A 57186-nucleotide genomic window follows, 5' to 3' on the forward strand; every position below is an offset into this window, starting at 1 on the left:
TGCCGAGCCAGAACAGGTCTTCCTCGCCCGCCCGCACCAGGCGGCGCGCGGTGGAACCGTCATCGGGCAGCTGCAGCCCCCGCACCACCGCGACCGGGATGTCGGTCAGCTTGCCCTTCACCAGATCCGCGGCCGCGGCGATCTCGTCGGCGACGGCGATCTCGGTGACGATCAGTTCGTTGCCGTGCCGGTCGACCGAACCGCCGTACCCGTGCAACACGGTCAAACCGGCGGCGCCGATGGCGACGTCGGTCTGCCCGTTGCGCCAAGCGCGGCCCATCGTGTCGGTGACGACGACCCCGACCGTCACGCCGAGCCGTTCGCGCAACGCCGACTGCAGCGCCCCCGCGCTGGCGTCGGGATCGACCGGCAGCAGCGCGAGTTCCGCCGCGTCGACGTTCGAGCCGTCGACGCCCGCCGCCGCCTGAACCAGGCCGATGGCGTTCTCGGTGATCAGGGTGCGGCCCTTGCGCGCCAGCACGCGCACCGCCTCGGCATCGATCAGCTTGCGTCGCAACGCGTCGCGCTGCTCGGGGTCGATCGGCGCATCGACGATGCGGCCCTCACACTTCGACATCACCTTGCTGGTGACCACGAGGATGTCGTGGTCGCGCAGCCACGGCGCGGCCGCGGCGATCGACGCCGCGAGATCGTCACCGGGACGGAACTCGGGCAACCCCGGGACCGGCAGCAGTTCGACCGCGGCGGCGGTGCCGTGGTCACCGCGGGGCCCTGAAGGTTCGGTCATGGCTTCACGCCTGCCAGATCCATTCCCGCGCGGACCATTTCGCCGGTGGCGCCGGGATCGGTCATCAGCAGCGGCACCGCTCGGACGCCGACCCCTTCGATGTCGGCGTGATCGCCCTCGTGCACCAACCAGCCATCGAGGATGCCGACCCCGGAGCGGGCGCCGTAGTGCCTGCCGACGGCTTCGGAGGTGCTCGGCACGCCGATCACCGACAGGCATTCGTCGGCCATGCCCCGCAACGGCTTTCCACCGATGATGGGGGAGTAGCCGATGACGGGCGCTGGGGTCGAGCGCAGTGCGCCGCGGATACCGGGCACCGCGAGGATCGCGCCGATGCTCACCACCGGGTTCGACGGTGCGATCAGGACGACATCGGCCGATTCGATCGCCTCTGCGACGCCGGGCCCGGCGGTGGCCTTGTCGGCGCCGACGAAAGCGAAGCTGTGGGTTGGGACTTTGGCGCGGTAGCGCACCCACCACTCCTGGAAGTGGATCGCGCGTTTCTCGCCGGCGTACTCACCGGGTCCGGGATCGGTGATGACGACGTGGGTTTCGCTGCGGTCGTCACTGGCGGGCAGCAGCGTGGCCCCCGGTGCCCATCGCGTACACAGCGCCTCGGTCACTTGCGACAGCGGATAACCGGCACGCAGCATTTGGCTGCGCACCAGATGTGTCGCCAGATCCCGGTCGCCGAGCCCGAACCAGTCCGGCTGTACTCCGTAGGCCGCGAGTTCCTCCTTGGCATGCCAGGTTTCGTTGCGATGCCCCCAGCCGCGTTCGGGGTCGATACCGCCGCCGAGGGTGTACATGCACGTATCGAGGTCCGGGCAGATCCGCACGCCGAACATCCACGCGTCATCGCCCACATTGACCACTGCAGTCAATTCATGCTCAGTAGTATCATCAGTCCCAGCAGCACCTTTCGCGCCACCGAACTGACCGAGGCCCAAGAGCTGTTGCACGCCAAGCAGGAACCGGGCGCCACCGACGCCGCCGACCAGTACCGTGACCTTCACATCGACCGAGCGTAGGCCGTCCAATCGGATTGGGTATCGGCAGGAGTCGGCCCCGAACAGCGATGGATTCGAGTGTGATGGACACGCCGAGGTCACGACTCGCCGTAATTCGATCACGGAATGGTATGAATTCCTGTTCTAGAGCTTGACCAGGGCAGCTGACGCGTGTGTAATCACACCAGTGTCATTTCCCGGTAGGCCATCCGGTTCCGGTGCCGCAGACCGAGATTCGATCACTTGTTCGAATTGGATGTGTCCTACAGATTCGTGGGGCGCTCATAGGGGATCAACGAGACCAGGTGAGGAGGCGGAAGATGTCTTTTGAGTACAGCGATTTCGATCGTTTGGCTCGGTTCGACGCCCGAGTCTTCGGCTCAGTAGACAGCGCGCCGCACGCCCATTCGGAACCGGCACCGGTTGAGACGCCTCGGCGTCCGCAGTTAAGTCTGGTGCCCGATCCGATCGAAGTGGCGCCGGCACTGACACCCGAGGATGAACTCTGGCAGGAGAAGGCGCTGTGCGCTCAAACCGACCCGGAGGCGTTCTTCCCGGAGAAGGGTGGCTCGACGCGCGAAGCCAAGCGGATCTGCCAGGGCTGCGAGGTGCGCGACGCGTGCCTGGAGTACGCCTTGGCGCATGACGAGCGCTTCGGCATTTGGGGCGGGCTGTCCGAGCGCGAGCGCCGCCGCCTCAAGCGCGGAATCATCTGAGCCGCGGGGTCAATCGTCGTCGATCGTCGGATCGATGACGGAGGGCTCGACGCCCAGAAAGGTGGCGACCTGAGCCACCAGGATTTCATGCAGAAGCTCCTCGAGCTCGACGGAATCTTTGGCCCGCCGCTCGATCGGTTTGCGGAACAGCACAATTCGCGCGCGTGTGGCGTTCCCCCTGACGTCCACGCCCGCCGGGATCAGCCGGGCCAGCGCGATCGGCCCGTCGGCGATCACCTCCGGCGGCCACTGCACACTGTCGGGATCCTTCGGCGCGATGCGCGGGATCTCGTCGACCGCCACATCCAGCGCCGCGAGTCGGTCCTGCCAACGCCGCTCGATCGGCTCGTAGGCCTCCAGCACCGCCATGTCGAACCTCTCGGCCCGACTGCGCCAACCCGGCACCGTCGGGGGGAGTAACGGCCCGCGCATCTCGCGGCCCCGGCGCGAGCCCAGGTGTCCACGCTTGGCCACCGCTGGGGTGCTCCTTTCGTGCGGGATGAACTGGATCGTAACGGTTCGAGATCGACGGTCCGCAGGCTGCGCGTGTCCGGCGGCAAGCGGAGTGCGGCCACGATAGCCTTCCGCTGTGAACGTTCCCCGTCGCTGTTGCCGGCCCGGGTGTCCGCACTATGCGGTCGCGACGCTGACATTCGTCTACGCCGACTCCACTGCGGTCGTCGGTCCCCTCGCGACGGTGGCCGAACCGCACTCTTGGGACCTGTGTGTCGTGCACGCCGGCCGCGTCACCGCCCCTCGCGGTTGGGAACTCGTGCGTCACGCTGGCCCGTTGCCTTCTCACCCCGACGAAGACGACCTGGTCGCGCTCGCGGATGCGGTCCGGGAGGGGCGTGATGTCGCTCCGCCGATCAACCGGGTGGCCACCGGGTTCTCCGACCCCGTCACCGGAACCCCGGGCGGTTCGCTGATGGCGCCGCCCGCCCGGCGACCGGAGTCGAACGGCCGCCGCCGAGGCCATCTGCGCGTGCTGCCGGACCCCACGGACTAGACGGCCTGCACGTCTGCCCGGACGGTTAGGCTGGCGCCAGTAGTTGTCCGTGTCACAAGGAGTCCCTACCCGTGCGCTCTTCGCGCAAGCGCTCATCGCCGTCCCGGCCCGCCGCGGCGGTTCATCGCGTCATCAAGGCCTATGACGTGCGCGGCCTGGTCGGAACGGAACTCGACGAGCCGTTCGTCGCCGACGTGGGCGGCGCCTTCGCGCGCCTCGTCCGCGACGGCGCATCGCAAGTGGTCGTCGGCTACGACATGCGGGCCAGTTCGCCCGCACTGGCCGCGGCTTTCGCCGACGGTGTGACCGCGCAGGGCCTCGACGTGGTGCGGATCGGCCTTGCCTCGACCGACCAGTTGTACTTCGCGTCGGGCCTGCTGGACTGCCCAGGTGCGATGTTCACCGCCAGCCACAATCCGGCCGCCTACAACGGCATCAAGCTCTGCCGGGCCGGGGCCAAACCGGTGGGCAAGGACACCGGGCTGTCGACCATCGCCGACGAGGTGATCGCAGGTGTCCCCGGCTACGACGGCGCGCCCGGCACCCTCAGCGACCGCGACGTGCTGGCCGACTACGGCGAGTTTCTGCGCTCGCTGGTGAGCCTGGCCGACATGCGTCCGCTCAAGGTCGCCGTCGATGCGGGCAACGGCATGGCCGGCCACACCACCCCCGCGGTGCTGGGCCCGATCGCACCGATCACGCTGGCGCCGCTGTACTTCGAACTCGACGGCACCTTTCCCAACCACGAGGCCAACCCGTTGGACCCGGCCAACCTGACCGATCTGCAGTCTCACGTCGTGCAGACCGGCGCCGACATCGGATTGGCCTTCGACGGCGACGCCGACCGGTGTTTCGTCGTCGACGAGAAGGGGCATCCGGTCTCGCCGTCAGCGGTGACCGCGTTGGTTGCCGCGCGGGAACTCGGCAGAGAGATCGGCGCCACGGTGATTCACAACCTGATCACCTCGCGGGCAGTGCCCGAACTGGTGACGGAGCGGGGCGGTACGCCCGTGCGCAGCCGTGTGGGCCACTCCTATATCAAGGCACTGATGGCCGACACCGGGGCGATCTTCGGGGGCGAGCATTCGGCGCACTACTATTTCCGCGACTTCTGGGGCGCCGACTCCGGCATGCTCGCCGCGCTGTACGTGCTGGCCGCGCTCGGCGAACAAGACCGGCCGCTGTCGGACATGATGGCCGACTACCAGCGCTACGAGGCGTCCGGCGAGATCAACTTCACGGTCACCGACGCCGAGCGATGTGTGGACGATGTGCTCAAGGCGTTCGGCACCCGGATCCATTCGATCGACCACCTCGACGGGGTGACCGTCGACCTGGGCGAGGGCACATGGTTCAACCTGCGGATGTCCAACACCGAGCCGTTGCTCCGGCTCAACGTGGAAGCCCGCAGCGCCGACGAGGTCGACGAGATCGTCGGAGCGGTCTCCGACACCGTGCGCGCTCGGGTGCCGTCGAATTCCGAGGCGGCGACGTGACTTCGGGTCCGTCCTCGGCCGCGACCATCGACCTCGACGACGTCGACGGCCTGCTCGGCGCCGACCGCGAGGGTCTGCTGCGCGCCGCCGCGATGGCCGGCGCCCAGGTTCGCGCCACCGCAGCCGCGCTCATGGAGGGCGAACTCGAATCGCTGCGTTCCGACGGGGCGCCCCGCACCGTGATCTGGGTTGCCGGGCGCGGCAACGCGGAGACGGCAGGATCGCTACTGGCGTCGGGCTGGGGGGCTTCGGTGGCTGCGCCCATCGTCGTCGCCGCCGAGGTGCCGCCGTGGATCGGTCCGCTCGACGTCCTCGTCGTCGCCGGTGACGACGCTGGCGATCCGGCTTTGGTGAACGCCGCCGCCACCGGAGTTCGGCGCGGTGCCCGCGTGGCGGTCGTCGCCCCGTACGAGGGGCCGCTGCGCGACGTCGCCGCGGGCAGGGCGGCGGTGCTGGCGCCGCGGATGTGGGTGCCCGACGAATTCGGATTCGTGCGCTACCTCGCCGCCGGGCTCGCGACGCTGGCCGTGGTCGATCCGACCATGCACGTCGACCTCGAGGCGCTGGCCGACGAACTCGACGCCGAGGCGCTTCGCAACAGCGCGAACCGCGAACTGTTCACCAACCCGGCCAAGACACTGGCCGAGCGGATGTCAGACCGCGAGGTGGTGCTGGCCGGCGACAGCGCGGCGACGCTGACATTGGCCCGGCACTGTGCGGCGATTCTGTTGCGCCTCGCCCAACGTGTGGTCGCTTCTGTGGGCTTCGGGGACGCGCTGGCGATGCTGAGAGCCAGTGCGTCGGTCACGGACCGGGAGCGGTCGATCTTTCACGACGAAGAGTTCGACGGTCCGCTTCCGCGCCGGATGCGGACGCTGGTGTTGACCACCGACGCGGAGCGGTCCTTCGTCGCGGCCCGGGCGGCGGAGATGGACGACGTCGACGTGATCAGCGCGCAGGACGTACCGGAACTGCCGGAGGCAGCGGCGGTACCGGATGCGTCGACGGCGGCGGGCAGCTTGGAGCAGCAACTGGCCATGCTCGCCGTCCGCTTGGAGATGACCGCCGTCTACCTGAAACTAGTTCGAGGTTAGCCAAGTGCACTTGCTACGCGGAGCGGTGCGGACCTATGCCTGGGGGTCCCGTACGGACATTGCCGAGTTCACGGGAAGACCAAGTCCCACAGCGCATCCCGAGGCTGAGCTGTGGTTCGGCGCCCATCCCGGTGACCCGGCCATGCTGGAGACCGCCGACGGGGAGCGTTCGCTGCTCGACGCCCTGCACGACGATCCCGAGGGGCAGCTGGGCGCGGCGGTCTGTGCGCGCTTCGGCGATACGTTGCCGTTTCTGGTCAAGGTGTTGGCCGCCGACGAACCGTTGTCGCTGCAGGCGCATCCCAGCGCCGAGCAGGCCGTCGAGGGTTATGAACGCGAGAACAAGCTCGGCATCCCCGTTTCGGCGCCCAACCGCAACTACCGCGATCCCAGCCACAAACCCGAATTGATCGTCGCCGTACGCCCGTTCGAGGCGCTAGCCGGCTTCCGGCCCGTCGCGCGCACCATCGAGCTGATGCGGGCGCTGGAGGTCAGCGACCTCGATCCGTTCGTCAACCTGCTCTCGGGTCAACCGGACGGTGACGGGCTGCGCGCGTTGTTCACGACCTGGATCACCGCTCCGCAACCCGACCTCGACGTCCTGGTGCCCGCCGTGATCGACGGCGCAATTCAGTATGTGCGTTCGGGCGCAAGCGAATTCGCCGCCGAGGCCAAGACAGTGCTCGAACTCGGCGAACGGTATCCCGGCGACGCCGGCGTGCTGGCGTCACTTTTGCTCAACCGCATCACGTTGAAGCCCGGTGAAGGTATCTACCTGCCCGCGGGCAACCTGCACAATTATCTCAGCGGTGTGGGCGTCGAGGTGATGGCCAACTCCGACAACGTGTTGCGTGGTGGGCTGACCCCTAAGCACGTCGACGTCCCGGAGTTGTTGCGTGTGCTCGACTTCACGCCCGCCGAGGACTTGGTGGTCTGCCCGGAGAAGGTCGAAGACGGTATCGAGTGGGTGTATCACACGCCGGCGCAGGAGTTTTCGCTGTCGGTGCTGCACATCGAGGGTGAGCGCCTCGGCCACGAGATCGACGCGCCGACGCGCCACGACGGCCCGCAGCTTCTTCTGTGTGCCGAGGGCTCGACCGTCGTACACGCCAAGGGCGGCACCGTCACCCTGAACCGGGGGTCTGCGGCGTGGGTGCCCGCCGACGAAGGGCCGATTCGGCTCGCCGCGACCGAGCCGACGAAGTTGTTCCGGGCGACGGTCGGTATCTAGCGCTCAGTGCGCCTCGTCGCCCTTGCTGCGTCGGCCGAACGGCAGCACATGCACCACCGCGAGGACGACCGCGCCCACCAGTAGCCCGACGACCGCTGAGGCGGCGGTGTTGACCAGCCACGCCAGCACCCCGCCGATTCCGCCGACGGCATGGTGCACGCTCTCCTCGAGGTGGTGCACGAGGCCGTACGGCAGATGCCAGCCCAGCTCGTCGGTCCCGAGCAACAGGATGTGGCCGCCGACCCACAACATTGCGACCGTGCCGATCAACGACAGCGCCGCAAGCAATTTCGGCATCCCGGCCACCAGGCCGCGGCCGACCTTCTTTGCGAACTTGGAACTGCGCTGAGCCAGCCGAAGGCCGATGTCGTCCATCTTCACGATGCCGGCGACGACGCCGTACACCGCGATGGTGATGACGATGGCGACGAAGACCAGGATGGTCAAGCGCGGCCAGAACGACTGGTCGGCGACCTCGTTGAGCGCGATCACCATGATCTCTGCCGACAGGATGAAGTCGGTGCGGATGGCGCCGGTGACCATGAATTTCTCGGCGTCCGCGCCCGAACCGGCGACCGGCGCGGCGTGGTGGTCATGGCCCCGGATTCGGCCCCATACTTTCTCGGCGCCTTCGTAGCAGAGGTACGTGGCACCCAGCATCAACAGCGGTGTCAGCAGCCACGGCACGAACTGGCTGAGCAGCAGCGCCGCGGGGAGGATGAAGACCAGTTTGTTGCGCAGCGATCCGATCGCGATGCGCTTGATGATCGGCAACTCACGCTCTGCGGCCAGGCCGTGGACGTACTGCGGCGTCACGGCGGTGTCGTCGACGACGACGCCGGCGGCCTTGGCGGTCGCCCGTCCGGCGGCCGCGCCGATGTCATCGACGGATGCGGCGGCCATCCGCGCCAGCACCGCGACATCGTCGAGAAGTCCGAACAATCCTGCGCTCATCGCGTCTCCGTCATGGTGACGAAGTTACCGCGCGTCCGGATCTCAAGCCGTTTGCAGTACCCCGGACCGACGCCGGGCCGTGCGCTTCTCCGCCAGCCACAGCCGCAGGTTGTGCCCGATGGTGCGGCCGACCAGTCTCGGCGACGGGATCATGTAGAGGCTGTCGAGCAGGCTGAACCGTCGCAGAAACCATTCGGCGAGAACGGGATCGGTCTCTGCAGCGCCCAGGAACTGGTCGAACAGCCCGCCGACCGGCTTGTACCACCACTTGGCCTCGCCGGTCGCGTTGTGCAGGGTCAGGTCACCGATGGTGGTCATCATCCAGACCGGCCATGTCGTCTTGGCCGTGGCTTTGGCGAGGCGTCCCGCCACGTCCGGATCGCCCGACTGCAGTACGGCCCGCAGGTTGCTCGCCTGGATCGCCGTCATCGTCATGCCCTGGCCGAAGGTCGGGTTGAAGCTGACGACGGCGTCGCCGAACGGAATGATGCCCTCGGGGAACCGTTCCAGGGCGTCGTAGCGTCGCCACCGACTCGTCGGATAGCGGTGGAACGCCATCTCGCCGAGCGGGGTGGCCTGCCGCAGCGCGGACGAGACGTGCGCGGGCAAGATCTCATCGGCCAGGTCGAGGATCTGCTCGACGGTCTGAGGTGGCGGCACCTTGCCGATGCCGAAGGTGGTGACGTTCCAGTTGCCGTCCTCGTAGAACAGCATTCCGATACCGAGCGGCTGGGTCCGCGAGGCGCCCGCGACCACGACCTTCTCGGCCAGCAAACCGTCGGGAACGTGGAACTGGTGGCTGGCGTAGGCGATGCCGACGTCAACGGTTTCCTCGGTGGGACGTTCGAACCCCCACGCCTCCAGCCATGCGGGGAGCCGCGTGCCCCGACCGGCGGCGTCGACGACCAGATCGGCGGCGACGGTCTCACCACTGTCGAGCAGCACGCCCGTCACCCGTCCCGCGTCGTGGACAGGTTCGATGACGGCGGCGTGCACGATGTCGACGTTGGCGATGCCCTTCACGCGCTTGCGGATCTGCCACTCCAGTTGCGGGCGGCTCGGCACGTAGGCGGTGAACTCGTCGTGCAGCCGGTGCGCCGTGCCGAGCACATGCCCGGCGGCGCCGAAGTAAATGCAGTCGGGCCGGTTCTCCAGAATCGGCACGCCGTCGGCGACCATGTCGGCCAGCAGCCCAGGGAAGTGGCTTTCGAACTCCTGGGCGCCCCGGGCCATCAGCAGGTGGACGTGGCGGCCCTGGGGGACGGCAGCGCGGTTGGCGGGGTCTTCGGGCAGGTTGTCGCGTTCGTAGACGGTGACCCGGTCGCTGACGTTTGAGAGCACCCGGGCCGCGCACATCCCCGCGAGACTTCCCCCGATGACAGCTACGTGTTTATAACTCCGCCCCATTGGGTGCACGGTACTCGGTAGATTGCGCGAACGGACCCGACAGGAGGACCTGCGATGGCTCGGCGGACGAAGTCAGTGGAGCAGTCCATCGCCGACACCGATGAACCCGACACCCGCCTGCGCAAAGACCTGAACTGGTGGGACCTCACGGTGTTCGGGGTGTCGGTGGTGATCGGCGCGGGCATCTTCACCATCACCGCCTCGACAGCGGGCAATCTCACCGGCCCGGCGATATCGATCTCGTTCGTGCTGGCCGCGATCGCCTGCGGCTTGGCGGCGCTGTGCTACGCCGAATTCGCCTCGACGGTGCCGGTCGCGGGCAGCGCCTACACGTTCTCCTACGCGACGTTCGGGGAGTTCGTCGCCTGGGTCATCGGATGGGACCTGATCCTCGAGTTCGCGGTCGCGTCGGCCGTCGTCGCGAAGGGGTGGTCGAGCTACCTCGGCGAGGTGTTCAACTTTGGTGGCGGAACAGCGGAATTCGGTTGGCTGCAACTGGATTGGGGCGCCCTGCTGATCATCGCGTTCGTCACGGTCATCCTCGCCATCGGCACCAAGCTCTCGGCCGGGGTCAGCTTGGCGATCACCGTGATCAAGGTGGGGGTGGTCCTGCTGGTCGTCGCGGTCGGCGCGTTCTACATCAAGGCCGCCAACTACTCGCCGTTCCTGCCGCCCGCCGAAGCGGGTGAGGGCGGACGGGGCACCGACCAGTCGCTGCTGTCTTTGATCACCGGCGCCGAGGGCAGCAGCTACGGGTGGTACGGCCTGCTGGCAGGCGCCTCGATCGTGTTCTTCGCGTTCATCGGTTTCGACGTCGTGGCCACCACAGCGGAGGAGACCAAGAATCCGCAGCGCGACGTCTCCCGCGGCATCCTGGCCTCGCTCGCGATCGTGACGGTGCTCTACGTCGCGGTGTCGGTCGTCCTGACCGGCATGGTGCGCTACACCGAATTGCGCGCGGCGGGGGAGAAGGCCAACCTCGCAACCGCGTTCAGCGCCAACGGAATCGACTGGGCGGCGAAGGTGATCTCGATCGGCGCGCTGGCGGGCCTGACCACGGTGGTGATCGTGTTGGTGCTCGGGCAGACGCGGGTGTTCTTCGCGATGTCACGCGACGGGTTGTTGCCCCGCTCGCTGGCCAAGACCGGTCGCCACGGAACGCCGGTGCGCATCACGTTGATCGTCGGCGTGGTCGTCGCGATCACCGCCTCGGTGTTCCCGATCGACAAGCTCGAGGAGATGGTCAACATCGGCACGCTGTTCGCGTTCGTGCTGGTGTCCGCCGGCGTGATCGTGCTGCGACGCTCGCGGCCCGACCTCGAGCGCGGGTTCTGGGTGCCGGGTGTGCCGTGGCTGCCGATCGCCTCGATCGTCGCCTGTGTCTGGCTGATGCTGAACCTCACCGCGCTCACGTGGATCCGCTTCCTCATCTGGATGGCGATCGGCGTCGCGCTCTACTTCGTCTACGGCCGCCGCCATTCGGTGCTGGGCCGCCGCGAACGCGAATCCATCACCACTGCCTGATAAGGCTCTGCTGCCGAGCGCGCAGCCGCGTAGCGCTTTCGGGTCCGAGACCGTAAAAGGCTGCGCGCTCGCGGCCACCAGTGCTTTACAAACACTGGTTCTGTGTCTAGACAAACGACAAAGCTGCTCCTATAGTCAAGCTCAGACGTGACAGCACTCACTTCAGGAGGCTTGGCAGTGACCACGCAGACATCGGAACTCGACGCCGTCGAATGGCGTGACAAGAAGCGCTATCTGTGGCTGATGGGCTTGATCGCGCCGACGGCGCTGTTCGTGATGCTGCCGCTGGTGTGGGCCTTCAACCAGTGGGGTTGGCACGCCGCGGCGCAAGTGCCGTTCTGGATCGGGCCGATCCTGCTGTACATCGTGTTGCCGGCGCTGGACCTGAAATTCGGACCGGACGGGCAGAACCCGCCCGACGAGGTGATGGAGCGACTCGAGAACGACAAGTACTACCGCTACTGCACCTACATCTACATCCCGTTCCAGTACGCCAGCGTGATCGTCGGGGCGTACCTGTTCACCGCATCGGACCTGAGCTGGCTCGGCTTCGACGGTGGACTGGGGTGGCCGGCGAGAATCGGCCTGGCGCTCTCGGTCGGTCTGCTCGGCGGGGTCGGGATCAATACCGCACACGAGATGGGGCACAAGAAGGACTCGCTCGAGCGATGGCTGGCCAAGATCACGCTGGCGCAGACGTGCTACGGCCACTTCTACATCGAGCACAACCGCGGCCACCACGTCCGCGTGGCGACCCCGGAGGATCCGGCGTCCGCCCGCTTCGGCGAGACGTTTTGGGAGTTCCTGCCGCGCAGCGTGTTCGGGTCGCTGAAGTCGGCGTGGGAGCTGGAGGCCAAGCGGCTCGAGCGTAGCGGGCGCAGCACGCGGGATCCAAGAACGTACTGGTCCAATGACGTCCTCAACGCATGGGCGATGTCGATCGTGTTCTACGGCGCGCTGATCGCGGTGTTCGGCTGGGCGCTGATCCCCTACATCGTCATCTCGGCGGTGTTCGGCTTCACGCTGCTCGAGACCGTGAACTATCTCGAGCACTACGGCCTGCTGCGGCAGAAGACCGAGAGCGGTCGCTACGAGCGCTGCGCGCCGGTGCACAGCTGGAACTCCGATCACGTCGTGACCAACCTGTTCCTGTATCACCTGCAGCGTCACAGCGATCACCACGCCAACCCGACCCGGCGCTACCAGACGCTGCGCAGCATGGAGGGCGCGCCGAACCTGCCGAGCGGCTACGCGTCGATGATCGCGCTGACGTACGTCCCGCCGCTGTGGCGCCGGGTGATGGACCACCGGGTGCTCGATCACTACGACGGTGACATCACCCGCGTGAACGTGCACCCTCGCGTGCGCGACAAGGTGCTGGCCCGTCACGGAGTGCACGCGTGAACGCCTACCGCTGCCCGGGTTGTGACTACGTCTACGACGAGACGAAAGGGGCTCCGCGGGAAGGCTTTCCGGCTGGAACGCAATGGAGCGACATTCCCGACGACTGGAGCTGCCCCGATTGCGCTGTGCGCGAGAAGGTCGACTTCGAACCCCTTACCCGTTGACTCTGCGTCCATGGCGCGAAAGTGCGAGTGATCCTCGCCCCGAGCGCAGAGTCAACCGAAGAGAGACAAGAAGGTGAAGTGATGGACTACAAACTGTTCGTCTGCGTGCAGTGCGGATTCGAGTACGACGAGGAGAAGGGCTGGCCGGAGGACGGTATCGCCCCCGGCACGCGGTGGGACGACATCCCCGACGACTGGAGCTGCCCGGACTGCGGCGCGGCCAAGTCCGACTTCGAGATGGTCGAGGTCGCCCGTTCGTGACGACTACTCTCGCGCGTGTGAACAGCCCGCGCCGGACCGCGCAGCGCATCCCCTACGCCGAAGCGTCGAGGGTGTTGCTGCGCGATTCCATCCTCGACGGGATGCGCGAACTGCTGCTCACCCGTGACTGGTCGGCGATCACCCTGTCCGACGTCGCCAAGGCCGCCGGCATCAGCCGCCAGACCATCTACAACGAATTCGGCTCGCGCCAGGGTTTGGCCCAGGCGTACGCGATGCGGTTGGCCGACCGGCTGGTCGACCAGATCGACGACGCCATCGAAGGCAACGTCGGCGACGTCTTCGCGGCGTTCAGCCACGGCTTCCGCGACTTCTTCACCGAGTCCGCCGCCGACCCGCTGGTGATCTCACTGCTGACCGGTGAGGCCAAACCGGACCTGTTGCAGCTCATCACCACCGACAGCGGGCCGATCATCACCCATTGCAGCCAGCGGCTGACGCAGACGTTCATCGACAGCTGGGTGAAGGCCAGCGACGAGGACGCCGGCGTGCTGGCCAGGGCCATCGTCCGGCTGGCGATGAGCTATGTCTCGATGCCGCCCGAAGCCGACCATGATGTGGCACGTGACCTGGCCCGATTGATGACACCGTTCGCCGAACGCTACGGTGTTATCGATATTCCTTAGCTGTCAGAGCGCCACGGCTGGTTCAACCGCACGCGCCTGTCCCGCGAGCCCGCAGGCTATGGATGTCTACTCAGATGTCGCCGTGCGCACATCTGTGCGCTCATAGGCACTGCTCATAGGCAATGACGAACGAAAAGGGGCTCTACATGACTGAGCTGAAAGCCGACTCCCGCAACGGGATCGACTACAAGGTCGCCGACCTGTCTCTCGCTGACTACGGCCGCAAGGAGATCCGCCTGGCCGAGCACGAGATGCCCGGCTTGATGGCGCTGCGCGAGGAGTACCACGACGTGCAGCCGCTCAAGGGCGCGCGTATCTCGGGCTCGCTGCACATGACCGTGCAGACGGCGGTGCTGATCGAAACGCTGGTGGCGCTCGGCGCCGAGGTTCGATGGGCGTCGTGCAACATCTTCTCCACCCAGGACCACGCGGCCGCGGCCGTCGTCGTCGGCCCGCACGGCACGCCGGAGGAGCCCAAGGGCACCCCGGTCTTCGCGTGGAAGGGCGAGACGCTCGAGGAGTACTGGTGGGCCGCCGAGGAGATGCTCACCTGGGAGGGCGAACCGGCGAACATGATCCTCGACGACGGCGGCGACGCCACGATGATGGTGTTGCGCGGGGCGCAGTACGAGAAGCAGGGCGTGGTCCCGCCGGCCGAGGACGACGATCCGGCGGAGTGGAAGGTCTTTCTCGGCGTGCTGCGCAAGCGCTTCGAGACCGACAAGAACAAGTGGACCAAGATCGCGGAGTCGGTCAAGGGCGTCACCGAGGAGACGACGACGGGCGTGCTGCGCCTGTACCAGTTCGAGGCCGCCGGTGAGCTGCCGTTCCCGGCGATCAACGTCAACGACTCGGTCACCAAGAGCAAGTTCGACAACAAGTACGGCACCCGGCACTCGCTGATCGACGGCATCAACCGCGGCACCGACGTGCTGATCGGCGGCAAGAAGGTGCTGATCTGCGGCTACGGCGACGTCGGAAAGGGCTGCGCGGAGTCGTTGGCCGGCCAGGGCGCGCGCGTCGCGGTCACCGAGATCGACCCGATCAACGCGCTGCAGGCGCTGATGGACGGGTTCGACGTGGTGACCGTCGAGGACGGCATCGGCGAGGCCGACATCGTCATCACCGCGACGGGTAACAAGGACATCATCACGCTCGAGCACATGCGGGCGATGAAGGACCAGGCGATCCTGGGCAACATCGGCCACTTCGACAACGAGATCGACATGGCCGCCCTCGAGCGCTCGGGTGCCAAGAAGCTCAACATCAAGCCGCAGGTCGACCAGTGGATCTTCGACGACGGTAAGTCGATCGTGGTGCTGTCCGAGGGGCGTCTGCTGAACCTGGGCAACGCGACGGGCCACCCGTCGTTCGTGATGAGCAACAGCTTCTCCAACCAGGTCATCGCGCAGATCGAGCTGTGGACCAAGAACGACGAATACGACAACGCGGTCTACCGGTTGGCCAAGCATCTCGACGAGAAGGTCGCGCGCATCCACGTCGAGGCACTCGGCGGCCAGCTGACCAAGCTCACCAAGGAGCAGGCGGAGTACATCGGCGTCGACGTCGAGGGCCCGTACAAGCCCGAGCACTATCGCTACTGATCACGTCCTCACCGAGGCTGCGGGGAGATCGCGATCCTTTTCGAATTCTGCGATCTCCCCGCGGTTGCGCGTCTGAACCCTATGCCGGGTACTCGTCGCGTTTGCGCGGCCAGTCGGAGAAGTCCTCGCCGCGGCCTTTGGGCGCGCGATCGAGCAGCTGCCAGGTGGCGTTGAGTGCCTCGGTGCCGCGGTCGTAGGTCGAGTAAGTGTGGTACACCACGCCGTCCTCCAGGGCGAAGCAACTGAGCGCCATCAGCTCCATGACGTCGAGCATGCTGCCGCTGCCCTTGCCGAAGTCACGACGCGGCGTCGGAACATGCATGTAGCCGAAGAAGTCGGCGTCGAAATCGCTGCCGCCTGAGGACACCCACTCGATATCCCAGCCCATCCGCTGCTTGTAGGCGCTGAGCACCGGAAGCGGGGAGCGTGACGACAAGATGAATGTCACGTCCCTGTGCGCCAGATGCGGTACCGCGCCGACCAGGTTGTCGGTCTCGAAGGTGCAGCCCGGGCAGCCCTCCGGCGTGTTCGGCCCGTGCATGAAATGCCGCACGATCAACTGTGATCGGCCGTCGAACAGTTCGGCCAGTGTGCGCCGCCCGGACGTGGTGTCGAACTCGTACGGCTTGTCGACCCGCACCCATGGCAGCGCCTGCCGCTGCCTGGCGAGCTCGGCGGCCCTGCGGGTCAGCTCCTTCTCCTGGGCCAGCTGTTGTTCGTACGCAGCGCGCCACTGTTCGCGTGTTCCGACCTGATGCGTCGTCATGTCGTCTGCCTCCTCCATACGGAATGGGTTCGGCGAAACAGACTCGCGCTGACGCTCGAACTCATCGCGTTCACGACGTGTTGAGGCGGAAACGGGCCTCATGGAACCAATTTCGTTGCTAACGTCCGACCCGTGGGCCGCATCCTCGGAATCGCGATCGCCCTCATGATCTCCATTATGGGGATTTCGCCGCCCGCATCCGCCGACGATCCGACCATCGACGATCACAACCCCTTCTTCAACGAGGACGAATACCAGGCGTTCTACACGCCGCCGGACCCGTTGCCGCCGGGCAAGCCCGGCGACCTGATCCGCACGGAGCCGTCGCGGCTGGTGCTCGAACCGTCGGGCGAACTCGGCATGATCATGGCCGAAGGTACGCGAATCATGTACCGCAGCAACGACGCTCGCGGAAATCCGGATGTCGTCACCGGCACGTACTTCGAGCCGCACGCGCCGTGGCCGTTCGGCGGGCCCCGCCCGCTGATCGTCTACGGCCCCGGCACCCAGGGCCAGGGCGACCAGTGCGCGCCGTCGCGGCAGTTCAACCAGGGCATCCACTGGTCGCCATACCTCGACCTCGCGTTCAACTACGAGGAGCTTTTCGTCGCGACGATGGTCGCGCGCGGTTTCGCGATCGTCATGACCGATTACGAGGGTCTGGGCACGCCCGGCTTACACACCTACGCGAACCGGGTTTCCCAGGGCCATGCGATGCTCGACGCCGCCCGCGCCGCGAAGAACCTGCCGGGAACCTCGCTGACGCCCGACGGTCCGCTGGCGTTCTGGGGATACTCACAGGGCGGGGGCGCCGCGGCGTCCGCAGCCGAGATGGCCGAGTCGTACGCGCCCGAACTCGACATCGTCGGCTCTTATGCCGGTGCGCCGCCCGCCGACCTGAAGGCGCTGTTCCCGTTCATCGACGGCAGCATGTTGATCGGCGCCGTCGGTTATGCGCTGAACGGCGTCATCGCGGCCTACCCCGAACACGAGGCGGCTATCCGGGCGACGCTGACCCCGCGCGGCGCGGACCTGCTCTACAAGGTGCAGGACCAGTGCGTCGCCGAGACGCTGACCAAGTTCATGTTCCGGCACCTGCAGCCGTACTTCAATCAGGACATCTTCCAACTCGTCGAGCAGGAGCCGTTCACGTCGCTCTTCGACGAGCAGAAGCTGGGTCGCATGAAACCCAATGCGCCCGTGCTGATCAACGCCAACCGATACGACCCGCTGGTCCCGTGGGCGCCGGCGATGCAGATGGGCCGCGACTGGTGCGCCCAGGGCGCCGACGTCGAGGCGCGCACCAACGAACAGCCGCCGTTCCTCAACAAGGCGATGGTCAACCACGGCCTGCCAATGCTGGTCGACGGCGAACCCGCCATGCAGTGGATTGCCGACCGGTTCAAGGGCGTGCCGACGGCGTCGAACTGCGGACGCTTCTGAGTCAGGGCACGGCCGTTGCGCCGCAGTGGTTCTTCAGATCGACGAGCGGCTGGCGAATCCCGGCCATCTCGGCGCTTTCCTGCGGATGTTCAGTCATATAGGTCGTCACACGCGCGGCGACCTGCTCACGCGAGAGACCCTGCAGCGTGCTCATGTACGAGTTCAGATCGGGATGGGTGAACAGGTACGCCGAGGTCGACGCGTCGACCCCGGCGCGCACGCCTTCGAGATCGGCGGTGGAGCAATTCGCCGGTCCCGCACCGGGATTCGTATCGGCCTGGGCGAGCGGGGCGGCGATCAGCGCTGCGGCTCCGGCCGCCCCGGCGAGGGTGGCCAGTGAAAGGGGGACTGACCTGCGGATGTTGAGCATTGCGATGACTCCCTGGACGGTTTGCGTTGTTTGCCAGTCTGTTGCCGTCGCGCTCGACCCGCACGCCGTCCCAAGCGGTTACACAGGAAACCTGTAGCCGACGACAAGGTGCCTGTCGCGGGCCGTGGTCAACGTTGCCAACGGGGCTGGGGAGCGTCGAGGTTGAAGCCGACGCCGACCATCCGGATCACGAAACATACCGTCGCCGCGCCGAGCGTCGCCCAGATGGTCCGGTACTCGAGGCCGTAGAGGGCCGCAGCACATCCAGCGCCGATCATCGCCGGGATGGCGTAAAGCTCGCTTCGGAACACGGTGGGGACCTGCCCGATCGCCATGTCACGAATGGTGCCGCCACCCACCGCGGTGATGGTGCCCACGATTACGGCCTGGAGGACACCGAACCCCATGCTCAGCGCCTTGTAGCTGGCAAGAACGGCGAAAACGCTCAGCCCCACTGCGTCGGCGGCTGTGATGGGCATCGTGAAGCGCCCGAGCGCGGGACTGAGTATGAACGCGACGCACCCGCCGGCAGCCGCAGTCACCAGATACCGCCAGTCCACGAACGTCGCGGGAGGAAGGGCGTCGAGCAGGATGTCGCGGATGACTCCACCACCCAGGCCGGTGAGCATGCCGACGGTGACGATGCCGAAGATGTCAAGACGTGTAACACGCACCGAGACCAAGGCGCCATTGAGCGCGAACGCGAAGGTGCCGATGAGGTCGAGCACGAGCAGAAGCGGTGTTTCGGTCGACATTTGGCGGTGTATACCCGGCAACATGCAGCCATCCCCGGAAGTTCTCGGCCAAGTGCTGGCTGGACTGCCTAGGGCGCGGGACTGGCAGGAATCCTTGTACCGCGACCTGCATGCGCATCCGGAACTGTCGCACCACGAAGTCCGAACCGCCCGTAAGGTCGCCGAACGGTTACGCGGCTTCGGCTACGAGGTGCGCGACGGCGTGGGCGGCACCGGGGTCGTCGGTGTGCTGTCCAACGGGCCGGGGCCGGCCGTGCTGCTGCGTGCCGACATGGATGCGCTACCCGTGCAGGAGGCCACCGGGCTCGACTACGCCAGCAGCGTGCGGGCGACCGATGCCGGCGGCAACGACGTTCCGGTCATGCACGCATGCGGACACGACGTACACGTCGTCGCGCTGTTGGGCGCGGCCCAGTTACTCGTCGAGGGTCGCGACCACTGGAGCGGCACCGTCGTCGCATTGTTTCAACCCGCCGAGGAAACCTCGGACGGTGCCCGCGCGATGGTGGACGACGACCTGGCACAGCTGATTCCCAAGATCGACGTCGCGCTCGCACAGCACGTGCTGCCCGCACCCGCCGGCCGCGTCGGCGTGCGCGAAGGTGCCGTTCTCTCCGCTGCCGACAGCATGCGCATCACCGTCTACGGCCGCGGCGCCCACGGCTCGATGCCGCAGGCGGCCGTGGACCCCATCGTGCTGGCGGCGATGATCGTCGTACGCCTGCAGGCCGTCGTATCCCGTGAGGTCGCACCGGGCGATACCGCGGTGCTGACCGTCGGCAGCATCGCGGCCGGTACCAAGAGCAATGTGATCCCGGATCACGCTGTGCTGCAACTGAATATCCGTACCTACAGCGAGCAGACGCGCAGGACCGTGCTCGAGGCCATCCGGCGTATCGTCACCGCCGAGTGCCGGGCATCGAATTCCCCGAAGGAGCCTGAGTTCGAGCTTTTCGACCGCTTTCCCTTGACTGAGAACGACTTTGATACCACCAACCAGGTGAGGGATATGTTCGTCGCGTTCTTCGGGGAGCGGTGCGGGGAGATGCCGCCGCAGAGCGCGAGCGAAGACTTCAGCGAGATACCGGTCGCGCTGGGGGTGCCGTACACGTACTGGGGGATCGGTGGCATCGATGCACAGTCCTACCAGCAGGCCCTCGATCGCGGCAGCGTGGAGCAGGACATTCCGGTCAATCACTCGGCGACGTTCGCCCCGGTCATCCAGCCGACCCTGGACACCGGCACGCAGGCGTTGGTCGTCGCAGCGATGGCCTGGTTGGCGCGGACATGAGACATCCTCAACGGGAGGGCCGCTGACGCGTCAACAGGAAGGAGATCGACCATGGTGAAGCTATCGGTGATCTACTACTCGGCCACGGGGCATGGCACTGCGATGGCGCGCAGGGTCGCCGAGGCCGGAGAGGAGGCCGGTGCCGAAGTTCGGTTACGCCACGTTGCGGAAACGCGTGATCCGCAGACATTCGCCGACAATCCCGCTTGGAGTGCGAATTACGAGGCCACGAAGGATCTTCCGGTGGCGACCGGTGACGACATCGTGTGGGCCGACGCCGTGATCTTCGGCTCGCCGACTCGATTCGGTTCCCCCGCAGCCCCTTTCCGGACCTACATCGACACGCTGGGCGGGCTGTGGGCGCAGGGTCAGCTCGCGGACAAGGTCTACGCGGGATTCACGTCCTCCCAAACCGCTCACGGTGGCCAGGAAACCACCCTCATCAACCTCTACGTCACGCTGATGCACTTCGGCGGCATCATCGTCCCGCCCGGTTACACCAGTCAGTTGAAGTTCGCCGACGGCAACCCTTACGGGGTCAGTCACGTCACCGGGCCGGACAACAAGTCGCCCCTCAACGAAGCGACCATTGCCGCACTCGAACACATGGCGCAACGCGTTGTCACCGTCGCTGGGCACCTGACGGCTCGACTGGCGGGATGATGGGCCGTCGCGCAGGCCGCCGATCGGGCCGAACACGACGTCTGATGCGGCCATAAATAACCGGGCATCGCTAGTCTCACAGCCGTGCTGATGGTCATCGAAGGCGTCGACGGCGCGGGCAAACGCACGCTGACCAACGGGCTGCGAACCGCGTTCGAGGCCCACGGCAGGACGGTGACCAGCCTGGCGTTCCCGCGCTACGGCCAGTCCGTGGAGGCCGACGTGGCCGCCGAGGCGCTGCACGGTTCGCACGGCGACCTGGCCGACTCGGTCTACGCGATGGCCGTCCTGTTCGCGCTCGACCGTGCGCGCGCCAAGGCCGAGGTCGAACGTCTGCAGGCCGCCTACGACGTCGTCATCCTCGACCGTTACGTCGCATCCAACGCCGCATACAGCGCCGCGCGGCTGCACCAGGACGCCGACGGAGAGGTCGTCGAGTGGGTGCGCGTCCTGGAGTACGAGCGGCTCGCGCTGCCGCGACCGGACGCCCAGGTGCTGCTCGCCGTCCCGACCGAACTCGCCGCCCAGCGCGCCGAGCACCGCGCCAACACCGAGGCCGACCGCGCCAAGGACGCCTATGAGCGTGACGGCGGGCTGCAGCAACGCACCTCCGACGTCTACGCCGCGCTGGCCGCCGCGCACTGGTGCGGGCCCTGGACGGTGGCCGGACCCGACGTCGACGCCGCGGCCCTGGCCGCCGAACTGGACGCTCGGTAGGCCCGTTCGGGCACATTCGCCGGTCAACACGCGAAACGCGCCGTGTGGTAGCCGGGGTTTATCGCAATTCGGTGACACCATGGACTCCATGAGGCAAAGGATTCTGGTTGTCGACGATGACCCGTCGCTCGCCGAGATGCTCACCATCGTGCTGCGGGGGGAAGGTTTCGACACCGCGGTCATCGGTGACGGCACCCAAGCGCTGACCGCGGTCCGCGAGCTGCGGCCCGATCTGGTGCTGCTGGACCTGATGCTGCCCGGTATGAACGGCATCGACGTGTGCCGGGTGCTCCGCGCGGACTCCGGCGTGCCGATCGTCATGCTGACCGCCAAGACGGACACCGTCGACGTGGTGCTGGGCCTGGAGTCCGGCGCCGACGACTACGTCATGAAGCCGTTCAAACCCAAGGAGCTCGTCGCGCGCGTTCGAGCGAGGTTGCGGCGCAACGAGGACGAGCCGGCCGAGATGCTGTCGATCGGCGATGTCGACATCGACGTGCCCGCGCACAAGGTCACCCGGCAGGGCGAACAGATCTCGCTGACCCCGCTGGAATTCGACCTGTTGGTGGCGTTGGCGCGCAAACCCCGCCAGGTGTTTACTCGAGATGTGCTGCTCGAACAGGTGTGGGGTTATCGGCACCCCGCGGACACCCGTTTGGTGAACGTGCATGTCCAGCGGCTGCGGGCGAAGGTCGAGAAGGACCCGGAGAACCCCCAGGTGGTGCTCACCGTTCGAGGAGTGGGATACAAGGCCGGACCCCCGTGACAGGCACGGCTCGGCCGTGGTCGTGATCTCGACCGCACGGCGGTCGCCGTGTTGACCACCCGGCGGGCGCCGTGATCTTCAGTTCCAGACGACGCATCCATCGTCGTTCGGCTCCGTTGGTACGCGGACTGGGCGCGTTGGGGCGGGCGATCAGCCTCGCCTGGCGGCGCTCTCTGCAGCTGCGCGTCGTCTCGTTGACGTTGGGACTGTCGCTGGCCGTCATCCTCGTGCTCGGTTTCGTGCTGACCAGCCAGATCACCGACCGCATCCTCGAGGTCAAGGTGCGTGCGGCCACCGAACAGATCGACCGCGCGCGCACCACCGTCAGCGGGATCGTCGGCGGTGAGGAGACCCGCTCGCTCGACAGCAGCCTGCAGTTGGCGCGCAACACGCTGATCGACCGCAGCGCCGACGCCGAACCGGGCCTGGCGGGCACATTCGACGCGGTTCTGGTGGTGCCCGGCGACGGGCCCCGAGCGGCGACGGCGGCCGGTCCCGTTCAGCAGGTGCCCAACACTCTGCGCGACTTCGTCAAGGCCGGTCAGGTCAGCTATCAGTACGCGACCGTGCACACCGACGGCTTCTCCGGACCCGCGCTGATCGTCGGTAGCCCTACGTCGTCGCCGGTGACGAATCTCGAGCTGTACCTGATCTTTCCGTTGAACAACGAAGAGTCGACGATCACGCTGGTCCGCGGGACGATGGCGACCGGCGGCGTGGTCCTCCTCGGCCTGCTCGCCGCGATCGCCCTGCTGGTGGCGCGCCAGATCGTGCTTCCGGTGCGGTCCGCATCACGCATCGCCGAGCGGTTCGCCGAAGGGCACCTCACCGAGCGCATGCCGGTGCGCGGCGAGGACGACATGGCCCGCCTGGCCGTCTCGTTCAACGACATGGCCGAGAGCCTGCACCGCCAGATCACCCAGCTCGAGGAGTTCGGCAACCTGCAGCGGCGGTTCACCTCCGACGTCAGTCACGAACTGCGGACACCGTTGACCACGGTGCGCATGGCCGCCGACCTGATCTACGACCACAGCGAGGACCTCGACCCGGCGCTGCGCCGGTCCACCGAGCTGATGGTCAGCGAGCTCGACCGCTTCGAGACGCTGCTCAACGACCTGCTCGAGATCTCCCGCCACGACGCCGGTGTCGCCGAGTTGTCGGTCGAGTCGCTCGATCTGCGCTCGACGGTGCAGAGCGCGCTGGACAACGTCGGACACCTCGCGGCCGACGCCGAGGTCGAGCTCATCGTTGACATGCCCACCAAGGAGGTTATCGCCGAGGTCGACCCGCGCCGCGTCGAGCGCATCCTGCGCAACCTGATCGCCAACGCCATCGATCACGCCGAACACAAACCGGTGCGCATCCGGATGGCCGCCGACGACGACACCGTCGCCGTCACCGTCCGCGACTACGGCGTCGGGCTGCGACCCGGCGAGGAGAAGCTGGTCTTCAGCCGGTTCTGGCGGTCGGATCCTTCGCGGGTGCGGCGTTCCGGCGGCACCGGTCTGGGTCTGGCGATCAGCATCGAAGACGCCCGTCTGCACCAGGGCAGGCTCGAGGCGTGGGGCGAACCTGGCAAGGGCGCCTGCTTCCGCCTGACGTTGCCGCTCGTGCGCGGGCACAAGGTGACGACCAGCCCGCTGCCGTTGAAACCCGTTGCGCCGGACGAACCTCCGCCCCGCAATCGCGATCGTGAGCCCGCGCAGGAGTCCGTGTGAGAAGCCTGCTGGCGGCCCTGAGTCTGCTGGCCTTGGTACTGACGGGTTGTGCAGGTGTGCCCAGCTCGTCGTCGCCCCAGGCCATCGGAACCGTCGACCGGCCCGCCCCGCCCAGCCTGCCCAAGCCGACGCCGGGCATGGATCCCGACGTGTTGCTGCGCGAGTTCCTCAAGGCGACAGCCGATCCGGCGAACCGGCATCTGGCCGCGCGGCAGTTCCTCACCGAGTCCGCCTCACAGGCTTGGGATGACGCGGGCAGCGCGCTGCTGATCGACAACGTTGTCTTCGTCGAAACCCGTGGCCCGGAACGGGTCTCGGTGAGCATGCGTGCCGACATCCTCGGCTCGCTGTCGGACATGGGGGTGTTCGAGACGGGGGAGGGCGCGCTGCCCGACCCCGGCCCGATCGAACTGATCAAGACGCCGGACGGCTGGCGCATCGACAAGCTGCCCAACGGCGTCTTCCTCGACTGGCAACAGTTCCAGGCCACCTACCGCCGCAACACGCTGTACTTTGTCGACCCCACGGGAAGCACCGTCGTGCCCGACCCGCGCTACGTCGCGGTGTCCGACCCCGACCAGCTGGCCACTGAACTGGTCAGCAAGCTGATCGCCGGTCCTCGCCCGGAGATGGTCAAGACCGTCCGCAACCTGCTGGACCCGCCGCTGAAGCTGCGCGGCCCGGTCACGCGCGCCGACGGCGGCAAGATGGGCGTCGGCCGCGGCTACGGCGGGGCCCGCATCGATTTGGACAACCTGTCGACCACCGATCCGCACAGCAGGCAACTGCTTGCGGCGCAACTCATCTGGACTCTGTTCCGCGCCGGCGTCAACGGTCCGTACGTCATCAACGCAGACGGCGCCGCCCTCGACGACCGGTTCGCCGACGGCTGGGAGACCTCCGATGTAGCGGCCACCGACCCCGGTGCCGCCTCCGGTGTCGCGGCCGGGCTGCACGCGCTGGTGGGCGGTTCCCTTGTCGCCCTTGATGGACAGCGGGCGCCACGGGTACCGGGGCCGTTCGGGCAGATGCCGAATCAGACTGCCGCGGCGGTCTCGCGCAGCGGGCAGGAGGTCGCGTCGATCGTCACGCTGCGGCCGGGCGCGCCCGATACCTCGTCGACGATGTGGGTGGGGGCGTTGGGCGGGAACGCGTCTCAGGTGTTGGACGCGAGAAGCCTGTCGCGCCCGAGTTGGGCGCTCGACAACGCGGTGTGGGTGGTGATCGACGGCAACAACGTCGTGCGCGTCATCCAGGATGCGTCGGGTCAACCGGCGCGCATACCGGTCGACTCCACGCCGGTGTCGAGCCGGTTCTCGGGCGTGATCACCGAATTGCAGCTGTCGCGGGACGGCACCCGCGCGGCGCTGGTCATCGACGGCCAGGTGATCCTCGCCGGTGTCGAGCAGACGCCGGGAGGGGGCTACGCGCTGACCTATCCGCGACGGCTGGGATACGGGTTGCGCAACACCGTGGTGTCGCTGTCGTGGCGCACAGGGGACGACATCGTGGTCAGCAGAACCGATCCGCAGCATCCGGTGTCGTACGTCAACCTCGACGGCGTCAACTCCGACGGTCCGAGCCGCAACCTGCTGATGCCGGTGACCACGGTGGCGGCCAACCCGTCGACCGTCTACGTCGCCGATGCCCGTGGGGTCGTGCAGCTCTCGGGCTCTGTCGCCGAGGACGATCCGGCGTGGGCCGAGGTGCGCCCGCTGCTGGTGCCCGGCGCCGAACCGGTCCTGCCCGGCTGAGCCCCGTCAGGTCGACGTGACCCCGGGAATGCGGCCTTCGCGAAACGCTTCGACGAAATGACGGTGGTCGTCACGTACGACGGCGGCGTAGTCCAGCCCGAATCCAACGATGTCGTCGATGAACTCATCCACATGCTTGCCGATGACCGCGACGATCGCCTCCTCGGTCTGGAAATCGACCAGTGACTGGTCACTGTCGGAGTCGCCGACGCAGTGCACTTTTGCCACCGCCCGTCCGAGCTGCTCCATGACCTCGGTGAGCTCGTCCGGCTCGGTCAACTCGTCCCACGCCAAATCGGAGTCATAGGGCGAGATCTCACTGACCACGAAACCGACGCCGTCGATGTCCGTGTAGCCGAGCAACGGGTCGGCGTGCGCCTGCAGTGCGCGTTGAGACACCGCCGTGCGATGCCCGTGATGCTTGAAGTACTCGTGCACTGCGGGGTCGTCGATCACATGGCTGGGCGCGGCCACGTTGCCCTGTTTCATCGACAGGAGCACGTCGTTGTCGAGCGCCTGATTGAACCCTTCGATCAACAGCGTGTACGCCGGCAGTCCCGCACTTCCGATGCCCATGCCGGATTTCCCGACGACATCCTTGATGTCGTAGGCGATGCCGCGGAAGCGCTTGGTCCGCGGGATCGTCTGCAGGTATCTGTCGAACGCTTCGTGGACCTTGGCGCGTTCGTCGTCATCGAGCCGACGTACGCCGGTCTGGTCGCGGAACCTTCGATCCCAATCGTCGATGTGGGTCATGCGCTCCAACATCTGCGAGCGCGTCGACAGTCGCGCGGACTGCAGCGCCGACAGCACCGCACCGCGGGCGGTCTCGAGATTCAGCGAGAAGCTCGCATCGTCGTCAACCTCGGTGAAGTGCCGTACCTGGTCGACATAGGCGCGCAGGAACGCCGCAATCAATTTCCTGATCTCGTTGTCGGACAGTGCCTTCTGCCAGCACATCAACGCCACGCTCGCGGCGAACCGCTTGAGGTCCCAGGTGAAATGGCCGACGTAAGCCTCGTCGAAATCGTTCACGTCGAAGATGAGGACCCCCGCGCCGTCCATGTAGGTACCGAAGTTCTCGGCGTGCAGGTCGCCCTGGATCCACACCCGGCTCGTGCGTTCGTCGGCCCACCGGTCCTTGTCCTTGACGACGTCGGCGTAGAACAGACACGCGCTGCCTCGGAAGAAGGCGAAGGGCTCGGCGGCCATCTTGCGGAACTTGGTCCGGAACGCGTCCGGATCGCTCTTCATCAGATCGGAGAACGCCTCGACCAGGCACCTCACGATCTCCGCTTCCCGTTCGTCCTGCATGTCGGCGGTGTACCCGCATCGAGATGTCACCGATCATCGCCACACTGAGCGCATGCTCGACCTCGTGCTTCCGCTGCAGTGTGGCGGTTGCGGTGCACCATCGACGCGGTGGTGCGCGGCGTGCGCCTCGGCGCTGACGGTCAGGGCCGAGGACCCGCACCTCGTCTCGCCCCGCCTGGACCCCGGCGTGCCGGTGTTCTCGCTCGGCCGATACGCCGGGCCGCGGCGGGCCGCCGTCATCGCACTCAAAGAACACGGCCGCACCGACCTGATCCGGCCGCTGGCCGACGCGGTCGGGACCGGTGTGGCGCATCTGCTCACGTGGGGCTTGGTCGGTGCCCCGCTGACCCTGGTGCCCGCGCCGACCCGCCGGTCATCGGCCCGGCGGCGCGGCGGTGACCCGGTGACGCGAATGGCCCGCGCAGCGGTCGCCGATCTGCCGGGCGTGACCGTCGTTCCCGCGCTGCGCACGCGCGCGTTCGCCTCGGATTCGGTCGGGCTGTCCACCGGGGACCGGCAGCGCAACATCGCCGGCCGGGTCAAGGTCGTGCGCGCCGTGGCGGGCGAGGTGCTCATCGTCGACGACATCGTGACCACCGGCGCGACGGCCGCCGAATCCGTTCGCGTGCTGCGCACCCTTGGGGCTCGCGTGGCGGCCGTGCTGGTTGTGGCAAACGCGTGAGGGCCGCCGCGACCGGCCGTATATCAGACGGAGGTGAAGAACTGGAAACAGGTACCGAGATTCACTGGCACTACCGGGTGAACGCGGCTACCGTCGGCAGCAACACCCGTGAATGACTCACGGCCGGCGCTCAAGATCGAAGCGCCAGCATCGCCGACGCGGTAGGAGGTGAGTAGACGACACCTTGCACCGGCGAGCGGCGAGACATGCGAAGCCCCGTCGGTGCGGATTCCACGACAACCCGGGCACGCTGATGCGTGCGGACGCCGAAGAAACGAGTTGCCAAGCATGTCAAGCCAATCCCTGGACTCCAGCACGATGGTGATCGAGGACGAAACGCCCGAACCTCGACCGCACGCCGAGGTCGCGGTCACCGGCCGAAACGTCGAGATCCCCGACCACTTCCGCAAGTACGTCGCAGAGAAACTGTCACGCCTGGAACGATTCGACCGCACGATCTATCTGTTCGACGTCGAGCTCGATCACGAGCGCAACCGACGTCAACGCAAGAACTGTCAACACGTGGAGATCACCGCTCGCGGCCGCGGCCCTGTGGTCCGCGCCGAAGCCTGCGCCGACAGCTTCTACGGCGCCATGGAGTCGGCGGTGGACAAGCTCGCCGAGCGACTGCGCCGCGCGCGCGACCGCCGCAAGATCCACTACGGCGACAAGACCCCGGTGTCGGTGGCCAAGGCCACCGCGGTCACCCCGCAACCCGAGCCCGCACCGGCCGAACACGACGGCGCGGCGCTCGAGGAACACGAACCCGGCCGCATCGTGCGGGTCAAGGAACACCCGGCCACCCCGATGACCGTCGACGACGCGCTGTCGCAGATGGAACTGGTCGGCCACGACTTCTTCCTGTTTCACGACAAGGAGACCGACCGGCCGTCCGTCGTCTACCGCAGGCACGCCTACGACTACGGCCTGATTCGGCTCGCCTGAGCCGGTGGCCTGATCCGGCTCGCCTGAGCCGGTGGCCTGATTCGGCTCGCCTGAGCCGGACCGGGGCCGCGATCTTGCCTGGCCGGACGTAGCTTGGCCGGGTCGGGGCGCATGTCACCTACCATGGGTTCAGCTCAAGACTTCCAACCCATAGGGGAACTAGCGTGCTGCAAAAGTTGCTGCGTCTCGGCGAGGGCCGCATGGTCAAGCGCCTCAAGGGGGTGGCCGACTACGTCGACTCCCTGGCCGGCGATGTCGAAAAGCTGACCGACGCTGAACTGCGGGCCAAGACCGACGAGTTCAAGAAGCGCGTCGACAACGGTGAAAGCCTCGACGACCTGCTGCCGGAGGCGTTCGCGGTCGCGCGCGAGGCGGCCTGGCGGGTGCTGGACCAGAAGCCGTTCAAGGTGCAGCTGATGGGTGGCGCGGCGCTGCACTTCGGCAACGTCGCGGAGATGAAGACCGGTGAAGGAAAGACGCTGACCGGCGTGCTTCCCGCCTACCTCAACGCGCTGTCCGGCAAGGGCGTTCACATCGTCACCGTCAACGACTACCTGGCCAGGCGCGATGCCGAGTGGATGGGCCGTGTGCACCGGTTCCTCGGCCTCAATGTCGACGTCATCCTGGCGCAGATGACCCCCGACCAGCGACGCACGGCCTACGCCGCCGACATCACGTACGGCACCAACAACGAGTTCGGCTTCGACTATCTACGCGACAACATGGCGCATTCGTTGGACGACCTGGTCCAGCGCGGACACAACTACGCAATCGTCGACGAGGTCGATTCCATCCTCATCGACGAGGCCCGGACCCCGCTGATCATCTCCGGGCCTGCCGACGGCGCATCGCAGTGGTACACCGAGTTCGCCCGGATCGTGCCGATGATGGAGAAAGACGTCCACTACGAGGTCGACATCCGCAAGCGGACCGTCGGCGTGCACGAGCTCGGCGTCGAGTTCGTCGAGGACCAGCTGGGCATCGACAACCTCTACGAAGCTGCCAACTCCCCGCTGGTCAGCTACCTGAACAACGCGCTGAAGGCCAAGGAGTTGTTCCAGCGCGACAAGGACTACATCGTTCGCGACGGCGAGGTGCTCATCGTCGACGAGTTCACCGGCCGCGTGCTGGTCGGTCGTCGCTACAACGAGGGCATGCACCAGGCCATCGAGGCCAAGGAGCGCGTCGAGATCAAGGCCGAGAACCAGACGCTGGCCACGATCACGCTGCAGAACTACTTCCGGCTCTACGACAAGCTCGCCGGCATGACGGGCACCGCCCAGACCGAGGCGGCCGAGCTGCACGAGATCTACAAGCTCGGCGTCGTGCCGATCCCGACCAACAAGCCGATGATCCGCGCCGACCAGTCGGACCTGATCTACAAGACCGAAGAGGCCAAGTTCATCGCGGTCGTCGACGACGTCGCCGAACGCTACGAGAAGGGCCAGCCGGTCCTGATCGGCACCACCAGCGTGGAGCGTTCGGAGTACTTGTCGCGCCAGTTCACCAAGCGCCGCATCCCGCACAACGTGCTCAATGCGAAGTACCACGAGCAGGAGGCGTCGATCATCGCCGAGGCCGGCCGGCTGGGTGCGATCACCGTCGCGACCAACATGGCCGGTCGCGGCACCGACATCGTGCTGGGCGGCAACCCCGACTTCCTGACCGACAAGCGGTTGCGCGAGCGCGGCCTGGACCCGGTCGAGACGCCCGAAGAGTACGAGAAGGTCTGGCACGAAACGCTGTCGCAGGTCAAGGCGGAATGCGCACACGAAGCCGAGGATGTCATCGCCGCCGGGGGCCTCTACGTGCTGGGCACCGAGCGCCACGAGTCGCGCCGGATCGACAACCAGCTGCGTGGCCGCTCCGGCCGCCAGGGTGATCCGGGTGAGTCGCGGTTCTACCTGTCGCTGGGCGACGAGCTGATGCGACGCTTTAACGGCGCCACCCTCGAAGCCCTGTTGACCCGGCTGAACCTGCCCGACGACGTGCCCATCGAGGCGAAGATGGTGACTCGCGCGATCAAGAGCGCGCAGACCCAGGTCGAGCAGCAGAACTTCGAGGTCCGCAAGAACGTCCTCAAGTACGACGAGGTGATGAACAAGCAGCGCATGGTCATCTACGACGAGCGCCGCCGCATCCTCGAGGGCGAGAACCTCGCCGAACAGGCCCGCAAGATGCTCGTCGACGTGATCACCGCTTACGTCGACGGGGCGACCGCCGAGGGCTACGCCGAGGACTGGGATCTCGAGCAGCTCTGGACCGCGCTCAAGCAGCTCTACCCGGTCGGCATCGACCACCACGACCTGATCGACTCCGACGCCGTCGGCGAGCCCGGCGAGCTGACGCGCGACGAGCTGCTCGAAGCGCTGATCGCCGACGCCGAGCGCGCCTACGCCGAGCGGGAGAAGCAGATCGAGGAGATCGCCGGCGAGGGTGCAATGCGCCAGCTGGAACGCAACGTGTTGCTCAACGTTCTGGACCGCAAGTGGCGCGAACATCTCTACGAGATGGACTACCTCAAGGAGGGCATCGGCCTGCGCGCCATGGCGCAGCGCGACCCCCTTGTCGAGTACCAGCGCGAGGGCTACGACATGTTCATCGGAATGCTCGAGGGGCTCAAGGAGGAGTCCGTCGGGTTCCTGTTCAACGTGACGGTCGAAGCCGCGCCACAGCCCACCGTCGCGCCCGTCGCGCCGCCGTCCGGTTTGAGCGAGTTCGCCGAGGCCGCCGCGGCGCAGGCGCAGGGTCGCGTGGCGACCAAGGAGCGGCCCGCGCCAACAGGCCTGCGCGCCAAAGGAATCGACGACGAGTCGCGACCGCTGACCTACAGCGGGCCATCGGAGGACGGCTCGGCTCAGGTGCAGCGCTCGGGCAACGGCGGACCGGCGCGGCCCGCACCGGCGGCCGGCGGTGGCACCCGCAAGCAGCGGCGTGAGGCCGCGCGCCAGCAGGCCCGCGAGCAGAAGGCGATGCGCCGCCGCTAAGGCTCGACGAGGGCGGCGATGCGACCCAGCGTGGCCCGCATCCCGTCCTCGGCCTGCTTGGGCGTCGCGCCCATCTTGAGCATGAGGCGCTGCCGGTCCTCGGAGACGTCCCAGGTTTCGCGCACCAGCGTGCCGTCCTGTGCCGGTTCGAGTTCGTAGCGCCAGATGCGCCCGCCGATCAGTCCGAGCGGGCCCATCGTCGTCTTCCAGGCGATGCGGCGGTCGGGTTCGAACTCGACGACGGTGTTGGTGGTCCGGTACGGCAGAAATAGCGACTCGGGCCGGCCCCGCATCGCCATACCGAATTTCGTTCCGGCGGAAAGCGGTTGGGACTTCCCCGCGGGGGCGTGACCGACGGTGCCAGACCCGTCGAAGGCCGCATGGCGCCCGGCGTCGGCGAGCAACGCGAAGATCGCAGCCGCGGGCGCCCTGATGACGCGCTCCACGCTGATCGAGTTTCCCTGCACGCCGAGCAGGCTAACGCTCAACCGATCTGCAGCGCGACCACCCGCCAGCGCTGACCGTCGAACGCGATCCGCGCCGCGATCGCGCAGATGCGCTGTCCGCGACCGTATGTGCCGAAAACCTCGGCGGCCGCACCGTCGTCTACCACACGCAACCGGACGCGGCGCAGCGTGGCCACCGTGGCGTGCCGGTGCCGGGTCATCGCGAGCACAGCCTCGATGAGCGCCGGTGCCAGCAGCGGACGCAACTGTGCCAGCGGACGGCGCCGGTCGATCACCTCGAGCACCCGGCGCAATGCCAAGTCGGCGAACACGACCGCGCCGCGCGAGGGGGCGGGTTCGGGCGGCATCGGTGCCGCACGTCGCAGGTGCGTTGTTCGCATACCCGCGCCCGCTCCGCCGGATGGGCGGCGGTGCAGGCTTTCTGGCGATGGCGGTGCGCAGGCACCCACACTGATCGGCGGCGGTTCGCAGTCGATGACCGGCGCCACCAACGGCATTCGTCGCTCGTCATCGGGAAGGGGCGCGGCCCGCCCGGCAGGTGTGCGGAATGGTGTCACAGCACGATCTCCAGTCAATCGACGAGACAGGACCCGCCTGCTGGAGAGTGGCAGACCTCTTCATGATCGCACGGCTCGCAGGGGTTCACAGACACCGAGACGCACCCGTGATGCGCGTCTGCAGGGTTTGCCTATAGCGTGGCGGGGACTTCGGCACACGCGGTCGGACCGCGGCAGTACAGGGGAGGGACGACGTCGCGATGGTCACCCGGTTGTCGACGGCAGACGCGTCGTTCTACCACCTGGAGAACACGTCGACGCCGATGTACGTCGGATCTCTGGCGATCCTCCGCAAACCGCGCAGCGGGCTGAGCTACGAAACCCTGCTCGCTACCGTCGAACAACGGTTGCCGCAGATTCCCCGTTACCGCCAGAAGGTGCGCGAGGTGACGTTGGGCCTGGCGCGTCCGGTGTGGGTGGACGACCCGGATTTCGACATCACGTACCACATTCGGCGGTCGGCGCTGCCTTCACCGGGCAGCGACGCGCAGCTGCACGAGCTCATCGCCCGGCTGGGGTCGCGCCCGCTGGACCGGTCGCGCCCGCTGTGGGAGATGTATCTGATCGAAGGCCTGGCCAAGAACCGGATCGCGATCTACACGAAGTCCCACCAGGCGTTGGTGAACGGGATGACGGCGCTGGAGATCGGCCACGTCATCGCCGACCGCACCCAGAAGCCGCCTGAGTTCGGCGAGGACATCTGGATCCCGTTGCGCGAACCCAGCGATCGGCAACTGCTGCTCGGTGCGCTCGGCGAGTGGATCATGCGCCCGGCTGAGCAGTTCGGCGCCGTCCGCTCCGCCGTCGTCGACGTCGCGACCAACGCCGGCCAGCTGGTCAACATGGGGCGCCGGTTCGTCGACGTGGCCCGCACGGTCGCGCGGGGCACCGCGCCCAGCAGCCCGCTGAACACCACCGTCTCGCGCAACCGGCGGTTCACGGTCGCCAGCGGGCGCCTCGAGGACTTCCGCGCGGTGCGCGCCCGCTACAACTGCGACGTCAACGATGTGGTGCTGGCCGTGGTGGCCGGCGCGTTGCGCAACTGGCTGATGTCGCGCGGCGAACCGGTGACCTCGACGACGAGGGTGCGCGCGATGGCGCCCATGTCGGTGTATCCGGACGCCGAACTCGACGCCACCGGCCCAGGCCAGGCAATCAGCGAGGTGACGCCGTTCCTCGTCGACCTCCCCGTCGGTGAGGGCAACCCCGTGGTGCGGCTTTCCCAGATCGCGCACGCCACCGAGTCGGCGTCCACCGCCGCGAGCCTGGTCGACGCGCGCACCATCGTCACCCTGTCGGGGTTCGCGCCGCCGACCCTGCACGCCATGGGTATTCGCGTCGCCACCACCTTCTCCGCGCGCCAGTTCAACCTGCTGATCACGAACGTGCCCGGAGCGCAGCACCAGATGTACGTCGCGGGCACCAAACTGCTCGAGACCTACGCGGTGCCGCCGCTGCTGAGCAACCAGGTGTTGGCGATGGGAGTGACGTCCTACAACGGCATGGTCTACTTCGGCATCAACGCCGACCGCGACGCCATGAGCGACGTAGATGTTTTGCCCGATCTGCTGCGCGAGTCGCTGGAAGAACTGCTAGAAGCCGCGCAATGACGTGATCGCTGCGTTTGCCGGATTGACTCGCTCGCGGCCAGCAAGGTCGAATTGAGTCATCATGACGACCAGCGCAGAGAACGAGACGACAGGAAGGACCCGGGCCGCGACGCGCCGGGCACTCCGATCGCCCAATGAGGACGTGGTCCCTCACCCGGCGCTCGACCGTCCGCCCCTGGAGGACGCCGCCGCCCGGTCCCGCGGCGTGGACTGGATCGTCTTCGGGATCACCGCGGTCATCGCCATCGGCTTTCTGACCTGGGGATTCATCAGCACCTCATCGCTGGCGTCAGCGTCGGACAGCGCGCTGACGTGGGTGATGAACAACACCGGTTGGCTGTTCGTGCTGACGGCTTCAGGTTTCGTCGTCTTCGTCCTGTGGCTCGCGCTCGGTCGTTTCGGTGCGATCCCGTTGGGGCGCGACGACGAGCAACCCGAGTTCCACGGGGTGTCCTGGGTCGCGATGATGTTCAGCGCGGGCATGGGCATCGGACTGATGTTCTTCGGGGTCGCCGAACCGCTGTCGCACTTCGCGACGCCGCCGCCCGGCACCGGTCCGGCCGGTAATCCCGAGGCCGTGCAGACCGCGATGGCCACCACGCTGTTCCACTGGTCGTTGCACCCGTGGGCGATCTATGCGGTCGTGGGCCTGGCGATCAGCTACGGCGTCTACCGCAAGGGCAGGCTGCAGTTGATCAGCGCGGCCTTCGAGCCACTGCTGGGCAACCGCGCGAGAGGTCCCCTGGGCAAGGTCATCGACATGCTGGCGATCTTCGCCACGCTGTTCGGCTCGGCCGCCTCGCTCGGTCTCGGCGCGCTGCAGATCCGCAGCGGGCTGCAGATCGTCGGCGGCATAGGCGAGACGGGCAACACGATCCTCGTCGTCATCATCACGGTGCTCACGGTGGCGTTCGTGCTCTCGGCGGTGTCGGGGGTCGCGCGCGGCATCCAGTGGTTGTCCAACATCAACATGGTGCTGGCCCTCGTACTCGCTCTTTTCGTATTCGTCGTGGGCCCAACGGTTTTCATCCTCAACCTGCTGCCGACATCGCTGGGCAGCTACGTAGCCGACCTGGCGATGATGTCGGCGCGCACCGGCGCCGAGGGCTCCGACGTCAACGAGTGGCTGCAGACGTGGACGATCTTCTACTGGGCGTGGTGGGTGTCGTGGACGCCGTTCGTCGGGATGTTCATCGCGCGGATCTCACGCGGGCGCACCATCCGCCAGTTCGTCACCGGTGTGCTGCTGGTGCCGAGCCTGGTGTCGCTGGTGTGGTTCGCGGTGTTCGGGGGTTCGGCCATCCGCGAGCAGCAGGAGGGCGTGGACCTCGCCGGTGAGGACAGCATCGAGGCTCAGCTGTTCGGCCTGCTCGACCAATATCCGATCGCCACGATCGCCAGCGTTTTGGTGATGGTGCTCGTCGCGATCTTCTTCGTGTCCGGAGCCGACGCCGCATCGGTGGTGATGGGCTCCTTGTCCGAGCGCGGCACGATCAAACCCGGTCGAGGCACCGTAATCTTCTGGGGTGTGGCGACCGGTGCCGTCGCTGCGGTGATGCTGCTGGTCGGCGGGGAGGACGCGCTGAACGGTCTGCAGACCATCACGATCCTGGCGGCGTTGCCGTTCGTCGTCGTGATGGTCGGCCTGGCGGTGGGTCTGGTGAAGGATCTGCGCCGCGACCCGATGATGGTCCGACAGCAGTACGCCAGGGAAGCCGTCGACACCGCGGTCATCCACGGGGTGACCGAACACGGCGACGACTTCGTGATCTCGGTGGAGAAGGATCCGGCGAGCGAAAAGGCGGCCGACGACTAATCTCGCCTGGTGCGCGTCTACATCCCCGCGACCCTGACCATGCTGCAGCAGCTCGTTGCCGACCGGGTGATGCACGCCCGCAGCGGCACGGCGTTCGCGGTGACGCATGCGCTGCGCGAGTCCTACGCCGAGGGCGACGACGAGGAGCTCGCCGAGGTCGCGCGCCAGGAGGCCGCGATGGCCTCGCTGCGCCTGCTCGCGGGAGAAGGAGTGGGTGACCTGCCGCCGCGGCGCGCGGTGGTGGAGGCCGAGGTCGACGACGCGACCGTCCGCCCCGATCTCGACGACGCCGTGGTGCGGCTGGCCGGCCCGATCTCGTTCGACGACGTCATCGCCGCCTACGTCGACAACGCCGAGGCCGAGTCCGCGGTGCTGCCCGCGATCGAAGCCGTCGACGAGGCCGATCTCGGCGACGAGGACGCGGAGTTCGTCGTCGGCGACGCCCAGGACCACGACCTGGCCTGGTATGCGCCGCAGGAGCTGCCGTTCCTGCTCGAATTGCTCTGAGTGGCGGTCGGCCGGATATCCGGCTGGATACGGAAGCGTAGGTTACGGTACCGTAGGTTCATGGCCAAGAACTACGTCAAAGTCTCGGCCAATGTCGCCGACACGGTGCGCCCGACCGTCAACTCCGGCAATCCGGGCCTGCGGGCCCTGCGCACCATCGCGAGCCGGATCACGACGCCGCTGCTTCCCGATGACTACCTGCAGCTCGCCAACCCCCTGTGGTCGGCGCGCGAGCTGCGCGGCCGAGTGCTCGACGTCCGGCGGGAGACCGAGGATTCGGCCACGCTGGTCATCAAGCCCGGGTGGGGTTTCTCGTTCGACTACCAGCCAGGCCAGTACATCGGCATCGGTGTGCAGATCGACGGCCGCTGGCGCTGGCGGTCCTACTCGCTGACCTCGGCCCCGTCGCGCACCATCCGGACCATCACAATCACTGTCAAGGCGATGCCCGAAGGGTTCTTGTCGACGCATCTCGTCGACGGGCTCGCGCCGGGCACGATCGTGCGCCTGGCCGCGCCGCAGGGCAACTTCGTCATGCCCGATCCCGCGCCGTCGAAGGTGCTGTTCCTGACCGGCGGCTCCGGCATCACGCCGGTGATGTCGATGCTGCGCACGCTGGCCCGCCGCGATCAGATCACCGACATCGTCCATGTGCATTCTGCGCCAACGGAATCCGATGTCATGTTCGCCGCCGAGCTCGCCGAGCTGGCCGATGCGCACGTCGGCTACCGGCTGCGGGTCCGCGCGACGCGTACACATGGCCGGATGGACCTGTCGCGGCTCGACGACGAGGTGCCCGACTGGCGCGATCGCCAGACCTGGGCGTGCGGTCCCGAGGGCATGCTCGATGCGGCCCAGCGGAGTTGGGCGGCGGCCGGGCTCGCCGAGCGCCTGCACCTGGAGCGGTTCGCGGTGTCCAGGGCTGCGGTGCACGGGCAGGGCGGAACCGTGGAGTTCGCGCGTAGCGGCAAGACGGTCGAGGTGGACGCCGCGACGCCGCTTATGGAGGCGGGCGAAGAAGCCGGCATCCGGATGCCGTTCGGATGCCGCATGGGCATCTGCCAGTCGTGCGTGGTGGGCCTCGTCGAAGGCCACGTCCGCGACCTGCGCACCGGTGTCGAGCACGAACCGGGGAGCAGGGTGCAGACCTGCGTCTCCGCAGCATCCGGCGATTGTGTGCTGGATGTCTGAGGTTTACTGGCAGGTAACCTACGGGTACGTAGGTTACGGTAGCGTAGGCATGCGAGAGGAGGCCTGACGATGGCAATCACCGACGTTCCCGAGTTCGCGCATCTCACCGATGCCGACATCGAGAGTCTGGCCGTGGAGTTGGATGCGATCCGGCAGGACATCGAGGACTCCCGTGGTGAGCGCGACGCGCGCTACATCCGCCGCACCATCGCCGCACAGCGTGCGCTGGAGATCGCCGGTCGTGTGATGCTGGCCGCCAGCTCGCGTCGCTCGGCATGGTGGGCGGGCACCGCAACCCTGGGCGTGGCCAAGATCATCGAGAACATGGAGATCGGCCACAACGTCATGCACGGTCAATGGGATTGGATGAACGATCCCGAGATCCACTCCTCGACGTGGGAGTGGGACATGAGCGGGGCAGCCAAACACTGGCGCTTCACCCACAACTTCATGCACCACAAGTACACGAACATCCTGGGCATGGACGACGACGTGGGCTACGGTCTGCTGCGCGTGACGCGCGACCAGAAGTGGAAGCCGCACAACGTTTTCAACCTGCTGTACAACACCATGCTCGCCACGCTCTTCGAGTGGGGCGTCGGTCTGCAGCACCTCGAGATCGGCAAGATCTTCAAGGGCCGCGACGACCGCAGAGCGACCATGATCCGGCTGCGCGAGTTCGGCACCAAGGCCGGCCAGCAGGTGTTCAAGGATTACGTCGCCTGGCCCGCGGTGACCTCACTGTCGCCGGGTGCGACGTACAAGTCGACGCTCAAGGCGAACGCGGTGGCCAACATCATCCGCAACATCTGGTCCAACGCGGTGATTTTCTGCGGCCACTTCCCCGATGGCGCAGAGAAATTCACCAAGACCGACATGATCGGCGAGACCAAGGGCGAGTGGTACCTGCGCCAGATGCTCGGCAGCGCCAACTTCGAGAACGGCCCGGTGCTGCGGTTCATGAGTGGCAACCTGTGCCACCAGATCGAGCACCACCTGTACCCGGATCTGCCGAGCAACCGGCTCTACGAGATCTCCATGCGGGTGCGCGATCTGTGTGACAAATACGACCTGCCGTACACGACGGGTTCGTTCCTGGTGCAGTACGGCAAGACGTGGCGCACGATCGCCAAGCTGTCGCTTCCGGACAGGTTCCTGCGGGACACCGCCGACGATGCGCCCGAGACGCGCAGCGAGCGAATGTTCGCCGAACTGGAGCCGACGCAGCGGCGCGGCCTCAAGTCGTCGATCGCCGCCGTGCGGGCCCGCCGCCGCGAGAAGCGCGCCATCCGCGCCCAGGCTCGAACCCAGCGCGCCGCCTAGCCACTGCCCCCTGAAGTTCCGCGAGCGTGCGTGTTTGCACACGACACGCCGCGGAATTTCAGCACTATGCGCACGCTGGCGGCGTGCTGAGCGTGCATCAATGTTTGCGCGCGATGAGGTAGGCCTGCGGCGTCGGCTCGTCGTCGTCCGGTCCGCGCACCAGTCGGGCGTACGGCCGAAGCCGCGCGTCCGCTAGTCGAGTACCACGCGCAGACCCCGACTGTACGGCTCGCGGGGTCATATGGGTGGTGCACTTTAAGCACCGTCGTTGGCCGCGAGCGCTCGCAAAGTGCCGCGAATGCGCGGCGTGTCGTGTGCAAACACGGTCGCTCGCGCAGAAGGAGTCAGGCGTGCAGTGCCGACAGCAGTCGGCGGGTCGCGGTGACCCGGTTGAGCGCCGGGCCGGTCAACGTGTCGAGCGCGCACTCCGGATCGGCGGGTGGACCCATATGGCCGCAGCCGCGCGGGCAGTCCTTGATCGCCTCGGCCAGATCGGAGAACGCCAACAGCACATCGTCGGGCTCGATGTGAGCCAGCCCGAACGACCGGATGCCGGGCGTGTCGATCACCCACCCCCCGACGTCCAGCGGCAGCGCGACCGACTGCGTCGACGTGTGCCTGCCCCGCCCGATGTCGGTCACCTCGCCGGTAGCCCGTTCGGCCTGCGGCACAAGGCGATTCACCAGTGTCGACTTGCCCACACCCGAGTGGCCGAGCAGTACCGTGACCCGGTCGGCCAGCAGCGGGGCCACCGCGTCGAGCGGGTCGTCGCGGCCCGCCGTGGTGATCGTCAGGTCGAGGTCGGCGAACTGCGCCGCGAACGGCTCCGGCGCCGCGAGGTCGGTCTTCGTCAGACAGAGGATCGGCTCGAGCCCACCGGCGTAGGCCGCGATCAACGCCCGTTCGACGAGCCCGGCGCGGGGTGGCGGGTCGGCCAGCGCGACGACGATCAACAACTGGTCGGCATTGGCGACCACGACGCGCTCGGTCGGATCGGTGTCATCGGCCGTGCGGCGCAACACGGTTCGCCGATCACCGCGCCGAACGATCCGGGCCAGCGTGTCCGGCCGCCCGGACAGGTCGCCGACGATGCCCACCTCGTCGCCGACCACGATCGGGGTGCGGCCCAGTTCGCGGGCGCGCATCGCGACGACGCGGCGGTCCGGGTCGCCGCCGAGCGCGCATCCCCACCGCCCCCGGTCGACGGTCACCACCATCGCTTCCTGCGCGTCGGCATGGTCGGGCCGAATCTTGGTCCGCGGCCGCGAGCCTCGGCCGGGCCGCACCCGGACGTCGGACTCGTCGTACTCGCGTCGGCTCAAGCCCGGTCGACCTCCGGCGTCTGCCCCGCGAGCATGTCGGCCCACAATTGGGGAAATTCGGGCAGCGTCTTGGCCGTGGTCTCGATGTCCTCCACCGCAACGTCGGGTACCCGCAGCCCGACGATCGCACCTGCGGTGGCCATCCGGTGATCGGCGTACGACCGCCACAACCCGCCGTGCAGTGGGCGCGCCGTGATCACCAGCCCGTCCGCGGTCTCCTCGCACTGGCCGCCGAGGCCGTTGATCTCCGCCGACAGCGCTGCGAGCCGGTCGGTTTCGTGTCCGCGCAGATGCGCGATGCCAGACAGCTTCGACACCGAGTCGGGGGTGGCCAGCGCGGCCAGCGCGGCAACCGCGGGCGTGAGCTCGCCGACCTCGTGCAGGTCCACGTCGATACCGCCGTAGAACTCGGCGCCACACACCTCGAGGTAGGTATCGCCATGCCGCACAACCGATCCGAGCTTCTTGAGGATCGCGATGATGGCGTCGGCCGGCTGGGTGCTCGCCTTCGGCCAGCCGGTCAACCGCACAGTTCCCCCGCTGACCACCGCGGCCGCGAGGAACGGCACGGCGTTGGACAGGTCGGGTTCGATGTCCCAGTGCCGCGCGGCCACCGGCCCCGGCGAGACCCGCCACTGGTTGTCGCGGCGGTCGTCGACGTCGACTCCGGCGTCGCGCAGCATCGCGACCGTCATCGCCACATGCGGCGCCGACGGCACGGTCTCGCCGGTGTGCACCACGGTCAGTCCCTCGCGAAAGCTCGCCCCGGACAGCAGCAATCCGGAGACGAACTGCGACGAACCCGACGCGTCGATCTCGACCGTCCCGCCGGAGACCGATCCAGCGCCCCGCACCGCGAAGGGCAGCCCTTTGCCGTCGATGTCGACACCCAGGCCCCGCATCGCATCGAGAAGCGGCGCGATCGGGCGGGCTCGCGCCTGTTCGTCACCGTCGAACGTGACCGTCGCGGTGCCCAGGGCCGCCAGCGGCGGCACGAACCGCAGCACCGTGCCGGCCAGCCCGCAATCGATGCGCGCACCGTCGCGCGGTGCGATCCGCCCGCTCACGCGCAGCTCGTCGGCGTGGCCCTCCACCGTCACGCCGAGCGCCTGCAGCGCGCCGATCATCAGGTCGGTGTCGCGGCTGCGCAGCGCGCCGCGCAGCGACGATTCGCCGTTCGCCGTGGCCAACGCCGCCAGCACCAGCGCCCGATTCGTCTGCGACTTCGAGCCGGGCACGGTGACCGTGGCATGCACCGGCGTCGACGCCGACGGTGCCGGCCAGGCCTGACTTTCTTGGTGTCCGGGGGCGCTCACCGCTCCATCTTCCCCTGTCGGCTTCGCGTGCCACCATGGGATTCATGTGCGGACGTTTCGCAGTCACCACCGACCCGGCTCTGTTGGCCGAGAAGATTAAGGCGATCGACGAGACCACGTCGGCCACTTCCGACGGTAAGGACGCCTCGCGGCCCAACTACAACGTCGCGCCCACCACGACCGTCACCACGGTGGTCAAGCGCCACAGCGAACCCGATGACGACGCCACCCGTCGGCTGCGCTCGATGCGATGGGGTTTGGTGCCGCCGTGGGCGAAGGCCACGCAGGACGGCAGCCCCGAGACCAAGGGGCCGCTGCTGATCAACGCCCGGTCGGACAAGCTGACCACCTCGCCGGTGTTCCGCAATCCCGCGAAGGGCAAGCGGTGCCTGGTGCCGATGGACGGCTGGTACGAGTGGCTGAAAAAGGGAGAGGGAAGGGCTCCGAAAATTCCCTTCTTCATGTACGCCGGCGACGGCGAGCCGCTCTTCATGGCCGGCCTCTGGTCCACGTGGCGACCGAAGGAGGCGCCCAAGGATGCCAAACCGCTGCTCAGTTGCACGATCATCACCACCGACGCCGCCGGTCCGCTGGCCGAGATCCACGACCGGATGCCGCTGACGATCAGCGAACGCGATTGGGACCGCTGGCTCGATCCCGACGCTCCGATCGACGAGGGGCTGTTGCGCGGCCACGGTGACCTTGACCGCATCGAGATACGCGAGGTGTCGCGGCTGGTGAACAGCGTGCGCAACAACGGCCCCGAGCTGATCGAGCCCGTCGAACCCCAGGCCGAACAAGGCACCCTGCTTTGACGCAGCCGGACCCGCCCGGCCCGTTGTCCGATGTCGCGGTCGTCGACGCGCTGGCCGCCGACCTGCGCAGCGCTGGCTACACCACCGATGGGGTGGCTGCCCTGCTCGGCGCCGACGTCGACGCGGCGTTCGCCAGGGGAGTGTGGTGGCCGGCGCTGCGGGAAACCGCCCGCGCCCTCGACAGCGGAACTCCGCAGCAGCGGCGCCTGGCGGGGCTGGTGCGCCTGCTGCTGCTCGGCTCCGACGAGCCCGCCGAGCACGTCGCCCTGGCGCTGCCTACCGTCGGCGTCGACACATTGGCCGCCGGCGGCGTGGTGGAGGCGACGGCCGAGGGGATGCTGCGCGCCGCTCTGGACATCCGGCCGCACAGCGACGGCGTCAACGACTTCTTCGTGGTCTCGGACCTGGATGCCGCGATGCGTCCGGGGCCGGTGCGCCGCGATCACGTCCTCGGCATCGGCGGCGCGTCGGTCTCGCTGGCTCGAGCCGTGGTGCGCACGCCGGTCGACCGCGCGCTCGACCTCGGCACCGGATGCGGCGTGCAGGCGCTCCACCTGAACGGTCACTGCGCACAGATCGTGGCCACCGACACCAACGACCGCGCGCTCGCGCTCGCCGCGGCGACCGCGCGGCTCAACGGCATGTCCTGGGATCTGCAGCGCGGCAGCCTGTTCGAGCCGGTGGCCGGTGAGCGCTTCGACCTGATCGTGTCCAATCCGCCGTTCGTCGTGGGCGCCGGCGACCGCGACTACATCTACCGGGACTCCGGCCTCGCCGGAGACGCCCTGTGCCGCAACCTGATCGAGCAGGTCGGCGCACACCTGGAGCCGGGCGGCACCGCGGTGGTCATGGCGAACTGGATCGTTCGCGAGGGCGAGGACTGGCGCGACCGGGTGCGCGACTGGCTCGCCGGCACCGGTCTGCATGCCTGGGTGGTGCAGCGCGAGCTCGCCGATCCGGTCAGCTATGTGTCGCTGTGGACGGCCGACGCCGGCGAGGAACACGAACAGGCCACGCGTCGCGGAGGGCAGTGGCTCGACTGGTTCACCGAAAAGGGCATCACCGGCATCGGGATGGGCGTGATCGCGGTGCGCGCATCGCGACCCGGTGAGCACCGCCCGCCCGACCACGTCCTCGAGGAGATCACCGGATCCGACGAGGCGCCCACCGGCGACGAGGTCGACGCGTTCTTCGCCCGCCGCGCATACCTGCACGACACCAGCGATGACCGGCTGCTGGCCACGAGGCTGTCCACCGCGCCGGTGTTCCTCGACGAGCAGTCCCTGCCGGGCCCCGACGGTTGGCAGGTCGTCGGCGCCGCGGTGCGGCGTCCCGGTGGGCCCGGTGCGGTAATCGGCGTCGACGAAATCGGGCGCGCGCTGTTGGCCGGATGTCGGGGTGAGGTGCCGCTGGGCACGCTGATCGCGATGCTCGCCGCCGCACATGGCGTGGACGCCGACGCGCTGGCGCAGGCCGCGCTTCCGCTCGTCCGGGAGGCGATCGGCCGCGGGATCCTCTATCAGTCCCGCTGAGCCTTGACAGAGGATTCCTCGGTTCAACTAGAGTAATTCTCGTGCCATCGAAGACGCGTCCCGATGCACGGAGCCGGCTACTGGAGGTCGCACGTCGTCGCTTCGCGTCTGACGGCGCGCTCTCGGCCACGCTCGACGAGGTCCGGCGTGAAGCCGAGGTGAGCGTCGGTGCGCTGTATCACCATTTCCCCGACAAGCTTTCGCTCGCGACCGCGGTATTCGCCCAGTTGCTCGGCGAATACCAGGCCGGGTTCGTGACGATGTTGCGCGGGCACGACACCGCCCAAGGCGGCATCCGCGGCGGGGTCGCCTATCACCTGCGATGGGTGTCGGCGCACCGCGGCGAGGCTGGCCTGCTGCTCGGGCCGCGACTCGACAGCGCCGAACTACGCGCGCACAACGACGCCTTCTTCTCCGCGGTCCGCGACTGGTGGCGCCCACACCACCGCTACGGCGCTCTACAACCCATGCAAGCCGGGGTGACGGCGGCGCTGTGGCTCGGCCCCGCGCAGGAGTACAGCCGGTACTGGGTCGCCGGAGCAGCGAAACGGATACCGCCGGGCACGATTGAGATCTTCGCCGATGCCGCGTGGGCGGCGTTGTGCGCCAACGAGATCGAGGAGGTTCGATCATGACCGATTCGCTGTACCGATCGATGGTGGCCGGCGGTGACGACGCCGACGCTCCGGTGCGGGTACGCGTCGACCACCGCGGGGACAGGGCCGTGGTCACGCTCGACGAGCCGCGGCGGCTCAACGTGCTGTCCGCCCCGCTGGTGCGACAACTACGGCGCGCGTTGACCGACCTCGACGCGGACCCGGACGTGCGCTCGGTGGTGCTCACCGGCGCCGATCCCGGCTTCAGCGCGGGTGGCGACCTGAAGATGATGGACGCGGCGATCGACCAACTCGGCGCCGACGAGGGCGCGGCCGACATCTGGCGCTGGATCCGGCGCGAATTCGGCGGCATCGCACGGTTGATCGCGGGCTCCGAGATGATCTTCGTCGCGGCGCTCAACGGCGCGGCGGCGGGCGTCGGGCTGGCCTGGGCGCTGACGTGCGACCTCGTGATCGCCAGCGAGCGCGCCGTCGTCGTGCCCGCATTCGGCAAGCTCGGGCTGATCCCCGAGGTCGGTACCAGTTGGGCACTGACTCGGCGCCTGGGCTATCAGGGTGCGCTGGCCTACTACCTGCGCGGTGAGCACATCGACGCGCGCGAGGCGCAGCAGCTGGGCCTCGTGCAGGAGGTCGTCGAGCATGATCGCCTGCTCGCTGCCGCCGATGAGTGGTGCTCGCGGATCTGCGCGATGCCGCCGCACGCGGTCGCGATGACCAAACCGCTGTTGCGGGCGGCCGCCGACGCCGATTGGGCCGATGCGCTCACTCTGGAGGAGTTCGCCGAACCGTCGTGTTTCACCACCGCCGCCTTCGCCGGCAGCGTGCGATCGATGCTCTCCTGAGCACGCCGCGGGGCTCGATACCCGCCTGGAATTCCCGCATTTGCCTGATCAGCTCGGAATGGGCATTAACATAGTGCGGAAGGTCGAGTCAGGGGGTCGGTGTGGTCAGCGCGGTGAAGAAGGTCTTGAGCTTCGAGATGACCGTCGCCGAGTGGATCGGCACCGGGCTCATCCTCGCCGCACCCTACGTCGTCGTCGGCATCGGCTGGACGGCCCTGCGGCTGGACCGACTCGACGGCAGCGGGCTCACGTGGCTGCTCCAGTTGATCGGCTCCGTCGCGTTCTGGCCCGCACTCGTCTTCTCGGCGGTGTGCGTCGGATGACGGACCGTTACCGCATCTCCGTCCGGCGCCGCACCGCCCGGTGGGACCCCGAGGCGGAGGTCACTGCCGCGGAGGCGATGGACTTCTGGGCGTTCGCCGCCGGCGCCGCCAACGTTGTCATGCAGCTGTCCTGGCCGGAGGTCGGCTACGGCGTTGCGGAGAGCACGGTCGATTCCGGGAACCTGCTCAAGCATCCGTGGAAGCGGGCGCGGACGACGTTCCAGTACCTCGCTGTGGCGGTGCTCGGGACGCCCGATGACCGCGCGGCGTTCCGCGAGGCCGTCAATACCTCGCACCGGCACGTCAAGTCGACCGACGAGAGCCCGGTGCGATACAACGCCTTCGACCGTGAGCTGCAGATGTGGGTGGCGGCTTGCCTTTTCGTCGGCCTGGAGGACACCTATCAGCTGCTGCGCGGTGAGATGACACCGCAGCAGGCCGAGCAGTTCTATCGCTCCGCGTGGCCGCTGGGCACCACGTTGCAGGTCACCGAGGATCAGTGGCCGCCGACACGCGCCGATTTCGACGATTACTGGCGGACCGCGTGCGAACGGGTGAAGATCGACGACCGGGTTCGCGGCTACCTGATGCACATGCTCGACCTTCGCATGATCAATCCGCTGCTGGGACTGCCGTTCCGCCCGCTGCTGAAATTCCTGACCGCCGGATTCCTCGCGCCCGTCTTCCGCGAACAGATGGGCCTGCGGTGGAGCGGGTTTAACCAGTTTCTCTTCGAATCGCTGTTCCTCACAGTCGCTTTCGCCAACCGTTTCCTGCCGGTGTTCATTCGCCAGGGCGGCAGCTATGTGCTGCTCGCCGACGTCCGCCGTCGGGTCCGCACGCACAAGGCGCTGGTATGAACGCGCTGCGCCGCCTGCTCAGTCGTCGCGTCAGCGTCGAGGCGATGCTCGAGCTCGGCATGTGGCTGGCCATCCCGTACCTGTTGATCGGTTTGGTGTGGGCGTTCTTCGACGCCGAGCAGGTGCAGCTGATCGACACCGCGTTCCGCACCCGGATCCCGGCGGGTTCGGACATCGGCGCGTTCATGGCGACGGCGCTGTTCTGGCCGGCCAACCTGGTCGGCTTCGAACTCTGCGTTTCCTGACGATCCCTTGACCGCGATGCCACGATGAAGCGGTGACGGGCCCGATGGACGACGACGCCCTGGCGGGGTACCCCGTCGTCGCCGGTACGGTGCCGCGACCGGTCTTCTCCCAACAACGTTGGTGCGACCTGACTTTCCTGCACTGGCCGGTGCGCCCGGACACGGTCGCGTCGCTCTACCCGCCGGGCACCCGCCCCGACGTCTTCAGTGACGGGCTCACCTACGTCGGACTCGTGCCGTTCCGGATGCGCGGTACGACGCTTGGGCGGACGGTGCCGCTGCCGTACTTCGGCACCTTCGCCGAGACCAACGTCCGGTTGTACTCGATTGACGAGTCGGGCCGCCACGGCGTGGTGTTCCGTTCGCTGGAGACCGCTCGGTTGGCGGTCGTTCCCACGCTGCGCCTCGCCCTCGGCATCCCCTACACCTGGGCGAGGATGCGCATCGACAGGACGGCCGACACCCTCACCTACACCAGCGACCGGCGGTGGCCGCACCGCGGATTGCGCAGCGTCGTCACCGTGCGCGTCGGCGACGAGGTGACACCGACCCCGCTGGAGGTGTGGCTGACCGCCCGGTGGGGCGCGCACACCCGTAAGGCGGGCCGCACGTGGTGGGTCCCCAACGAACATGACCCGTGGCCGTTGTGCGCCGCCGAAATCATCGGCGTGCGCGACGATCTCGTCGCTGCCGCCGGAGTCACCCCTATCGGCCCGATGTTGCGAGCGCTGTTCACGACGGGCGTGCAGGCGCGGTTCGGGCGCCCGAGCGTCGTCGCCTGACTACGGGCCCGTGTATCCGGGCGGGTTGGGGGTGTCCACCCACAGATCGACACCCAGTTCCGCACCGGGAACGCAGTTGTACACCGACAGGTCGGTGACGCCGGAATCCAACAACACGTCCTCGCACAACAGCGACTGTCCGGTGAACTCGCGCGCGGGCTTGCTGAGGACCTCGTAGGCCGCGTCGGCGTAGACGTCGGGCTTGCGGGCGCGCCCCATTGCCTCGTCGCCACCCAACAGGTTCTGCACGGCCGCCGTGGCCACCAGCGTGCGCGGCCACAACGTGTTCGAGGCGATGCCGGCGTCGCGCATCTCCTCGGCGATCGCCAACGCGCACAACGACATTCCGTACTTGGCCATCATGTAAGCGGTGGGCTTGAGCCACTGAGGTTCCAGGCGCACCGGCGGCGACAGCGTCAGGATGTGCGGGTTCTCCCGGCCCATCATGTGTGGGATGCACGCCGCCGATACCGCGTAGGTGCCGCGTACCTGGATGCCGTTCATCAGGTCGAACCGCTTCAGGGGTACGTCGGTGATCGAGCCGAGGTTGATCGCCGAGGCGTTGTTGACGCAGATGTCGATGCCGCCGAACTGCTCGACGGTCTTGGCGACGGCCGATTCCACCGAGTCGCCGTCGCGGATGTCGCCGACGATCGGCAGCGCCTGCCCGCCGGCTTCCTCGAGTTCCTTGGCCGCGGTGTACACCGTGCCCGGCAGTTTGGGGTGGGGCTCGGCCGTTTTCGCGATCAACGCGATGTTGGCGCCGTCGGCGGCCGCGCGCTTGGCGATCGCCAGGCCGATGCCGCGGCTCGCGCCGGAGATGAACATGGTTTTACCGGACAACGCTGCTTGTGCCATGGGTCTCACCCTAGAGCCGCGAAACGGTATTCCAGCAGGGCCCTGCTCGGCTTTTCTCGGCCGGGAAGATGGTTTCGGGGACCGTCAGGCGCAGATGTCGGCGGTGACGGCGTCGGTCAACCGGACGAGGTCCTGCGGCGCCACCGCGACGTCCCAGCCGCGTTTGCCTGCACTGCACAGCACCCGGTCCCAGGCCAGCGCGCTCTCGTCGACGACCGTTGGCAGCGGCGTGCGCTGGCCCAGCGGGGAGATGCCGCCGATCACGTAGCCCGTCGACCGCTCGGCCGCCGCGCGTTCGGCCATCGTGGCCTTGGGCACGCCAAGGGCGGCCGCGGCCGCCTTGAGCGAGAGCGTGGCCGGCACCGGCAGCACGGCGACGCCGAGCCCCTTGGGCAGCGTGAGCACCAGCGTCTTGAGGATCTGCCCGGGCTCGACGCCCTCGGACTTCGCGAGCGCGTCCACGGCCTCCTCGCCGAACGACTCGTTGCGGGGGTCGTGGCGGTACCGCAAGACCTGGTGCGCGACGTCGGCGGCCAGTAGGGCCGCAAGCGCCGGAGTTGCTGCGCGTGGCACCGCGTCAGCCTAGTGCGATGCGCGTACGTCGCGATCCGGGGAACAACCGGGGCCCGCGCCGCTGTTATTGACGGTGGTTGTACCGCGGCGAAGGTTCGCGGACAGAAAATATGTCGGTCTCAACCTCTAGGATGAGTGAAGGGGGTCAGGTGCCAACGCTGGCCATGGACTTTCCAGTGCTCTCGATGGATCTATCGGGATTGTTCGCTGGCACCGCGACAGAAGGGACGGTGTTCCCCACGATGACCGACTCCGACGGGTCAACGCGAGATTCGGCGCCGGAGGCTCCGCAGGAGACCGACGCCGAACTGACCGCGCGATTCGAGCGCGATGCGATTCCGCTGCTCGACCAGCTGTACGGCGGCGCGCTGCGGATGACGCGCAACCCCGCCGACGCCGAGGACCTGTTGCAGGAAACCATGGTCAAGGCCTACGCCGGCTTCCGTTCCTTCCGGGAGGGCACCAACCTCAAGGCGTGGCTGTACCGCATCCTGACCAACACCTACATCAACAGCTACCGCAAGAAACAGCGCCAGCCGGCGGAATACCCCACAGAGGAGATCACCGACTGGCAGCTGGCGGCCAACGCCGAACATTCCTCGACCGGATTGCGCTCGGCGGAGGTCGAGGCGCTCGAGGCGCTGCCAGACAGTGAGATCAAGGAAGCGCTGCAGGCGCTACCCGAGGACTTCAGGATGGCCGTGTACTACGCCGACGTCGAAGGCTTCCCATACAAGGAGATCGCCGAGATCATGGACACGCCGATAGGCACAGTGATGTCCCGGTTGCATCGGGGTAGGCGCCAGCTCCGCGACTTGCTGAGCGACGTGGCCCGTGACCGCGGGTTCATTCGGGGAGAGCAGATGGACACACCCGAGGAGGTCTCGTCGTGAGCTCGTTCTCTGACGATGAGCGATGGCAGCCCCCGGTCGGCCCGATCGACCCCGAACATCCCGAATGTGCCGCGGTCATCGCCGAGGTGTGGACGCTGCTGGACGGCGAATGCACGCCCGAAACGCGCGACAAGCTGCGCCATCACCTCGAGGAATGCCCCGCATGCCTGCGGCACTACGGCGTCGAGGAGCGGGTCAAGAACCTGATCGCGAAGAAGTGCGGGGGCGAGAAGGCCCCGGACAGCCTGCGTGAGCGGCTGCGCATCGAGATCAGCCGCACCACCATCATCCGGCGCGGTTAACGCCGCAGATCACGTCTGGGCGCGTCAGCGCACCGACTTCGAACCGGCGTTGGGCCGCTTGCCGTGATTGGCCTTCGAGTGCTTGCGGTCACGCTTCTTACGGCCACGCTTGGCCATGGTCTACCTCCGAATGCTCTGCTGGATTGCTCGGCCCGTATCCACCGGGCACGTCCGAACCATTGTCTCATGACCCGGCGACAGCGCTGACAAGCCGGTGGTGTGGTTCGATGTATGCCGAAACGCATACGGCAGCGAAGAGTAATGGGGTGATGATGGCCGAGGACGTTCGCGCTGAGATCGTGGCCAGTGTGCTCGAGGTCGTGGTGAGCGAGGGCGATCAGATCGGCGAGGGGGACACCCTGGTGCTGCTGGAGTCGATGAAGATGGAGATCCCGGTGCTGGCCGAGGTCGCGGGGACCGTCAGCAAGGTCAGCGTCTCGGTTGGCGACGTCATCCAGGCCGGCGATCTCATCGCGGTGATCAGCTGATCACCGCGTCCCCGTGACACGCCGCCGGAAGTAGTTCGCGATGTCGACCCTCGGTGACCTGCTCGCCGAGCACACGGTGTTGCCCGGCAATGCGGTCGACCATCTGCACGCGGTGGTGGGCGAGTGGCAGCTGCTCGCCGACCTGTCCTTCGCCGACTACCTGATGTGGGTGCGCCGCGACGACGGCGCCCTTGTCTGCGTGGCCCAGGTGCGGCCGAACACCGCCCCGACGGTCCTGCTGGCCGACGCGGTCAGCACGCTGGCCGACGCCGATGCGATGCCGCTTGTGGCCGCGGCCTTCACCAGGGGCGACATCGTCGTGGGAGACGGTGCGGGACAACAGGTTTCTCCCGGACTCAACGTGGAAGCCGTCCCCGTGCGGTACAAGGACGAGGTCGTCGCGGTGCTGACCCATCAGACCGCGCTGGCCGCCAGGAAGGCCAGCCCGCTGGAGTCGGCGTACCTCGACTGCGCGGGCGACCTGCTGCACATGCTCTCCGAAGGCACCTTCCCCAACGTCGGCGACATCGCGATGTCGCGGTCGAGCCCACGCGTGGGTGACGGCTTCATCCGGCTCGACGAGGACGGCGTGGTCGCCTTCGCGAGCCCGAACGCGATCTCGGCCTACCACCGGATGGGCCTGGCCGCCGAGTTGGGCGGCCACAATCTGGTCACCGTCACCCGTCCGCTCATCGGCGACCCGTTCGAGGCGCAGGAGCTGGCGAACCACGTGCGCGACTCGCTGGCGGGCGGATCGAGCATGCGCATGGAGGTCGACGCGGGGGGCGCGGCGGTACTGATGCGCACCCTGCCCCTGGTGGTGCACGGCAAGCCCGTGGGCGCGGCGGTGCTGATCCGCGACGTGACCGAGGTCAAGCGCCGCGATCGGGCCCTGCTGTCGAAGGACGCCACGATCCGCGAGATCCACCACCGGGTGAAGAACAACCTGCAGACCGTCGCCGCGCTGCTGCGGCTGCAAGCCCGGCGCACCAACAACGACGAAGGCCGCGAGGCACTGATGGAGTCGGTGCGACGGGTGTCGTCGATCGCGCTGGTGCACGATGCGCTGTCGATGTCGGTGGACGAGGAGGTCAACCTCGACGAGGTGGTCGACCGCATCCTGCCGATGATGAACGACGTTGCCGCCGTTGACAGCCCGATCCGCATCCACCGCGTCGGCGACCTCGGTGTGCTCGACGCCGACCGCGCCACCGCGCTGATCATGGTCATCACCGAGCTGGTGCAGAACGCCATCGAGCACGCCTTCGAGCCCGGGGCCCGGGAGGGGAGCGTCACCATCCGGGCCGAACGGTCCGCGAGATGGCTGGACGTGGTCGTTCACGACGACGGCCGCGGCCTGCCCCACGGGTTCAGCTTGGAGAAGTCCGACCGGCTCGGCCTGCAGATCGTGCGGACGCTGGTGTCGGCGGAACTGGACGGGTCCCTCGGCATGCACGAGGTGCCGACCGGAGGGACCGACGTGGTGCTGCGGGTGCCGCTGGGCCGGCCGCGGCGGGCCGCGCAGTAGACGACCGGACAATTCGCGAATCGGCCAATTGCGTCGCTAAATGGCCAATAGTGCATTGGCAGAAAAATACGGCCCCGACGAATGTCGGGGCCGTAAATGTTTGGTTCTGGTGAAGCTCAGACTCCGCTGCGAGCCTTGGTGCGGGCGTTGCGACGCTTGAGCGCGCGACGCTCGTCCTCGCTCATGCCGCCCCAGACGCCAGCATCCTGTCCGGACTCCAAAGCCCAGGTCAGACACTCGGTGGTCACCGAGCAGCGGTTACAGACGAGCTTCGCGTCGGCGATCTGAGCGAGCGCCGGGCCGCTGTTTCCCACCGGGAAGAACAGTTCCGGATCCTCATCGCGACAGACCGCCTTGTGGCGCCAATCCATTAGATCAAACTCCTCGTCAGATACGTCACCTGTGCGCAGCACGACGCACGGCATTTTCTTCGGCTGTTTAACGCGTGCACATTGAATGTTTCTGCAACGTTGCTTCGATGCTTTCACAGGCTGGACAGATGTCAATACTCGCGAGTTAACAAGTGCGCAATGTCACTAGGCCGGTGGCGTCGCACGCCGTGCACTCGATCTGTACTAGACTCGATCCAACTGCGCCCAGAATCCTACGCTTGGACGTCATCATCGCAGGTCAGAGAGGTCTGCCGGGGCGGGAGCCAGCACTCCGAGCGCATCGGGAACCGCGGTGAACATCATCGAGTCCCTAAGTCCCACATAATCGCCGTCGATCTGGCAGGCGACCGGTGTATCGCTGGTCACCTGCAGCCACGGAAGGTCGTCGTCGCGGACCAGGTGTTTTGCCTCGATGCGGGCCTTCGTCGACAACATCCGCCGGACCAGCATCAAGTTTGCCCATACGTTCATGCTGGTCGTGGCGAAAAGTCCGAGCCCCGTCTCGAACGTCGTCATCGGATTGGTCCACACCGGCCTGGCGTTGGCGTACGTCCACGGGCTGGCGTTGGACACGAACGCGAAATGGACGCCAGTGACCGGTTCGCGGTCGGGCAGATGCAGCGTCAGCGACGGTTCCTTGCGGGCGCTCGCCAGCACCTCGCGGATGGCCACACGCACATAGCGGGAGGCGGTCACCGCGCGTCCCTTGGCCCGCTGCGCTTCGACGGCCGCCACCACGTCCCCGTCCACGCCCATTCCGGCCGTGAACACGCCCCAGCGCTCGCCGCAGTCCATCAGACCGATGCGCCGCCACGTCTTGCGACGGCGGTATTCCGACAGCAGGTCGATCAGCTGATTGGTCGCCTCGATGGGGTCGGGGCTGATGCCCAGCGCCCGTGCGAAGACGTTGGCCGAACCGCCGGGGACCACACCGACGGCAGGTGCGGCGGCGCCGGGCCCTCCGACCTCCAGCACGCCGTTGACCACTTCGTTCACCGTGCCGTCGCCACCGTGCACAATGAGCACGTCGACGCCCTCACGGGCCGAGTCGCGGGCGATCTCGATGGCGTGGCCGCGATGGTCGGTATGGACGACGGTCAGCTTCACCCGGCTCTCCAGGGCGTGGGCCAACAGATCGCGGCCGGCCGCGGTCGTCGAGGTCGCATTCGGGTTCACGATCAGCACGGCGCGCACGGGGTCCGAGCCTACTGAACCGGTTCGGCGCGTCCCTCTACGCTCGAGGGCGTGATCGTTCCATCGCCCACGACGGTGCGCCAAGCCGCGGTCCTCGTCGCCGTGGAGGGTGCGGCCGCGTTGGTGGCGGCGCTGGTGTACGTGGTGAGCGGGTTCGGCCTGGCCGAGGAGTCCGGCCTCAACAAGTACGGGACCGCGCTGTGGTTCGCGATCATGGGCGGCGCGGTGCTCGCCGCGGGATGGGCTTTGTGGACGGGCAGGCGCTGGGGCCGCGGCATCGCGGTGTTCGCCCAACTACTGCTGCTGCCGGTCGTCTATTACATGGGGGTGGGCTCGAACCAGTGGCTGTATGCCGCGCCCATCGGTGTGATGGCGGTGGTCACGCTGATCCTGCTGTTCAGTCCCTCAACCCTGGAATGGGTTGGGGCTCATGGAGACTCCGCGGCCAACTCCGACAATTCGGGACCGGAGACCCGGTAGGTGATCCACTCCGTCTGCGGCTTGCCGCCGACGGCGTCGTAGAGCGCGATCGCGTTGAGATTCCAGTCCAGGACGGCCCACGAGAGCCGGGTGTATCCGTGCGTCGTACATTCGCGGGCCAAAACGGCCAACATCTTTCGGGCCAGCCCACGCCTGCGGAACTGAGGTCGCACGAACAGGTCTTCGAGGTAGATTCCGCCGACACCGTCCCACGTGGAGAAGTTGAGAAACCACAGTGCGCACGCGGCAGCCTGCCCGTCGACCTCGACGATGTGTCCGAAGACGATGGCCGGCTCGCCGAAAAGCGCCTGGCGCATCTGCTCTTCAGTGACCGTGCACTCGTCCGCGGCGTGCTCGAACTCCGCGAGTTCGTGGACCATCGCGGTCAGTTCGCGCTCGTCGCCCGGGCGCACCCGGCGGATCAGCTCCGTCACGTCTCGACACCCAGCGCGGTAAGGATCGTCGCGAATTTTGTTGTGGTTTCCTCGACTTCGTCGTCGGGATCCGACTCGGCGACGATGCCGCCGCCCGAATACGCCTCGGCGGTGCGACGATCCGCGGACAGCTGGGCGCAGCGGATCGAGACCACCCACCGGCCGTCGCCGCGCTGATCGCACCACCCGACGGCGCCGGCGTAGAAGCCGCGGTCGCCTTCGAGCTCGCCTATCAGGTCGGCGGCGGCCGCCGTGGGCACCCCACCGACCGCGGGCGTCGGGTGCAAGGCGATCGCCAAATCCAGAGCAGTGATCGATCTTTCGCGAAGCTTGCCCGTGATGCGGGTGGCCAGGTGCCACACCGAGTCGGTCTTGCGAAGCTCCGGCTCGGCCGCGACGTCGAGGTCGAGGCACAGCGGGTCGAGCGCGTCGCGGATCGTGTCGACCACGAACTGATGCTCGCGAAGGTTCTTCGCCGACGCGGCCAACGCGGCGCCGTTCACCTGGTCGGTCTCGGGGTCGGGGGACCGGGGCGCCGATCCGGCGAACGGTGCGCAGACCACCTGATCGCCTCGGCGGGCCACCAGCAGTTCGGGGCTGGCGCCCACCAGCACGGTGCCGGAGTATCCGCCGCCCGCCGCAGTCAGATCGACGAGATAGCCGTTGGCCGCCGGGTCGGCGGTCAGAAGCCGGTGCAGGACGGTGCGCGCGTCGAGCGGCCCGTCGGCCGCCAGTCGCAGGGCGCGGGCGAGCACGACTTTGTGCAGCCCGCTCGACGGGGTGTTGAGCCGGGTCACGGCCGTCGCGACGCGCGCGCGGTGCTCATCGGGTTCCGGCAGCGACTCGGCGATCTGCACGCCGGGCATCAGGCGCAGCGGCCACTCCGGCAACGCGTCGAAGAACTGGACGCTCTGCGGCCGGATCAACGCCGCGGGTTTGGTCATGTCAAAAGGCAACGCGCCCACGATGATCGGGGCGCTGTGCGATGCCAGCGCGGCCCGCGCGTCGGCGAGCTTCGGGAATGCGGTGTGCACCCCCTCCGCGACGACGGCGCCGCGGGAGGCCAGGACGAAGGTGGGTTCGCGAGTCACCGTGGTTTACACGGATCCTGGTGGCCGGTCAGTCCCTGCGCGATGATCTGGCGCATCGCGTGCTCGAAACCGAGCACCGCCAGGGAGGCGGGTGCCATCGCGAACCGGATTCCGCTCGGTACCGGCATTTCCACCCATCGCGCGATCATCGAGCGCGAAAAGTGCGCGTGCCCGACGAACACCACGTCGCGCGTCTCCATGTGCGTCAGCGCCACCTCGAGAGCGCTGTCGGCGCGCTGGCTGACCGCCTCGATGCTTTCGCCGCCGTCGGCGCCGTGGGTCCAGATCAGCCAGTCGGGGACCGTCTCGCGGATCTGCGGTGTGGTGAGGCCCTCGTAGCGGCCGTAGTCCCATTCCTGCAGAAGCGGCGACACCTCGTCGATGGTCAGCCCCGCCAGTTCGGCGGTCCGCACCGCGCGGCGCATCGGGCTGGAGACGACCAGCGGGTGGTCCAGCTCGAGTTCGGCCAGCGCCTCGGCGGCCAGCTTGGCGCGCTCCTCGCCGGTCGCGGTCAGCTCGAGATCGGTGCGGCCGGTGTGTCGACCGCTCTTCGACCACTCCGTCTCGCCATGACGAAGAAGGATCAGGCGGTGCTCCAGGAGGGCCACGCCGACTTATTCTGCCGCACGTCGCGTCGCGCTGTCCCAACCCGTGCAACGATGGGCACCGTGACGCGAGTACTTGCGGTCGCCAATCAAAAGGGTGGGGTAGCCAAGACGACGACGGTGGCGTCGTTGGGGGCAGCGATTCAGGAGACGGGCAAGCGGGTCCTGGTGGTGGACCTCGATCCGCAGGGATCGCTGACGTTCTCACTGGGTCACGACCCCGACAAGCTGCCGGTGTCGATCCACGAGGTGCTGCTCGGCGAGGTCGAACCCGACGCCGCCCTGGTGGACACGCCCGAGGGAATGACACTGCTGCCGGCCAACATCGACCTGGCCGGCGCCGAGGCCATGCTGCTGATGCGCGCCGGGCGCGAGTATGCGCTCAAGCGTGCGCTCGCCAAGGTCCTCGACCGCTATGACGTGGCGCTCATAGACTGTCCACCGTCGCTCGGTGTGCTGACGCTCAACGGGCTGACCGCCGCCGACGAGGTGATCGTGCCGCTGCAGTGCGAGACGCTCGCGCACCGCGGTGTCGGGCAGTTTCTGCGCACCATCGCCGACGTGCAGGCGATCACGAACGCCGACCTCAAACTGCTGGGTGCGCTGCCGACGCTGTACGACTCGCGCACCACGCACAGCCGCGACGTGCTGCTCGACGTCGCCGACCGCTACGACCTGCCGGTGCTGGCGCCGCCGATCCCGCGCACCGTTCGCTTCGCCGAAGCCAGCGCCTCGGGAGCGTCGGTGCTCGCCAGTCGCAAGAACAAGGGTGCGGGTGCCTACCGC

The 57186-nt window shown here is 67.6% G+C and carries 61 protein-coding genes (2 of these 61 running past the window's edge); 40 read left to right on the forward strand and 21 right to left on the reverse strand.

Features of this window, described 5'->3' with window-relative positions; genetic code table 11:
• Both A5650_RS19410 and cofD read right to left on the reverse strand, forming a co-directional pair.
• Positions 1–748 carry the 5' portion of a coenzyme F420-0:L-glutamate ligase gene (locus A5650_RS19410; protein ID WP_067295151.1) on the reverse strand. 620 nt of this gene lie to the left of the window's left edge, so the window shows 748 of its 1368 coding nt (coding positions 1–748); the start codon lies at positions 746–748; its stop codon lies beyond the left edge, outside the window.
• On the reverse strand, positions 745–1764 hold the full coding sequence (cofD, locus tag A5650_RS19415; RefSeq protein ID WP_067295153.1) for a 2-phospho-L-lactate transferase: 1020 nt from the start codon (positions 1762–1764) through the stop codon (positions 745–747). The genes A5650_RS19410 and cofD overlap by 4 nt, the downstream gene beginning before the upstream one ends.
• 449 nt (positions 1765–2213) lie before the next feature.
• Here cofD and A5650_RS19420 point away from each other — a divergent pair, with 449 nt between their 5' ends.
• Positions 2214–2474 carry a WhiB family transcriptional regulator gene (locus tag A5650_RS19420; protein WP_231967551.1) on the forward strand — a complete coding sequence of 87 codons (261 nt, stop codon included), beginning with the start codon at positions 2214–2216 and terminating at the stop codon, positions 2472–2474.
• A gap of 9 nt (positions 2475–2483) precedes the next feature.
• Here A5650_RS19420 and A5650_RS19425 read toward each other — a convergent pair whose 3' ends face one another.
• Positions 2484–2906, reverse strand: coding sequence for a metallopeptidase family protein (locus A5650_RS19425; RefSeq protein ID WP_067295474.1), 423 nt, complete (start codon positions 2904–2906; stop codon positions 2484–2486).
• Between the two features lie 157 nt (positions 2907–3063).
• Between A5650_RS19425 and A5650_RS19430 the strand changes: the two genes are divergently transcribed.
• The 4 genes from A5650_RS19430 to manA all read left to right on the forward strand — a co-directional run bounded on the left by A5650_RS19430 (position 3064) and on the right by manA (position 7304).
• On the forward strand, positions 3064–3483 hold the full coding sequence (locus A5650_RS19430; protein WP_067086792.1) for a DUF3499 domain-containing protein: 420 nt from the start codon (positions 3064–3066) through the stop codon (positions 3481–3483).
• 71 nt (positions 3484–3554) lie between these two features.
• Complete coding sequence (locus A5650_RS19435) at positions 3555–4979, forward strand: phosphomannomutase/phosphoglucomutase (protein WP_067295158.1); 1425 nt, start codon at positions 3555–3557, stop codon at positions 4977–4979.
• A complete protein-coding gene (locus tag A5650_RS19440; protein WP_067295161.1) occupies positions 4976–6073 on the forward strand; it encodes a TobH protein in 1098 nt (365 codons plus the stop codon). Before A5650_RS19435 ends, A5650_RS19440 begins: the two co-directional genes overlap by 4 nt.
• Positions 6074–6077: 4 nt before the next feature.
• A complete protein-coding gene (manA, locus tag A5650_RS19445; RefSeq protein WP_067295164.1) occupies positions 6078–7304 on the forward strand; it encodes a mannose-6-phosphate isomerase, class I in 1227 nt (408 codons plus the stop codon).
• A 3-nt stretch (positions 7305–7307) separates the two neighbouring features.
• Here the strand turns inward: manA and A5650_RS19450 are convergent, their stop codons facing one another.
• Together A5650_RS19450 and A5650_RS19455 are read right to left on the reverse strand one after the other, a co-directional pair.
• On the reverse strand, positions 7308–8258 hold the full coding sequence (locus A5650_RS19450; RefSeq protein ID WP_067295167.1) for a DUF808 domain-containing protein: 951 nt from the start codon (positions 8256–8258) through the stop codon (positions 7308–7310).
• Positions 8259–8300: 42 nt separating this feature from the next.
• Complete coding sequence (locus A5650_RS19455) at positions 8301–9665, reverse strand: FAD-dependent oxidoreductase (RefSeq protein WP_067295170.1); 1365 nt, start codon at positions 9663–9665, stop codon at positions 8301–8303.
• A 54-nt stretch (positions 9666–9719) separates the two neighbouring features.
• Here A5650_RS19455 and A5650_RS19460 point away from each other — a divergent pair, with 54 nt between their 5' ends.
• The 6 genes from A5650_RS19460 to ahcY all read left to right on the forward strand — a co-directional run bounded on the left by A5650_RS19460 (position 9720) and on the right by ahcY (position 15266).
• Positions 9720–11189: an amino acid permease gene (locus tag A5650_RS19460; protein ID WP_067295173.1), complete on the forward strand. Its 1470-nt coding sequence runs from the start codon at positions 9720–9722 to the stop codon at positions 11187–11189.
• Positions 11190–11366: 177 nt separating this feature from the next.
• The gene (locus A5650_RS19465) at positions 11367–12593 is read left to right on the forward strand and encodes an alkane 1-monooxygenase (protein WP_231992666.1); all 1227 of its coding nucleotides are present in this window, start codon (positions 11367–11369) and stop codon (positions 12591–12593) included.
• Positions 12590–12757, forward strand: a complete 168-nt coding sequence (locus tag A5650_RS26500; protein WP_082950838.1) for a rubredoxin — start codon at positions 12590–12592, stop codon at positions 12755–12757. The genes A5650_RS19465 and A5650_RS26500 overlap by 4 nt, the downstream gene beginning before the upstream one ends.
• A 78-nt stretch (positions 12758–12835) precedes the next feature.
• Positions 12836–13018, forward strand: coding sequence for a rubredoxin (locus tag A5650_RS19470; protein ID WP_067086968.1), 183 nt, complete (start codon positions 12836–12838; stop codon positions 13016–13018).
• A 17-nt stretch (positions 13019–13035) separates the two neighbouring features.
• A complete protein-coding gene (gene alkX, locus A5650_RS19475; protein WP_067295179.1) occupies positions 13036–13662 on the forward strand; it encodes a TetR family transcriptional regulator AlkX in 627 nt (208 codons plus the stop codon).
• Positions 13663–13808: 146 nt separating this feature from the next.
• Entirely contained in the window at positions 13809–15266 is a 1458-nt protein-coding gene (gene ahcY, locus A5650_RS19480; RefSeq protein ID WP_067295477.1) for an adenosylhomocysteinase, read from the forward strand.
• Between the two features lie 79 nt (positions 15267–15345).
• Here ahcY and A5650_RS19485 read toward each other — a convergent pair whose 3' ends face one another.
• Positions 15346–16032, reverse strand: a complete 687-nt coding sequence (locus A5650_RS19485; RefSeq protein ID WP_067295481.1) for a DUF899 domain-containing protein — start codon at positions 16030–16032, stop codon at positions 15346–15348.
• Positions 16033–16197: 165 nt separating this feature from the next.
• On the opposite strand from A5650_RS19485, the gene A5650_RS19490 reads away from it, so the two are divergent.
• Positions 16198–17475 (forward strand): lipase family protein, encoded by a 1278-nt coding sequence (locus A5650_RS19490; protein ID WP_067295485.1) that lies wholly within the window; start codon positions 16198–16200, stop codon positions 17473–17475.
• Between the two features lies 1 nt (position 17476).
• On the opposite strand, the gene A5650_RS19495 is transcribed toward A5650_RS19490, so the two are convergent.
• Complete coding sequence (locus A5650_RS19495; protein ID WP_067295187.1) at positions 17477–17845, reverse strand: heme-binding protein; 369 nt, start codon at positions 17843–17845, stop codon at positions 17477–17479.
• Positions 17846–17973: 128 nt separating this feature from the next.
• Entirely contained in the window at positions 17974–18600 is a 627-nt protein-coding gene (locus tag A5650_RS19500; RefSeq protein WP_067295190.1) for a trimeric intracellular cation channel family protein, read from the reverse strand.
• A gap of 22 nt (positions 18601–18622) precedes the next feature.
• On the opposite strand from A5650_RS19500, the gene A5650_RS19505 reads away from it, so the two are divergent.
• From A5650_RS19505 to lpqB, 6 genes are all read left to right on the forward strand, one after another.
• Positions 18623–19891, forward strand: a complete 1269-nt coding sequence (locus A5650_RS19505) for an amidohydrolase (RefSeq protein WP_067295194.1) — start codon at positions 18623–18625, stop codon at positions 19889–19891.
• 51 nt (positions 19892–19942) lie between these two features.
• Positions 19943–20554, forward strand: a complete 612-nt coding sequence (wrbA, locus tag A5650_RS19510; protein ID WP_067295197.1) for an NAD(P)H:quinone oxidoreductase — start codon at positions 19943–19945, stop codon at positions 20552–20554.
• 84 nt (positions 20555–20638) lie between these two features.
• On the forward strand, positions 20639–21271 hold the full coding sequence (locus tag A5650_RS19515; protein WP_067295200.1) for a dTMP kinase: 633 nt from the start codon (positions 20639–20641) through the stop codon (positions 21269–21271).
• 79 nt (positions 21272–21350) lie between these two features.
• A complete protein-coding gene (gene mtrA, locus A5650_RS19520) occupies positions 21351–22037 on the forward strand; it encodes a two-component system response regulator MtrA (protein ID WP_059099010.1) in 687 nt (228 codons plus the stop codon).
• A 71-nt stretch (positions 22038–22108) separates the two neighbouring features.
• Positions 22109–23755 (forward strand): MtrAB system histidine kinase MtrB, encoded by a 1647-nt coding sequence (mtrB, locus tag A5650_RS19525; protein ID WP_067295203.1) that lies wholly within the window; start codon positions 22109–22111, stop codon positions 23753–23755.
• A 5-nt stretch (positions 23756–23760) separates the two neighbouring features.
• The gene (lpqB, locus tag A5650_RS19530) at positions 23761–25509 is read left to right on the forward strand and encodes an MtrAB system accessory lipoprotein LpqB (protein WP_197501925.1); all 1749 of its coding nucleotides are present in this window, start codon (positions 23761–23763) and stop codon (positions 25507–25509) included.
• A 6-nt stretch (positions 25510–25515) separates the two neighbouring features.
• Here lpqB and A5650_RS19535 read toward each other — a convergent pair whose 3' ends face one another.
• Positions 25516–26823, reverse strand: a complete 1308-nt coding sequence (locus A5650_RS19535) for a DUF2252 domain-containing protein (RefSeq protein WP_067295209.1) — start codon at positions 26821–26823, stop codon at positions 25516–25518.
• Positions 26824–26875: 52 nt separating this feature from the next.
• Here A5650_RS19535 and A5650_RS19540 point away from each other — a divergent pair, with 52 nt between their 5' ends.
• The 3 genes from A5650_RS19540 (at position 26876) to secA (ending at position 31437) form a co-directional block, all read left to right on the forward strand.
• Positions 26876–27505 (forward strand): ComF family protein, encoded by a 630-nt coding sequence (locus tag A5650_RS19540; RefSeq protein ID WP_067295489.1) that lies wholly within the window; start codon positions 26876–26878, stop codon positions 27503–27505.
• 318 nt (positions 27506–27823) lie between these two features.
• Positions 27824–28450, forward strand: coding sequence for a ribosome hibernation-promoting factor, HPF/YfiA family (hpf, locus tag A5650_RS19545; RefSeq protein WP_197501926.1), 627 nt, complete (start codon positions 27824–27826; stop codon positions 28448–28450).
• Between the two features lie 164 nt (positions 28451–28614).
• Complete coding sequence (gene secA, locus A5650_RS19550) at positions 28615–31437, forward strand: preprotein translocase subunit SecA (protein WP_067295216.1); 2823 nt, start codon at positions 28615–28617, stop codon at positions 31435–31437.
• On the opposite strand, the gene A5650_RS19555 is transcribed toward secA, so the two are convergent.
• Positions 31434–31904, reverse strand: a complete 471-nt coding sequence (locus A5650_RS19555; RefSeq protein WP_067295219.1) for an SRPBCC family protein — start codon at positions 31902–31904, stop codon at positions 31434–31436. The genes secA and A5650_RS19555 overlap by 4 nt on opposite strands.
• A gap of 17 nt (positions 31905–31921) precedes the next feature.
• Complete coding sequence (locus A5650_RS19560) at positions 31922–32401, reverse strand: Rv3235 family protein (RefSeq protein WP_067295223.1); 480 nt, start codon at positions 32399–32401, stop codon at positions 31922–31924.
• Between the two features lie 260 nt (positions 32402–32661).
• Here A5650_RS19560 and A5650_RS19565 point away from each other — a divergent pair, with 260 nt between their 5' ends.
• The 5 genes from A5650_RS19565 to A5650_RS19585 all read left to right on the forward strand — a co-directional run bounded on the left by A5650_RS19565 (position 32662) and on the right by A5650_RS19585 (position 38908).
• Positions 32662–34071, forward strand: a complete 1410-nt coding sequence (locus tag A5650_RS19565; protein WP_067295226.1) for a WS/DGAT/MGAT family O-acyltransferase — start codon at positions 32662–32664, stop codon at positions 34069–34071.
• A gap of 61 nt (positions 34072–34132) precedes the next feature.
• Positions 34133–35887 carry a BCCT family transporter gene (locus A5650_RS19570; RefSeq protein ID WP_067295229.1) on the forward strand — a complete coding sequence of 585 codons (1755 nt, stop codon included), beginning with the start codon at positions 34133–34135 and terminating at the stop codon, positions 35885–35887.
• A gap of 6 nt (positions 35888–35893) precedes the next feature.
• Positions 35894–36394, forward strand: a complete 501-nt coding sequence (locus tag A5650_RS19575) for a DUF6912 family protein (RefSeq protein WP_156744203.1) — start codon at positions 35894–35896, stop codon at positions 36392–36394.
• Positions 36395–36454: 60 nt separating this feature from the next.
• Positions 36455–37585: a ferredoxin reductase gene (locus A5650_RS19580; RefSeq protein ID WP_067295236.1), complete on the forward strand. Its 1131-nt coding sequence runs from the start codon at positions 36455–36457 to the stop codon at positions 37583–37585.
• A 69-nt stretch (positions 37586–37654) separates the two neighbouring features.
• Positions 37655–38908: a fatty acid desaturase family protein gene (locus A5650_RS19585; protein WP_067295239.1), complete on the forward strand. Its 1254-nt coding sequence runs from the start codon at positions 37655–37657 to the stop codon at positions 38906–38908.
• 344 nt (positions 38909–39252) lie between these two features.
• On the opposite strand, the gene rsgA is transcribed toward A5650_RS19585, so the two are convergent.
• Together rsgA and aroA are read right to left on the reverse strand one after the other, a co-directional pair.
• Positions 39253–40230: a ribosome small subunit-dependent GTPase A gene (gene rsgA / locus A5650_RS19590; RefSeq protein WP_067295243.1), complete on the reverse strand. Its 978-nt coding sequence runs from the start codon at positions 40228–40230 to the stop codon at positions 39253–39255.
• Complete coding sequence (gene aroA, locus A5650_RS19595; protein ID WP_067295246.1) at positions 40227–41546, reverse strand: 3-phosphoshikimate 1-carboxyvinyltransferase; 1320 nt, start codon at positions 41544–41546, stop codon at positions 40227–40229. Before aroA ends, rsgA begins: the two co-directional genes overlap by 4 nt.
• Positions 41547–41590: 44 nt before the next feature.
• Between aroA and A5650_RS19600 the strand changes: the two genes are divergently transcribed.
• From A5650_RS19600 to A5650_RS19635, 8 genes are all read left to right on the forward strand, one after another.
• Positions 41591–42361, forward strand: coding sequence for an SOS response-associated peptidase (locus tag A5650_RS19600; protein WP_067295492.1), 771 nt, complete (start codon positions 41591–41593; stop codon positions 42359–42361).
• Entirely contained in the window at positions 42358–43893 is a 1536-nt protein-coding gene (locus A5650_RS19605; protein WP_067295249.1) for a DUF7782 domain-containing protein, read from the forward strand. Before A5650_RS19600 ends, A5650_RS19605 begins: the two co-directional genes overlap by 4 nt.
• Positions 43894–43934: 41 nt before the next feature.
• Positions 43935–44528: a TetR/AcrR family transcriptional regulator gene (locus A5650_RS19610; protein ID WP_067295252.1), complete on the forward strand. Its 594-nt coding sequence runs from the start codon at positions 43935–43937 to the stop codon at positions 44526–44528.
• Positions 44525–45352, forward strand: a complete 828-nt coding sequence (locus A5650_RS19615; protein ID WP_067295256.1) for an enoyl-CoA hydratase/isomerase family protein — start codon at positions 44525–44527, stop codon at positions 45350–45352. Before A5650_RS19610 ends, A5650_RS19615 begins: the two co-directional genes overlap by 4 nt.
• 101 nt (positions 45353–45453) lie before the next feature.
• Entirely contained in the window at positions 45454–45675 is a 222-nt protein-coding gene (locus tag A5650_RS19620; protein WP_231992667.1) for a hypothetical protein, read from the forward strand.
• A complete protein-coding gene (locus A5650_RS19625; protein ID WP_067295259.1) occupies positions 45672–46535 on the forward strand; it encodes an oxygenase MpaB family protein in 864 nt (287 codons plus the stop codon). Before A5650_RS19620 ends, A5650_RS19625 begins: the two co-directional genes overlap by 4 nt.
• Positions 46532–46780 (forward strand): hypothetical protein, encoded by a 249-nt coding sequence (locus A5650_RS19630; RefSeq protein WP_067295264.1) that lies wholly within the window; start codon positions 46532–46534, stop codon positions 46778–46780. Before A5650_RS19625 ends, A5650_RS19630 begins: the two co-directional genes overlap by 4 nt.
• 44 nt (positions 46781–46824) lie before the next feature.
• Positions 46825–47562, forward strand: a complete 738-nt coding sequence (locus A5650_RS19635) for a YqjF family protein (RefSeq protein ID WP_067295268.1) — start codon at positions 46825–46827, stop codon at positions 47560–47562.
• Here A5650_RS19635 and A5650_RS19640 read toward each other — a convergent pair whose 3' ends face one another.
• Together A5650_RS19640 and A5650_RS19645 are read right to left on the reverse strand one after the other, a co-directional pair.
• A complete protein-coding gene (locus A5650_RS19640; protein ID WP_082950839.1) occupies positions 47563–48420 on the reverse strand; it encodes an SDR family oxidoreductase in 858 nt (285 codons plus the stop codon). It lies immediately after the preceding gene.
• An 84-nt stretch (positions 48421–48504) separates the two neighbouring features.
• Positions 48505–48993 carry an aminoacyl-tRNA deacylase gene (locus A5650_RS19645; RefSeq protein WP_067295274.1) on the reverse strand — a complete coding sequence of 163 codons (489 nt, stop codon included), beginning with the start codon at positions 48991–48993 and terminating at the stop codon, positions 48505–48507.
• 242 nt (positions 48994–49235) lie between these two features.
• Between A5650_RS19645 and A5650_RS19650 the strand changes: the two genes are divergently transcribed.
• Both A5650_RS19650 and rsrA read left to right on the forward strand, forming a co-directional pair.
• On the forward strand, positions 49236–49886 hold the full coding sequence (locus A5650_RS19650) for a sigma-70 family RNA polymerase sigma factor (protein ID WP_197501927.1): 651 nt from the start codon (positions 49236–49238) through the stop codon (positions 49884–49886).
• A 44-nt stretch (positions 49887–49930) separates the two neighbouring features.
• Positions 49931–50188 (forward strand): mycothiol system anti-sigma-R factor, encoded by a 258-nt coding sequence (rsrA, locus tag A5650_RS19655; RefSeq protein ID WP_231992675.1) that lies wholly within the window; start codon positions 49931–49933, stop codon positions 50186–50188.
• A gap of 24 nt (positions 50189–50212) precedes the next feature.
• Here rsrA and A5650_RS27705 read toward each other — a convergent pair whose 3' ends face one another.
• Positions 50213–50305, reverse strand: coding sequence for a 50S ribosomal protein bL37 (locus A5650_RS27705; protein ID WP_003882799.1), 93 nt, complete (start codon positions 50303–50305; stop codon positions 50213–50215).
• Between the two features lie 155 nt (positions 50306–50460).
• Here A5650_RS27705 and A5650_RS19660 point away from each other — a divergent pair, with 155 nt between their 5' ends.
• Both A5650_RS19660 and A5650_RS19665 read left to right on the forward strand, forming a co-directional pair.
• Positions 50461–50676: a biotin/lipoyl-binding carrier protein gene (locus A5650_RS19660; RefSeq protein ID WP_043414713.1), complete on the forward strand. Its 216-nt coding sequence runs from the start codon at positions 50461–50463 to the stop codon at positions 50674–50676.
• A gap of 40 nt (positions 50677–50716) precedes the next feature.
• Positions 50717–52204 carry a sensor histidine kinase gene (locus A5650_RS19665; protein ID WP_067295283.1) on the forward strand — a complete coding sequence of 496 codons (1488 nt, stop codon included), beginning with the start codon at positions 50717–50719 and terminating at the stop codon, positions 52202–52204.
• Positions 52205–52320: 116 nt separating this feature from the next.
• Here the strand turns inward: A5650_RS19665 and A5650_RS19670 are convergent, their stop codons facing one another.
• Both A5650_RS19670 and A5650_RS19675 read right to left on the reverse strand, forming a co-directional pair.
• On the reverse strand, positions 52321–52575 hold the full coding sequence (locus tag A5650_RS19670) for a WhiB family transcriptional regulator (RefSeq protein WP_067295286.1): 255 nt from the start codon (positions 52573–52575) through the stop codon (positions 52321–52323).
• A 249-nt stretch (positions 52576–52824) separates the two neighbouring features.
• Positions 52825–53790 (reverse strand): diacylglycerol/lipid kinase family protein, encoded by a 966-nt coding sequence (locus A5650_RS19675; RefSeq protein ID WP_067295289.1) that lies wholly within the window; start codon positions 53788–53790, stop codon positions 52825–52827.
• A 51-nt stretch (positions 53791–53841) separates the two neighbouring features.
• Here A5650_RS19675 and A5650_RS19680 point away from each other — a divergent pair, with 51 nt between their 5' ends.
• Positions 53842–54270: a hypothetical protein gene (locus A5650_RS19680; RefSeq protein WP_067295294.1), complete on the forward strand. Its 429-nt coding sequence runs from the start codon at positions 53842–53844 to the stop codon at positions 54268–54270.
• On the opposite strand, the gene A5650_RS19685 is transcribed toward A5650_RS19680, so the two are convergent.
• From A5650_RS19685 to A5650_RS19695, 3 genes are read right to left on the reverse strand one after another with little or no spacing between them, the layout of a single operon-like run.
• Complete coding sequence (locus A5650_RS19685) at positions 54219–54704, reverse strand: GNAT family N-acetyltransferase (protein WP_067295298.1); 486 nt, start codon at positions 54702–54704, stop codon at positions 54219–54221. The genes A5650_RS19680 and A5650_RS19685 overlap by 52 nt on opposite strands.
• Positions 54701–55795, reverse strand: a complete 1095-nt coding sequence (locus A5650_RS19690; RefSeq protein ID WP_067295301.1) for an isochorismate synthase — start codon at positions 55793–55795, stop codon at positions 54701–54703. Before A5650_RS19690 ends, A5650_RS19685 begins: the two co-directional genes overlap by 4 nt.
• Positions 55792–56403, reverse strand: a complete 612-nt coding sequence (locus A5650_RS19695; protein ID WP_067295305.1) for an acid phosphatase — start codon at positions 56401–56403, stop codon at positions 55792–55794. The genes A5650_RS19690 and A5650_RS19695 overlap by 4 nt, the downstream gene beginning before the upstream one ends.
• Positions 56404–56454: 51 nt before the next feature.
• On the opposite strand from A5650_RS19695, the gene A5650_RS19700 reads away from it, so the two are divergent.
• Positions 56455–57186, forward strand: the 5' portion of a protein-coding gene (locus A5650_RS19700) for a ParA family protein (protein ID WP_067295499.1). 72 nt of this gene lie beyond the right edge of the window; 732 of the gene's 804 nt are visible here — the first part of the coding sequence; the start codon lies at positions 56455–56457; its stop codon lies beyond the right edge, outside the window.

It is taken from the genome of Mycobacterium sp. 1164985.4, assembly GCF_001668575.1.
In the GTDB taxonomy this organism is placed as follows: Bacteria; Actinomycetota; Actinomycetes; order Mycobacteriales; family Mycobacteriaceae; genus Mycobacterium.

Coding starts and splice junctions, on each gene's coding strand:
- A5650_RS19425 (WP_067295474.1), bottom strand. CDS start 2,906: ATGCGCGGGCCGTTACTCCCCCCGACGGTGCCGGGTTGGCGCAGTCGG.
- A5650_RS19450 (WP_067295167.1), bottom strand. CDS start 8,258: ATGAGCGCAGGATTGTTCGGACTTCTCGACGATGTCGCGGTGCTGGCG.
- A5650_RS19455 (WP_067295170.1), bottom strand. CDS start 9,665: ATGGGGCGGAGTTATAAACACGTAGCTGTCATCGGGGGAAGTCTCGCG.
- A5650_RS19460 (WP_067295173.1), top strand. CDS start 9,720: ATGGCTCGGCGGACGAAGTCAGTGGAGCAGTCCATCGCCGACACCGAT.
- ahcY (WP_067295477.1), top strand. CDS start 13,809: ATGACTGAGCTGAAAGCCGACTCCCGCAACGGGATCGACTACAAGGTC.
- A5650_RS19485 (WP_067295481.1), bottom strand. CDS start 16,032: ATGACGACGCATCAGGTCGGAACACGCGAACAGTGGCGCGCTGCGTAC.
- A5650_RS19490 (WP_067295485.1), top strand. CDS start 16,198: ATGATCTCCATTATGGGGATTTCGCCGCCCGCATCCGCCGACGATCCG.
- A5650_RS19495 (WP_067295187.1), bottom strand. CDS start 17,845: ATGCTCAACATCCGCAGGTCAGTCCCCCTTTCACTGGCCACCCTCGCC.
- A5650_RS19500 (WP_067295190.1), bottom strand. CDS start 18,600: ATGTCGACCGAAACACCGCTTCTGCTCGTGCTCGACCTCATCGGCACC.
- A5650_RS19505 (WP_067295194.1), top strand. CDS start 18,623: ATGCAGCCATCCCCGGAAGTTCTCGGCCAAGTGCTGGCTGGACTGCCT.
- wrbA (WP_067295197.1), top strand. CDS start 19,943: ATGGTGAAGCTATCGGTGATCTACTACTCGGCCACGGGGCATGGCACT.
- mtrA (WP_059099010.1), top strand. CDS start 21,351: ATGGACTCCATGAGGCAAAGGATTCTGGTTGTCGACGATGACCCGTCG.
- A5650_RS19535 (WP_067295209.1), bottom strand. CDS start 26,823: ATGCAGGACGAACGGGAAGCGGAGATCGTGAGGTGCCTGGTCGAGGCG.
- A5650_RS19540 (WP_067295489.1), top strand. CDS start 26,876: ATGCTCGACCTCGTGCTTCCGCTGCAGTGTGGCGGTTGCGGTGCACCA.
- hpf (WP_197501926.1), top strand. CDS start 27,824: ATGGTGATCGAGGACGAAACGCCCGAACCTCGACCGCACGCCGAGGTC.
- A5650_RS19560 (WP_067295223.1), bottom strand. CDS start 32,401: ATGCCGTTGGTGGCGCCGGTCATCGACTGCGAACCGCCGCCGATCAGT.
- A5650_RS19565 (WP_067295226.1), top strand. CDS start 32,662: ATGGTCACCCGGTTGTCGACGGCAGACGCGTCGTTCTACCACCTGGAG.
- A5650_RS19570 (WP_067295229.1), top strand. CDS start 34,133: ATGACGACCAGCGCAGAGAACGAGACGACAGGAAGGACCCGGGCCGCG.
- A5650_RS19580 (WP_067295236.1), top strand. CDS start 36,455: ATGGCCAAGAACTACGTCAAAGTCTCGGCCAATGTCGCCGACACGGTG.
- A5650_RS19585 (WP_067295239.1), top strand. CDS start 37,655: ATGGCAATCACCGACGTTCCCGAGTTCGCGCATCTCACCGATGCCGAC.
- A5650_RS19600 (WP_067295492.1), top strand. CDS start 41,591: ATGTGCGGACGTTTCGCAGTCACCACCGACCCGGCTCTGTTGGCCGAG.
- A5650_RS19615 (WP_067295256.1), top strand. CDS start 44,525: ATGACCGATTCGCTGTACCGATCGATGGTGGCCGGCGGTGACGACGCC.
- A5650_RS19625 (WP_067295259.1), top strand. CDS start 45,672: ATGACGGACCGTTACCGCATCTCCGTCCGGCGCCGCACCGCCCGGTGG.
- A5650_RS19630 (WP_067295264.1), top strand. CDS start 46,532: ATGAACGCGCTGCGCCGCCTGCTCAGTCGTCGCGTCAGCGTCGAGGCG.
- A5650_RS19635 (WP_067295268.1), top strand. CDS start 46,825: ATGGACGACGACGCCCTGGCGGGGTACCCCGTCGTCGCCGGTACGGTG.
- A5650_RS19640 (WP_082950839.1), bottom strand. CDS start 48,420: ATGGCACAAGCAGCGTTGTCCGGTAAAACCATGTTCATCTCCGGCGCG.
- A5650_RS19650 (WP_197501927.1), top strand. CDS start 49,236: ATGACCGACTCCGACGGGTCAACGCGAGATTCGGCGCCGGAGGCTCCG.
- A5650_RS27705 (WP_003882799.1), bottom strand. CDS start 50,305: ATGGCCAAGCGTGGCCGTAAGAAGCGTGACCGCAAGCACTCGAAGGCC.
- A5650_RS19660 (WP_043414713.1), top strand. CDS start 50,461: ATGGCCGAGGACGTTCGCGCTGAGATCGTGGCCAGTGTGCTCGAGGTC.
- A5650_RS19665 (WP_067295283.1), top strand. CDS start 50,717: ATGTCGACCCTCGGTGACCTGCTCGCCGAGCACACGGTGTTGCCCGGC.
- A5650_RS19670 (WP_067295286.1), bottom strand. CDS start 52,575: ATGGATTGGCGCCACAAGGCGGTCTGTCGCGATGAGGATCCGGAACTG.